Source organism: Acinetobacter sp. IRS14 (assembly GCF_034650275.1).
Classification (GTDB): domain Bacteria; phylum Pseudomonadota; class Gammaproteobacteria; order Pseudomonadales; family Moraxellaceae; genus Acinetobacter; species Acinetobacter oleivorans.
The window spans coordinates 1-57,671 of the sequence record NZ_JAOVFN010000002.1; the positions used below are offsets into that span (position 1 = coordinate 1).

56 protein-coding genes (1 of these 56 running past the window's edge) are annotated in these 57,671 nt (G+C 39.0%); 23 read left to right on the top strand and 33 right to left on the bottom strand.

Annotation, left to right across the window (positions count from 1 at the left end; all coding sequences use genetic code 11):
- Nucleotides 1-453: 453 nt before the first annotated feature.
- The 7 genes from ODQ17_RS02235 to ODQ17_RS02265 all read left to right on the top strand — a co-directional run bounded on the left by ODQ17_RS02235 (nucleotide 454) and on the right by ODQ17_RS02265 (nucleotide 5,397).
- On the top strand, nucleotides 454-1,332 hold the full coding sequence (locus tag ODQ17_RS02235) for an MlaA family lipoprotein (RefSeq protein WP_004794490.1): 879 nt from the start codon (nucleotides 454-456) through the stop codon (nucleotides 1,330-1,332).
- A 109-nt stretch (nucleotides 1,333-1,441) separates the two neighbouring features.
- The gene (gene gigA / locus ODQ17_RS02240; RefSeq protein ID WP_322901498.1) at nucleotides 1,442-2,410 is read left to right on the top strand and encodes an RsbU family protein phosphatase GigA; all 969 of its coding nucleotides are present in this window, start codon (nucleotides 1,442-1,444) and stop codon (nucleotides 2,408-2,410) included.
- 102 nt (nucleotides 2,411-2,512) lie between these two features.
- Nucleotides 2,513-3,034 (top strand): anti-anti-sigma factor GigB, encoded by a 522-nt coding sequence (gene gigB / locus ODQ17_RS02245; protein ID WP_002117273.1) that lies wholly within the window; start codon nucleotides 2,513-2,515, stop codon nucleotides 3,032-3,034.
- Nucleotides 3,035-3,060: 26 nt separating this feature from the next.
- Nucleotides 3,061-3,885, top strand: coding sequence for a carbon-nitrogen hydrolase family protein (locus tag ODQ17_RS02250; protein WP_013198911.1), 825 nt, complete (start codon nucleotides 3,061-3,063; stop codon nucleotides 3,883-3,885).
- 14 nt (nucleotides 3,886-3,899) lie between these two features.
- On the top strand, nucleotides 3,900-4,274 hold the full coding sequence (locus tag ODQ17_RS02255; RefSeq protein WP_191900456.1) for a DUF4951 domain-containing protein: 375 nt from the start codon (nucleotides 3,900-3,902) through the stop codon (nucleotides 4,272-4,274).
- Nucleotides 4,275-4,439: 165 nt separating this feature from the next.
- On the top strand, nucleotides 4,440-4,877 hold the full coding sequence (locus ODQ17_RS02260; protein WP_322901502.1) for a MarR family winged helix-turn-helix transcriptional regulator: 438 nt from the start codon (nucleotides 4,440-4,442) through the stop codon (nucleotides 4,875-4,877).
- 88 nt (nucleotides 4,878-4,965) lie between these two features.
- Nucleotides 4,966-5,397: an organic hydroperoxide resistance protein gene (locus tag ODQ17_RS02265; protein WP_002117290.1), complete on the top strand. Its 432-nt coding sequence runs from the start codon at nucleotides 4,966-4,968 to the stop codon at nucleotides 5,395-5,397.
- Between the two features lie 57 nt (nucleotides 5,398-5,454).
- On the opposite strand, the gene gspE is transcribed toward ODQ17_RS02265, so the two are convergent.
- On the bottom strand, nucleotides 5,455-6,945 hold the full coding sequence (gspE, locus tag ODQ17_RS02270; RefSeq protein WP_322901504.1) for a type II secretion system ATPase GspE: 1,491 nt from the start codon (nucleotides 6,943-6,945) through the stop codon (nucleotides 5,455-5,457).
- 96 nt (nucleotides 6,946-7,041) lie between these two features.
- On the opposite strand from gspE, the gene ODQ17_RS02275 reads away from it, so the two are divergent.
- Together ODQ17_RS02275 and ODQ17_RS02280 are read left to right on the top strand one after the other, a co-directional pair.
- Complete coding sequence (locus ODQ17_RS02275; protein ID WP_004794502.1) at nucleotides 7,042-7,863, top strand: hypothetical protein; 822 nt, start codon at nucleotides 7,042-7,044, stop codon at nucleotides 7,861-7,863.
- Nucleotides 7,864-7,872: 9 nt separating this feature from the next.
- Nucleotides 7,873-8,790: a mechanosensitive ion channel family protein gene (locus ODQ17_RS02280; protein WP_049837853.1), complete on the top strand. Its 918-nt coding sequence runs from the start codon at nucleotides 7,873-7,875 to the stop codon at nucleotides 8,788-8,790.
- On the opposite strand, the gene ODQ17_RS02285 is transcribed toward ODQ17_RS02280, so the two are convergent.
- Nucleotides 8,780-11,584: a DUF2339 domain-containing protein gene (locus ODQ17_RS02285; RefSeq protein WP_322901506.1), complete on the bottom strand. Its 2,805-nt coding sequence runs from the start codon at nucleotides 11,582-11,584 to the stop codon at nucleotides 8,780-8,782. The genes ODQ17_RS02280 and ODQ17_RS02285 overlap by 11 nt on opposite strands.
- A gap of 154 nt (nucleotides 11,585-11,738) precedes the next feature.
- Between ODQ17_RS02285 and polA the strand changes: the two genes are divergently transcribed.
- The gene (gene polA / locus ODQ17_RS02290; RefSeq protein WP_322901508.1) at nucleotides 11,739-14,510 is read left to right on the top strand and encodes a DNA polymerase I; all 2,772 of its coding nucleotides are present in this window, start codon (nucleotides 11,739-11,741) and stop codon (nucleotides 14,508-14,510) included.
- Between the two features lie 54 nt (nucleotides 14,511-14,564).
- On the opposite strand, the gene ODQ17_RS02295 is transcribed toward polA, so the two are convergent.
- Genes ODQ17_RS02295 through ppx form a run of 5 tightly spaced genes read right to left on the bottom strand, consistent with a single transcriptional unit; the run spans nucleotide 14,565 to nucleotide 19,664 of the window.
- Entirely contained in the window at nucleotides 14,565-15,134 is a 570-nt protein-coding gene (locus tag ODQ17_RS02295; RefSeq protein WP_002054582.1) for a YggT family protein, read from the bottom strand.
- Nucleotides 15,135-15,155: 21 nt separating this feature from the next.
- Entirely contained in the window at nucleotides 15,156-15,992 is an 837-nt protein-coding gene (proC, locus tag ODQ17_RS02300) for a pyrroline-5-carboxylate reductase (protein ID WP_081399200.1), read from the bottom strand.
- A complete protein-coding gene (gene tilS / locus ODQ17_RS02305; protein ID WP_322901511.1) occupies nucleotides 15,964-17,367 on the bottom strand; it encodes a tRNA lysidine(34) synthetase TilS in 1,404 nt (467 codons plus the stop codon). Before tilS ends, proC begins: the two co-directional genes overlap by 29 nt.
- Nucleotides 17,304-18,125, bottom strand: a complete 822-nt coding sequence (locus ODQ17_RS02310) for an acetyl-CoA carboxylase carboxyltransferase subunit alpha (RefSeq protein WP_013198918.1) — start codon at nucleotides 18,123-18,125, stop codon at nucleotides 17,304-17,306. Before ODQ17_RS02310 ends, tilS begins: the two co-directional genes overlap by 64 nt.
- An 18-nt stretch (nucleotides 18,126-18,143) precedes the next feature.
- Nucleotides 18,144-19,664 (bottom strand): exopolyphosphatase, encoded by a 1,521-nt coding sequence (ppx, locus tag ODQ17_RS02315; RefSeq protein WP_004794521.1) that lies wholly within the window; start codon nucleotides 19,662-19,664, stop codon nucleotides 18,144-18,146.
- 277 nt (nucleotides 19,665-19,941) lie between these two features.
- On the opposite strand from ppx, the gene trxA reads away from it, so the two are divergent.
- On the top strand, nucleotides 19,942-20,268 hold the full coding sequence (trxA, locus tag ODQ17_RS02320; protein WP_003655060.1) for a thioredoxin: 327 nt from the start codon (nucleotides 19,942-19,944) through the stop codon (nucleotides 20,266-20,268).
- A gap of 322 nt (nucleotides 20,269-20,590) precedes the next feature.
- Nucleotides 20,591-21,859: a transcription termination factor Rho gene (gene rho / locus ODQ17_RS02325; protein ID WP_004794523.1), complete on the top strand. Its 1,269-nt coding sequence runs from the start codon at nucleotides 20,591-20,593 to the stop codon at nucleotides 21,857-21,859.
- A gap of 163 nt (nucleotides 21,860-22,022) precedes the next feature.
- Here the strand turns inward: rho and ODQ17_RS02330 are convergent, their stop codons facing one another.
- Entirely contained in the window at nucleotides 22,023-22,175 is a 153-nt protein-coding gene (locus ODQ17_RS02330; protein WP_107880773.1) for a hypothetical protein, read from the bottom strand.
- Between the two features lie 94 nt (nucleotides 22,176-22,269).
- Between ODQ17_RS02330 and ODQ17_RS02335 the strand changes: the two genes are divergently transcribed.
- Entirely contained in the window at nucleotides 22,270-22,512 is a 243-nt protein-coding gene (locus tag ODQ17_RS02335; RefSeq protein WP_322901514.1) for a hypothetical protein, read from the top strand.
- Between the two features lie 155 nt (nucleotides 22,513-22,667).
- Here the strand turns inward: ODQ17_RS02335 and ODQ17_RS02340 are convergent, their stop codons facing one another.
- Genes ODQ17_RS02340 through pheS form a run of 3 tightly spaced genes read right to left on the bottom strand, consistent with a single transcriptional unit; the run spans nucleotide 22,668 to nucleotide 26,355 of the window.
- Entirely contained in the window at nucleotides 22,668-22,964 is a 297-nt protein-coding gene (locus ODQ17_RS02340) for an integration host factor subunit alpha (protein ID WP_000126166.1), read from the bottom strand.
- Entirely contained in the window at nucleotides 22,961-25,342 is a 2,382-nt protein-coding gene (pheT, locus tag ODQ17_RS02345; RefSeq protein ID WP_322901516.1) for a phenylalanine--tRNA ligase subunit beta, read from the bottom strand. The genes ODQ17_RS02340 and pheT overlap by 4 nt, the downstream gene beginning before the upstream one ends.
- A gap of 32 nt (nucleotides 25,343-25,374) precedes the next feature.
- Nucleotides 25,375-26,355 carry a phenylalanine--tRNA ligase subunit alpha gene (gene pheS / locus ODQ17_RS02350; RefSeq protein WP_252060468.1) on the bottom strand — a complete coding sequence of 327 codons (981 nt, stop codon included), beginning with the start codon at nucleotides 26,353-26,355 and terminating at the stop codon, nucleotides 25,375-25,377.
- Nucleotides 26,356-26,513: 158 nt separating this feature from the next.
- Here pheS and ODQ17_RS02355 point away from each other — a divergent pair, with 158 nt between their 5' ends.
- The gene (locus ODQ17_RS02355) at nucleotides 26,514-27,506 is read left to right on the top strand and encodes a hypothetical protein (protein WP_252060469.1); all 993 of its coding nucleotides are present in this window, start codon (nucleotides 26,514-26,516) and stop codon (nucleotides 27,504-27,506) included.
- Nucleotides 27,507-27,512: 6 nt separating this feature from the next.
- Here the strand turns inward: ODQ17_RS02355 and ODQ17_RS02360 are convergent, their stop codons facing one another.
- The 4 genes from ODQ17_RS02360 to rpmI form a co-directional block, all read right to left on the bottom strand.
- Entirely contained in the window at nucleotides 27,513-28,016 is a 504-nt protein-coding gene (locus tag ODQ17_RS02360) for a GNAT family N-acetyltransferase (protein WP_322901518.1), read from the bottom strand.
- 57 nt (nucleotides 28,017-28,073) lie between these two features.
- Entirely contained in the window at nucleotides 28,074-28,631 is a 558-nt protein-coding gene (locus ODQ17_RS02365) for an NADAR family protein (protein ID WP_322901785.1), read from the bottom strand.
- 90 nt (nucleotides 28,632-28,721) lie between these two features.
- A complete protein-coding gene (gene rplT, locus ODQ17_RS02370) occupies nucleotides 28,722-29,081 on the bottom strand; it encodes a 50S ribosomal protein L20 (protein ID WP_000124858.1) in 360 nt (119 codons plus the stop codon).
- Nucleotides 29,082-29,092: 11 nt separating this feature from the next.
- Nucleotides 29,093-29,287, bottom strand: a complete 195-nt coding sequence (gene rpmI, locus ODQ17_RS02375) for a 50S ribosomal protein L35 (RefSeq protein ID WP_003655048.1) — start codon at nucleotides 29,285-29,287, stop codon at nucleotides 29,093-29,095.
- Between the two features lie 236 nt (nucleotides 29,288-29,523).
- On the opposite strand from rpmI, the gene nreB reads away from it, so the two are divergent.
- Nucleotides 29,524-30,777: a nickel resistance MFS transporter NreB gene (gene nreB, locus ODQ17_RS02380; RefSeq protein ID WP_199988000.1), complete on the top strand. Its 1,254-nt coding sequence runs from the start codon at nucleotides 29,524-29,526 to the stop codon at nucleotides 30,775-30,777.
- Nucleotides 30,778-30,821: 44 nt separating this feature from the next.
- Here nreB and ODQ17_RS02385 read toward each other — a convergent pair whose 3' ends face one another.
- From ODQ17_RS02385 to thrS, 4 genes are all read right to left on the bottom strand, one after another.
- Nucleotides 30,822-31,250, bottom strand: a complete 429-nt coding sequence (locus tag ODQ17_RS02385) for a YqaA family protein (RefSeq protein WP_049837865.1) — start codon at nucleotides 31,248-31,250, stop codon at nucleotides 30,822-30,824.
- A 57-nt stretch (nucleotides 31,251-31,307) separates the two neighbouring features.
- The gene (locus tag ODQ17_RS02390; protein WP_322901521.1) at nucleotides 31,308-31,928 is read right to left on the bottom strand and encodes a glutathione S-transferase N-terminal domain-containing protein; all 621 of its coding nucleotides are present in this window, start codon (nucleotides 31,926-31,928) and stop codon (nucleotides 31,308-31,310) included.
- 228 nt (nucleotides 31,929-32,156) lie between these two features.
- A complete protein-coding gene (infC, locus tag ODQ17_RS02395) occupies nucleotides 32,157-32,708 on the bottom strand; it encodes a translation initiation factor IF-3 (protein WP_081399203.1) in 552 nt (183 codons plus the stop codon).
- A 5-nt stretch (nucleotides 32,709-32,713) separates the two neighbouring features.
- Nucleotides 32,714-34,636, bottom strand: a complete 1,923-nt coding sequence (gene thrS / locus ODQ17_RS02400; RefSeq protein WP_004794546.1) for a threonine--tRNA ligase — start codon at nucleotides 34,634-34,636, stop codon at nucleotides 32,714-32,716.
- Between the two features lie 393 nt (nucleotides 34,637-35,029).
- Between thrS and ODQ17_RS02405 the strand changes: the two genes are divergently transcribed.
- Nucleotides 35,030-36,667 carry an acyl-CoA synthetase gene (locus tag ODQ17_RS02405; RefSeq protein ID WP_322901523.1) on the top strand — a complete coding sequence of 546 codons (1,638 nt, stop codon included), beginning with the start codon at nucleotides 35,030-35,032 and terminating at the stop codon, nucleotides 36,665-36,667.
- Nucleotides 36,668-36,715: 48 nt separating this feature from the next.
- Here ODQ17_RS02405 and yjgA read toward each other — a convergent pair whose 3' ends face one another.
- The 9 genes from yjgA to mazG all read right to left on the bottom strand — a co-directional run bounded on the left by yjgA (nucleotide 36,716) and on the right by mazG (nucleotide 43,352).
- Nucleotides 36,716-37,252, bottom strand: coding sequence for a ribosome biogenesis factor YjgA (gene yjgA, locus ODQ17_RS02410; RefSeq protein ID WP_004794549.1), 537 nt, complete (start codon nucleotides 37,250-37,252; stop codon nucleotides 36,716-36,718).
- Between the two features lie 2 nt (nucleotides 37,253-37,254).
- The gene (locus ODQ17_RS02415; RefSeq protein ID WP_013198928.1) at nucleotides 37,255-37,524 is read right to left on the bottom strand and encodes an HPr family phosphocarrier protein; all 270 of its coding nucleotides are present in this window, start codon (nucleotides 37,522-37,524) and stop codon (nucleotides 37,255-37,257) included.
- Nucleotides 37,521-38,372 (bottom strand): RNase adapter RapZ, encoded by an 852-nt coding sequence (rapZ, locus tag ODQ17_RS02420; protein WP_004794551.1) that lies wholly within the window; start codon nucleotides 38,370-38,372, stop codon nucleotides 37,521-37,523. Before rapZ ends, ODQ17_RS02415 begins: the two co-directional genes overlap by 4 nt.
- A 24-nt stretch (nucleotides 38,373-38,396) precedes the next feature.
- Nucleotides 38,397-39,245 (bottom strand): pantoate--beta-alanine ligase, encoded by an 849-nt coding sequence (panC, locus tag ODQ17_RS02425; protein ID WP_322901526.1) that lies wholly within the window; start codon nucleotides 39,243-39,245, stop codon nucleotides 38,397-38,399.
- A gap of 3 nt (nucleotides 39,246-39,248) precedes the next feature.
- Entirely contained in the window at nucleotides 39,249-40,058 is an 810-nt protein-coding gene (gene panB, locus ODQ17_RS02430) for a 3-methyl-2-oxobutanoate hydroxymethyltransferase (protein WP_322901528.1), read from the bottom strand.
- A 46-nt stretch (nucleotides 40,059-40,104) separates the two neighbouring features.
- A complete protein-coding gene (folK, locus tag ODQ17_RS02435; protein ID WP_013198930.1) occupies nucleotides 40,105-40,587 on the bottom strand; it encodes a 2-amino-4-hydroxy-6-hydroxymethyldihydropteridine diphosphokinase in 483 nt (160 codons plus the stop codon).
- Nucleotides 40,584-42,047, bottom strand: a complete 1,464-nt coding sequence (gene pcnB / locus ODQ17_RS02440; protein ID WP_322901530.1) for a polynucleotide adenylyltransferase PcnB — start codon at nucleotides 42,045-42,047, stop codon at nucleotides 40,584-40,586. Before pcnB ends, folK begins: the two co-directional genes overlap by 4 nt.
- A gap of 125 nt (nucleotides 42,048-42,172) precedes the next feature.
- Nucleotides 42,173-42,577 (bottom strand): ComEA family DNA-binding protein, encoded by a 405-nt coding sequence (locus ODQ17_RS02445; protein WP_322901531.1) that lies wholly within the window; start codon nucleotides 42,575-42,577, stop codon nucleotides 42,173-42,175.
- Nucleotides 42,546-43,352: a nucleoside triphosphate pyrophosphohydrolase gene (mazG, locus tag ODQ17_RS02450; protein ID WP_322901533.1), complete on the bottom strand. Its 807-nt coding sequence runs from the start codon at nucleotides 43,350-43,352 to the stop codon at nucleotides 42,546-42,548. Before mazG ends, ODQ17_RS02445 begins: the two co-directional genes overlap by 32 nt.
- A gap of 112 nt (nucleotides 43,353-43,464) precedes the next feature.
- Here mazG and ODQ17_RS02455 point away from each other — a divergent pair, with 112 nt between their 5' ends.
- Nucleotides 43,465-44,238, top strand: a complete 774-nt coding sequence (locus ODQ17_RS02455; protein ID WP_322901535.1) for an SDR family oxidoreductase — start codon at nucleotides 43,465-43,467, stop codon at nucleotides 44,236-44,238.
- 48 nt (nucleotides 44,239-44,286) lie between these two features.
- Here ODQ17_RS02455 and ODQ17_RS02460 read toward each other — a convergent pair whose 3' ends face one another.
- From ODQ17_RS02460 to cysM, 4 genes are read right to left on the bottom strand one after another with little or no spacing between them, the layout of a single operon-like run.
- Complete coding sequence (locus ODQ17_RS02460) at nucleotides 44,287-46,593, bottom strand: RelA/SpoT family protein (RefSeq protein WP_005302395.1); 2,307 nt, start codon at nucleotides 46,591-46,593, stop codon at nucleotides 44,287-44,289.
- Nucleotides 46,594-46,623: 30 nt separating this feature from the next.
- Complete coding sequence (gene rlmD, locus ODQ17_RS02465) at nucleotides 46,624-48,015, bottom strand: 23S rRNA (uracil(1939)-C(5))-methyltransferase RlmD (RefSeq protein WP_322901537.1); 1,392 nt, start codon at nucleotides 48,013-48,015, stop codon at nucleotides 46,624-46,626.
- A 9-nt stretch (nucleotides 48,016-48,024) separates the two neighbouring features.
- A complete protein-coding gene (locus ODQ17_RS02470; RefSeq protein WP_005302389.1) occupies nucleotides 48,025-48,843 on the bottom strand; it encodes a 3'-5' exonuclease in 819 nt (272 codons plus the stop codon).
- A 12-nt stretch (nucleotides 48,844-48,855) separates the two neighbouring features.
- A complete protein-coding gene (gene cysM / locus ODQ17_RS02475; protein WP_322901539.1) occupies nucleotides 48,856-49,788 on the bottom strand; it encodes a cysteine synthase CysM in 933 nt (310 codons plus the stop codon).
- 172 nt (nucleotides 49,789-49,960) lie between these two features.
- On the opposite strand from cysM, the gene ODQ17_RS02480 reads away from it, so the two are divergent.
- The 5 genes from ODQ17_RS02480 to rsfS all read left to right on the top strand — a co-directional run bounded on the left by ODQ17_RS02480 (nucleotide 49,961) and on the right by rsfS (nucleotide 55,824).
- Nucleotides 49,961-52,768, top strand: a complete 2,808-nt coding sequence (locus tag ODQ17_RS02480; RefSeq protein ID WP_322901541.1) for a GacS-like sensor histidine kinase — start codon at nucleotides 49,961-49,963, stop codon at nucleotides 52,766-52,768.
- Between the two features lie 94 nt (nucleotides 52,769-52,862).
- A complete protein-coding gene (locus ODQ17_RS02485) occupies nucleotides 52,863-53,651 on the top strand; it encodes a crotonase/enoyl-CoA hydratase family protein (protein ID WP_005302380.1) in 789 nt (262 codons plus the stop codon).
- A 12-nt stretch (nucleotides 53,652-53,663) separates the two neighbouring features.
- Nucleotides 53,664-54,533 carry an NAD(P)-dependent oxidoreductase gene (locus ODQ17_RS02490; protein ID WP_322005803.1) on the top strand — a complete coding sequence of 290 codons (870 nt, stop codon included), beginning with the start codon at nucleotides 53,664-53,666 and terminating at the stop codon, nucleotides 54,531-54,533.
- Nucleotides 54,534-54,546: 13 nt separating this feature from the next.
- Nucleotides 54,547-55,341 carry a hydroxypyruvate isomerase family protein gene (locus ODQ17_RS02495; protein WP_322005775.1) on the top strand — a complete coding sequence of 265 codons (795 nt, stop codon included), beginning with the start codon at nucleotides 54,547-54,549 and terminating at the stop codon, nucleotides 55,339-55,341.
- 81 nt (nucleotides 55,342-55,422) lie between these two features.
- Nucleotides 55,423-55,824, top strand: coding sequence for a ribosome silencing factor (rsfS, locus tag ODQ17_RS02500; RefSeq protein ID WP_004794586.1), 402 nt, complete (start codon nucleotides 55,423-55,425; stop codon nucleotides 55,822-55,824).
- A gap of 63 nt (nucleotides 55,825-55,887) precedes the next feature.
- Here rsfS and ODQ17_RS02505 read toward each other — a convergent pair whose 3' ends face one another.
- On the bottom strand, nucleotides 55,888-57,150 hold the full coding sequence (locus ODQ17_RS02505; protein WP_322901544.1) for an SEC-C domain-containing protein: 1,263 nt from the start codon (nucleotides 57,148-57,150) through the stop codon (nucleotides 55,888-55,890).
- A 167-nt stretch (nucleotides 57,151-57,317) separates the two neighbouring features.
- Here ODQ17_RS02505 and ODQ17_RS02510 point away from each other — a divergent pair, with 167 nt between their 5' ends.
- Nucleotides 57,318-57,671 carry the beginning of an SDR family NAD(P)-dependent oxidoreductase gene (locus ODQ17_RS02510; protein ID WP_322901546.1) on the top strand. Its footprint extends 468 nt past the window's final position, so only the first 354 of its 822 coding nucleotides appear in the window; the start codon lies at nucleotides 57,318-57,320; its stop codon lies off the right edge, out of view.

A 57,671-nucleotide genomic window follows, 5' to 3' on the forward strand; every position in this document is an offset into this window, starting at 1 on the left:
CGATCGATCAATCAGTAAAAATCCACACAAGTTGTTCTTCAATTCTCTTAATGATCTTCTTCCTGGTTCGTCACCAGCAAGCTAGGTCGGCTATATTACTCTTAATCTCTTAAAAGTCAACAGGTAATTTCGATATTTTTAAAACTTATTCTCAAAACCAACTTCTTATCAAATTCATCACTTAAAGTAACCAACTTAATTACAAGTAACTGTTTTTCAACAAGTTCTTATCTGCATCACCGCCGATGGATGTGCATTATAGACCATTAACAACCTTTGACAACCCCTTTTTTAATTTAATATCACCACATGTTCGTTTTTTAGTCATTTTAGCATTTTATCTATATTATTTGATCAATTTTACATTGATAATAGGTTATCAATTTTGTATTAAAACATATCTCCACCCAACTGCACATTAAGTATTAGCCTGGCTGGCGGTTAAGGAATTATATGAATTATTCTAATTTAATTTTACTAAGCGTGTTATCTGTAGGTGTTTGTACCTCTATATATGCTCAAGAAAACACGGTAAGTGAATCTGCTAATGCGAGTTCATTAGAAGAAACAGGGCCAAACCATCCCCGTTCCCAAATTATTAAAGATTTAAAAAATATTAAAGTTAAAGATTTAAAAATTAATGCAAATGCAGCTCAACCAGATCTTGTCAAAGATCCTTTGCAATCATTGAACCGCCCAATTTATTCTTTTAATGATATGTTGGATCGCAATTTTTTACGTCCAGTTGCTGTTCAATATAGAGAAAAAACCCCAGAAGATGTACGTGGTTCTTATCGCCAATTCCGTAAAAATCTTGGTGAACCATGGAATGCTGTCAATCAGCTTATTCAAGGCCGTCCTGGCCGTGCAGCAAAAACTTTAGGCCGATTTACAATTAACACCTTAACCACTCTTGGTTTGGCTGACCCCGCAAGTCGCTTAGGTTTACCAACTGAAGAAGAGAATTTTGGTGTAACTCTTGGCTACTATGGCGTTCCTTCTGGCCCATTTCTTATGTTGCCTTTTTTTGGTCCAAGCACCTTACGTGATGGTTTTGGTTTAGCAGTAGATGCCCAAGCTCGTCCACAAAAATACGTTATGGATGATCAAGAAGGTCTTTATTGGTCGAGTAATCTATTGCAAGCCGTGGATACACGTGCTCAATATCTTGACTTAGATCAAACCTTACAAGGTGATCAATACGCTATGATTCGAGACTTATACCTTCAGCGTAAAGCATTCCAAATTGCAGAGAAGAAAGGTGACTCAGCTGACGTATCTTTCATTGATGATGACTCAGAAGATACACCAGATGAGAATCAAAACCCTTAACATAAAATAAAGGTGTTGCTTGGATTAAGAGTTCGGCAATACCTTGATTTTGATCATACATACTCTATGATGAATAAAGTGATCATATAAAAGGACTACCATATCTTCTATGTATTTTATTAAACCGACACGCTCTATTCCTTATTTAGAGCAAGCTTTGGATAAACTGCCAGGCTTACAAGTCATTAACATAGATGATTTAGATTTATATGATCCAACCATCATCGCAATTGCAGATGTACAAGATTTCCTGACTTATAAATGGAATTTGCCAACGGTCGTAATTGCTTTTGAACATGAAGGTACAGCTTTAGCGCATGCATGGGAAACAGGTGCTCTTGCAGGCTGGGTATGGAACCAGTTGCCTAGCGATTTAAATAAAGCTCTATCAAGAATTGATGCTCAATATAAGCGTAACCAAGATAGCCGTGATTTACCTTCGGCTGCTGAACTGCAAAAACGTTTATTACCCAATCCAATTGATTTATTAAATTATGAAGTCGAAACTTTCTTTCAACCTTCAGCTTATCTTTCTGGTGATTGGTACGACTATTGGAAATTAAATGACAAAGAAGTTTTATTCTATCTTGCTGATGTTTCAGGTCATGGTGTAACCAGTAGTTTATTAACATCATGGATGGCAGCATTTCATGGTCGCTCTAAAACCCCAAGACAATTAATAAAAAAATTAAATGGGATGTTAGTTCAAGAGAATATCGAAAAGCACATTACGATTGTGGTGGGTATTTTAAACCTTGAAACACATACTCTTCGCTGGTCAAGTGCTGGACATTACCCTCCTCCTATCATTTTTGAGCCTAATCAGGCACCGAAGATTCTAACAACGAGCAGTTTCCCACTAGGTTTAACTGATGAACTTGAAGTTGAAGAGCATATTTGTACATTAAATCGCCATGCTCGCTTCATTGTTTGCTCGGACGGAGCCCTCGAACCTTTTGATGGTGGTTTAAACGATCAGTTCCAACAATTGGTCCATCATTTGCAAAATCAATCATTTCAAGCACCCGATCATGTGGCCGATGATATTGCCATCTTCAGTCTTTGTCGAATGAATTAATTTACGAATCAATTAATTACATAATATACGACTTAAGGACTCTTGAGTCTGGGATGGCACTATGTGATAATTTTTCTATCCTTCTCTGAAAATGGCATTTATATGTCAACAGGTCATGTTGAATATGCAAGTTTAAATGGAACGCATATTTTCAAACTTATTGGTGAAGTGCGAGCCCATTCTTGTATAAGTCTAGACAAACTTTTAAACAGAATTGAACAGCAAGAGAATGTTGTAGGTGCAATCGTTGATTTAACCCAAACAACATTTATTGATAGTACTGTATTAGGCATCCTAGCTAAGCTGGGTTTAAAGCTTAAACAGACTCATCATATTCAAGCTGTGATGCTATCTACCAATCCAGATATCACAACCTTAGCCAACAGTATGGGGCTAGGGCAGGTTTTTGTCATTTTGAATTATTGTGGTGATCCTAACGTTTGCACATTAACGTTAACAGATGAACAAATCACTCATAATGCAATGCTAAGAACTGTTCTGGATGCACATAAGACATTGATGAAACTCAATGCAAACAATCAGAATATGTTTGAGCCACTTGTTAAGCAGTTACAGAAAGAACAAGATACTCTTGAACAGGTATCTGACAAGCAAAATGCCTGATTTTCACCATTAAGCCGGATTAGAATATGACCCTCGTTTCTGTTGCTCAAATGAACTCTCAAGATGATATTGAAAATAATTTTCAAGTCATTGAGTCTTTGATTCAACAGAGCAAGGCGCAAAATGCCAGTTTGATTGTTTTCCCCGAAAACTTTGTATGTTTTGCTGCTGGAAAACAACGTGAAACTGCTGAGCAATTTGAATCTATTCAACAAAGGCTTGAGAAACTCGCACATCAATATCAAATCTGGATTGTGGCTGGCACCTTACCCTGCCCATTCCGTCCAGATGGATCGACTATTCAAGATGGTCGCGTCCGAACTGTTAGCCTCTGTATTAGCCCTGAGCGTACAGAAGCGCGTTATGACAAGATCCATTTATTTGATGTACAAGTGGGTGATGCTGTCGGTGGTTATCAGGAGTCTCGTTTCTTTGAACCGGGAACAGACGTAGTAGTCACATCTACCCCTTTTGGCAATATTGGCTTAATGGTATGTTATGACTTGCGTTTTCCAGAGCTTGCTCTAACGCTAAGACAACAAGGCGCTCATATTCTTACTGCCCCTGCTGCATTTACCTATACAACTGGACAAATGCACTGGCAGCTTTTGTTACAAGCTCGGGCAATGGATAGCCAATGTTATGTTTTAGGTGCAGCACAACAGGGCTGGCATGGTGAAAAACGACAGACCTGGGGACACTCTGGGGCAACTGATAGTCGTGGCCAAATTTTAAGTATGATTGGATATGAAGGAAATGGTTTAATTACTGTGCCCTTTGATCTAACAGCGCAAGATCTCGTCCGTTCTTCAATGCCTCTAATGACACACCGTAAATTAATTCACTATTAAAAGTTTAATTATTCATGTGGAAATACTTATTTAGCTTTTTTTGCTTGGGGGCAAATATTCATTGTTATGCTGAGTTTGGGACAACGAATCATTTCGTTTCACCAACGGCACAGCTCAAATCAGATACTCTTCCCTCTACTCCTAAAGATATTCCTTTGCCTGCATTTGGCCAAAGAATAATTGGATGGGGAACGGGTGCAGAAGGTGCAAGACAACGTTTAGAAAATATTCAGCCAGCAGATGTTTCTATGATTAAAAAACAAGGAACAACGCTTGAAATGATTACTGCATGGCAAGATTTTTATGAACAAGAGCAACAACGCAATGCAAATAATCCTACCGCTAAATATCGTGCGCGTTTAATGAAAAAAATTGCAGATCTATGGTAGACAATTTTATCTAAAATATTTTTATCTTATGGAATAATTGGATTAATTATTCCATTTTTTATGTCCCTTAATTTACTTTATTCATAACCTATTCTGATGAACATTTAAGAAACTGAATAGAACGCGATATACTACAAAAGCAATATGAGTTTCTTTGAGGAATATATGGACCAAGACTGCCAAAACTTAAAGCTTGAGAATCAATTGTGTTTCCTCATTTATTCAACAAATTTAGCGCTTAATCAACTCTACAGAAAACTTCTCGCACCTTTGGGGCTTACCTATCCCCAATATTTAGTGATGTTAGTTTTGTGGGAACAGGATGAAGTGACTGTTTCAGAAATTGGCACCAAACTTTTTTTAGAATCATCCACTCTCACTCCTATCTTGAAAAAGTTAGAAGCCCTAAATTTACTTCATCGTACCCGCTCAACTCAAGACGAGAGACAAGTGATTATTACACTTAGCGATGAAGGAAAAAAATTAAAAGATCAAGCATTGGATATTCCAGCAGGCGTACTAGAAGCAAGTTCATGTGACATGACAACACTATTAGGCTTGAAAGATCAACTTACCAAACTCCGTACAAACCTAGTTAAATAAACAGCAATTTTTTCAAAAAATATACTTGTCAAAATAATTAAGTCGTGTACGATATATTTGTATTCAATTTATTTTAGGAATAAAAACGATGTCATTAGAAAAAGTTGTTTATCGTGCAAAAGCTAAAGCAACCGGTGGTCGTGATGGCCGCGCAACTTCATCTGACGGTGTATTAGATGTACAACTTGGCGTACCTAAAGAAATGGGTGGCGCTGGTGGTGCTGTAACAAATCCTGAGCAATTATTTGCAGCTGGTTATTCAGCATGCTTTTTAGGAGCTTTAAAATTTGTTGCAAACCGCGATAAATTCAACATTAGTAAAGATGCTTACGTAGAAGGCGAAGTAGGTATTGGTCCCATTCCTACAGGTTTTAGCATCGAAGTAACTTTAAATGTTTACTTAGTGGGTATGGACCGTGAAGAAGCTGAAAAGTTAGTTGCAGCAGCTCATATTGTTTGCCCATATTCAAATGCAACTCGCAACAATATTGATGTAACTTTTAATATTGTGACAGAATAAGTTTCAATATAAAAAATGCCCGAATCATATCGGGCATTTTTTATTGCATGTTACAAATTAGACTTCGCTTGCTTCATTGGTTACTCGAAGCACTTCTTCAAGTGTCGTTTTACCTGCGAGTACTTTACGCAGACCATCATCACGAATTGAACCTGAATACTCACGAGCATGATTTTCTAATTCATATTCAGCCGCATTACCATGAATGAGACGGCGCATCGGTTCATCAACTGGTACGATTTCATAAATGGCTGTACGTCCATTAAAGCCTAAATGTGAACAATGGTCACACCCTTTGGCTTCAGGTAACTGCAACAATAGTTCATTATGAATATGTTGAAAAACCTGTTTTTCAAAAGTATCAGCTTCGCGCCATGTCATACAATGTGGACATAAAGTACGAACCAAACGTTGAGCAATCACCCCAATTAAAGAGCTTGATAATAAGAAAGGCTCGATTCCCATATCTTTAAGTCGAGTAACCGCACCAATAGCTGTATTGGTATGTAGTGTCGATAAAACCAAATGTCCAGTTAACGATGCTTGTACTGCAATTTCAGCCGTTTCCAAGTCACGAATCTCACCTACCATCACCACATCTGGATCTTGACGCAACATTGCCTTTAAAGCACGAGCAAACGTCATATCCACTTTGGTATTCACTTGTGTTTGACCAATGCCTTCAAGTTGATATTCAATCGGATCTTCGGCTGTTAAGATGTTCCGCGTATTATCATTTAGATCAGATAGAGCTGCATATAATGTTGTTGTTTTCCCTGAACCTGTAGGCCCTGTGACCAAAATAATGCCATGAGGACGATGTACTAACTGAGTTAAACGCTCATAGTCATTTGCCATTAATCCCAAGTGGATCATATTAAGTCGACCAGCTTGTTTGTCGAGCAAACGCATTACAACCCGTTCACCATGTGAAGATGGTAAAGTCGAAACACGGACATCTACTTCTCGGCCTGCAAGGCGTAAAGAAATACGTCCATCTTGTGGCACTCGTTTTTCTGCAATATCGAGTTTAGCCATGACTTTAATACGTGAAACCAGCAACGGCGCCAACTCACGGCGCGGCTGTACAACTTCACGTAATTGACCATCTACACGTAATCGTACAGATAATTTCTTTTCGAAAGCTTCAATGTGAATATCAGAAGCCCCTACTCGAATTGCCTCTGAAAGTAGTGCATTAATTAGACGGACAATTGGAGCATCATCTTCCTGATCCATCAAATCTTCTGTCTCAGGAACCTGATCGGCCAAACTTAATAAATCAGGATGATCTTCTAAACCTGCTGCAACTTGTTGTGATTCCCCTGTATCGCCGGCATAGCTTGTACTTAAGAGCGTATTAAATTCTTGTTCAGTACATAATTGGAAGTGAGCTGGCTTACCTAGAATTCGTCTTGCTTCCTGCAATGCAATTTTTTCAGTGTTTTGACGTCTAATAATAAATACTTGATCACCGTCATAACGAAATAAAACACCATGACGCTTGGCAAAACTATATGGAACTTGTATTTGTTTCAATATTTGCATCACAATTTATAATGATGAGTAAGATGATTTTGAGTGTACTCTAAGCAGATTACAGCGTGAAGTCTGTTTAACAACTCGGTAGAGGAATTTTACGTCTTGTTTGAAAATAATGAATATCAGCCTCGCCCCCAGAATTCCTTAAAATGGTGGGGAGAGCAGCGCTTTGAAATTAATCAGTCTAAAGCATGGCAATTTGGTTCAATGCTTTTTCGTCTAACACGCGGTATAAAAGAATGGCGTATCGAATATTATCGCCCATCTCTTCAAGACGATAATGAGCAAGATTGGCATCCAATTGCCGATCCGAATTTTGCCTTTCCGCATACTGTTCAAGTAGAACGCTACATGTTTCGGAAAACTAATCCAGAATTTTTACTTATGCCCCGTCTGGCAGACCGTTCTGTAGTCATTAAACCCGTTGATCCTATTTACATTCCGGCAGGTCAACGGGGAACTCTTTATATTAGTACCCCCCTATGGATTGCAGGTTTAGTTGAAAGTCAGCATGAGCCTTTGTTTGAGATTCCTGTAATTCAACCTAAAGATACATGGTTTGGTCCAAATGCCCAGCAAGGTGAAATTTGTTATGCCACTTCTGTAGATGGGCGTACCGATTTGAACCTGTTAACACCACGTGCTTTTCGTGCGGTTACACCAATTGATTTTCACAACACCAGTAATCATCAATTGCGTTTTGACCGCATGAACGTGCCCGTTACAGCTCTACCTCTTTTTTATAGTGAAAGTACTGGTCGTTTATGGACTTCTCAAATTAAAGTTTATTATGAAGGCTCTGATCGTCCCGCACGCATTCGTATTGAAAACCGTACGCCCCCTCTTGCTGGTGAAGTGACCTATGTTCACCCACCCCGTTCACCTGGTGGAGCATTATTCAATATGTTTGATTCATTCTTTTAAGAGGTTTATATGGCTGATACAAGTATTCCTAAGGATATCGCTGATAGCCTCACAAGCATATTTACCAATATCAATACCGAACGTATTAGTGAAATTTTAGTCGGTGTTGTGCTGTGTTTTATTGGTTTTGTTCTTGCCCGTATTATTTCAAATACATTTATTAGAACCATTGGCTCACGTTTTAATGCTCATCAACGTCTGGTGTGGCGCCGCGGTATTTTTTATTTTATTTTCTTACTCTTCATTATGACGAGTTTAAAAGAAGCTGGTTTTAAACTGAGTGTATTTCTTGGTGCGGCAGGGATTTTAACCGTAGCGCTTGGTTTCGCATCGCAAACATCTGCCAGTAACTTGATTAGTGGTTTATTTTTGATTGGTGAAGGTTCATTTGAAGTCGGTGATACGATCCAGATTACTCTCATTCGTGGTAATACAATTGAAGGCGAAGTCATTTCAATTGATTTGCTTTCGGTAAAATTACTTACACTCGACAATGTCTATATTCGTTTGCCGAATGAACAGCTTATTCGTGCGCCTGTACACAACTTGTCTAAATATCCGATACGACGTATCCCAATTACGCTCGCAATCAACTTTCACGAAGATATTATTAAAGTACGTGAGGTTCTACTGAATGTAGCAGCTCATTATCCTCTTGTATTAGATGACCCAAAGCCTGCTGTTACAGTGACCGCATTCAGAGAATCATCAATTGAGCTTTTATTCACAATGTGGTGTCGACAAGAGAACTCTTTAAAAGTTCGAGATGAAATGCAAGAACGAATCCGAAATGGATTCTTAGATAACCGAATTGAAATTCCTGTTCCTAAAATGGGTTTGATTGATCGACCATCTAGTGTTTTTGCTGAAGATGATATCGATCAATACAGTAATCAAAAAGAATTAAATCGAGAGCCTAAAGCTTAGGCTCTTCATTTTTCTGTACAGCGGATGATGGTGGTAATGGCGCAAGATAAGCAATAATCAACATTACCCCGCCCGCGCCAATAAATGAAATGACTCGAGTTAAAGTCGCACTTTGCGATAGATCAAGCAAAATCAGTTTTAATACCACAATCCCTAAAAGCGCAGCACCTACAAACCATAATTGACGAATCATTTTTCGGCTAGAGAATGTAGTTAAAATAAATGCCAAGATTACCCAAAGCAATGTCAGACTTAACTGTACGATTCCATTTGTCCAAATTGCAGCACTCCAGAGTGGTGTTGCCCAGTAATAGTGCAAGCCTCTGACCACCACACTACTGAATACCAACAACCCCACTAGAATTGTTGTAATTTTAAAAGTCCACTCCAGTGATTTATCTTGATCAAAAGTATGCTGATAAATAATAAAGAGTAGACCAGCAAATACTGAAATTGAAAGGAAGTCAGTTAAGTTAATCAAAGGAATAAAGTAAAGGTACTCAGCAGAATGCCGGTCTACACTCACTACTAGCAACCAAAGTAGACTTAAACACCACACTGGAATTTGATGTAACAATGTCGTTTTATGAGGCTTATACACCCAAAGGGAATAAATCACAGGAACGAAAGCCAGAGCAACAAGTGGCATTTGTGGAAATATTGCCAAACCAACCGTTGCTAATGCCAACCAGCTTAAACCAGACCAGACCTTTAAAGATCCAAACTGACCTGATTGCGGTTGAGCCATAATGAATAAAGCACTAAGAAGCGTTGCTGCGATGAGGAAAGTACCCTGCTGTAATATACTCGGCCATTTAAACATGCTGAATACTTGACTGGTAAAGGCCTCACCCAAAATTAACAACAATAACAGGCTAATTAAACTTAACTGTAAGCTCTGCCATTGGACTCTTAGTTTGTAGTGAACCACTACACTAAATATTGATAATAATAGTATTGCAATCATCAAATATGGGCTTAAGCCATGATGTTGCCATGTCAAAATTTCTATACCAGCGATAGCACCCGCATACATACCTAAGCATAAGAAAATGCCGCTAAACATGCTGGCGCTAAAATACTGTTGCTCTTTACTGTTGTATTGCAATAAATAATAGGCCGAAATGAATTGGGCAATTGCATAAATGCTTGTGCTTAGAGTCGGGAACTCTGCATTCGCCCAAAATTGATAAAACAATGCAACCGAACTGAGTAAAACTAAAATTACACCAATATATCGGCTTAAACGGTACCGCTCAGTTACCCCCCATACAATAAGGGCCGTACCTTGAGCAACCCAACCAATCGCAGTCCAATGTGCCCCTTTCGCGAGTGGAAAAATTAAAGCAAAAAATGCAACAGCGAGGATGAAAAAGCTTTTAGCAAGAACTGAAAGTTGAGGATGGGTCTTTTTGATCCAGAAAGTTAATACCGCATAAGTACCAGCCAAAACAGCAGCACCAATCGTCAACGCTTGAGTAGACTCATGGACTAAATAGGCATGTAGCGTAAAGCCTAGTACAGGCACACTAAAAATAAGACCAACATCTAAGAGCGGAGGTAAACGAATGCCTTCTTGTTGTTCACGTGCTGAAACTCGAGATATATTTTGGCTATAACGGACACTAAGCCAAATAAACAGAGCTATATGTAGCCATAAAATCCAGTCTAATGTGTCAAATTTTGCTGGTTCTGCATAAAAACCTATCGCGCTACCACCAATAAACATCGTGGCAAAGAAAGCAATCTGATTTAAGATTTTCCAAGGCTGAATAAAATTAACCGCAGCAACTGCTAAATTAATTACCAAATAGTAGCTGAATAGGAAGACTACATCTGGACGATATTGTGGAATAACTAAAGGGGCTGCATAGGCCATGCCGAGTGCTAAAATTGCCAAATAAATAGCTTGTTGTTTTAAACTCAGGAATACCGTAATAGCCAATAATATCGTAAACAGAATACTGGCTGTAGTGAGATTAGCAATTACACCAAAATGATGTGAGAACACAAGTGTTAGGAATACAACAGCTAGTCCTACACCCTGCAATGCCACAGCAAAAAGTTGATTTTTCTTTTGCAAGCTATATCCAAATGCCGTTAATACACCTCCAGCAATTGCAATAAAACCAAGTTTTACACCTAAACTAAGTTGCCAGTGCTCGCTTGCGAAACGCAATAACAACACCACCCCAACCATCAACACAGCGACAGCAACTCTTAAAATTGGGTTGCCATGAACCATCCAGTCGACTGCTGGTTGCCACCATGTACTCTGTACTTGAGTTGGTTGTTCTGTGTGATTTAAAACTGATGTTTCAACAGGCATTAACGTGTCTGTACTATTGGAATCAACTTGCACTACCGCTGGAGTTATAATTTCTGTTTGTAGAGTTTCATTTACATGAACAGTTGGTTTTGTCGACTCGAGATATAACAGTCGAGTATGAAACACACTAATCGTTTGGACTAAACATAGCAATAAAATCAGTAATGCCCCACCAGCAATCCACATCCAGTGATTCATATAAGCAACTAATGCAACCAAGGCGGCTGCATAAATCACTATTGTTTGTGTATGAATAGAATAAAGTGGTTTTTTCTGCTGAGAAAACTGTTGTTCTAAATGAGTCAGACGCTGATGCAGATTTGATAATAATTGAACCAGTACTACCACGAGTGCAATAGATAAAGCAGCAACAGCACTCTGAAATTTAAAACCAATTGAAATGGCTAAAAACAAAGTCAAAGCGATCAAAACGATGATCATTCCCTGTTTGTCTTTTTTATACATGGGCTTAGCAATATGACACCTTCATTACATGTCATCTTACTTCAAGGCAATACAAGCGTATATTTATACATACAAAATACTGCAAAAATCATAATCCTGCATTCATAGCCGTTTTCACGTAAAATACCCGTAATTCAAATTAAGGAATTGTTCAATGCCACCATTTGTCTTGGTTGATGGGTCCTATTTTTTATTTCGTGCATATCATGCATTACCACCATTGACGACCTCTACAGGGTTACATACCAATGCAATACGTGGAGCAATTTCTGCGATTCAAAAACTTATGCGTCGTATGCAACCGACGCATATGGCCGTAATTTTTGATACGCCTGAGCCAACTTTCCGTCATAAGCTTTCACCTATTTATAAAGGTGACCGTCCAACCATGCCTGAAGAGTTATCTCAACAGATTCCATATTTACATGCATTAATTAAAGCCCAAGGCATTCCTTTATATAGTCTTCCGGGTGCTGAAGCAGATGACATTATCGGTACACTTGCTAAACGTGCCGTGCTTGAAGGCCATCATGTGCTTATCTCAACAGGAGATAAAGACATGGCTCAGCTCGTCAATGATCATGTCAAACTTGAAGATAGCTTTAAAGATCGCGTAATGGACACCGACGGTGTATTTGAAAAATTTGGTGTTTGGCCAAATCAGATTATCGACTATTTAACACTAATGGGTGATGCATCCGATGGTATTATGGGTGTTCCAGGCGTAGGGGCAAAAACAGCAGCTAAGTTACTGACTGAATATGGCACTTTAGAGAATATCATTGCCAATGCTGATCAACTTAAAGGCAAGATTAGCCAAAATATTAAAGATAATTTAGACAATATTAAGCTTGATCACCAGTTAGCTAGCATTGTCTGTGATCTTCCTTTAGAACTCGACTGGCATGAACTAAAACTCACTGATCCAAATGTTGATGCTTTACGTAACCTCTATACTGAGCTTGAGTTTAGAAATCAGTTACAGTCGCTTGATCATCCAAATAATCCGAACAGCTCTACTTATAAGCAACAAGTTTCACAAGTAGTCGTTCAAGATGAAGTTAAACCGGTTGACGCTATAGAAACCGAAGATCAGGCAAGCTTAACCAGTCAAGATGACCAGCTTGGGACTGCAAATTATCATACTGTTTTAACTCAAGAAGCATGGGATCAACTCTTGCAACGCATGCAAAATGCTGATCATTTTGCTATTGATACAGAAACTACAAGTCTCGATTATCGTATTGCCGAGATGGTTGGTTTTTCAATCGCGTTTGATGCACAAGACGCTTATTATGTGCCTTTAGCGCATAATTATGAAAATGCACCGCAGCAACTGGACCGTGAACAAATACTGGGTCAAATTAAGCCTGTATTAGAAAATGAAACGGTTAAAAAAATTGGTCATCACCTTAAATATGATGCCCATATCTTTGCCAATCATGGAATTGAGTTAAAAGGCTGGTATTTCGATAGCATGCTGGCATCTTATGTATTAAATGCAGCAGCAACTCGTCATGGCATGGATGATGTAGCTCGTGTCTACTTAAGTCACTTGACCACCACCTTTGAACAAATTGCTGGTAAGGGTGCAAAGCAGAAAACTTTTAATCAAATTGAGATTGAAGTTGCTGCTCACTATGCAGCAGAAGATGCGCATGTGACCTATCGTTTGTATGAAGTACTTTCAAACAAACTTAAGCCATTTCCTGAGTTAGAAAATATTTTATATAACATCGAAATGCTGGTTGCCCGAATTTTGTCAGGCATGGAAGAAGATGGTATTCGTTTAGATCATGCTTTCTTAGATAAATTAAGTGTTGAGTTTGCAAAAACCATGGAAGGCCTTGAAAATCAGGCTATGGAAATTGCAGATGAAACTTTTAATATTGCTTCACCTAAGCAAGTAGGCGAAATCCTATTTGATAAATTAGGAATCAAAGGTGGTAAAAAAACTGCAACTGGACAATACAGCACCAGTGAAAGTGTTTTAGAAAAGATTGAACATCCTTTAGCGGAAATTATTCTAGAACATCGTGGTTTGGCAAAGCTAAAAAGTACCTATACGGATCGTCTAGTTGAGCAATCTCATAACGACACGCATCGTGTACATACGAGTTATCATCAAGCACTCACAGCGACAGGCCGCCTCTCCTCTTCTGATCCTAACTTACAAAATATTCCAATTCGTAGACAAATTGGCCGTCAAATTCGTAAGGCATTCATTGCACCAGAAGGACGAGTTTTACTAGCAGCCGATTACTCACAAATTGAACTTCGTTTAATGGCTCATTTTTCTCAAGATGATGCTTTAGTACATGCGTTCCAGCACGGACAAGACGTTCACCGCCGTACTGCGGCAGAAGTATTGGGTATTGCGATTGAAGATGTGACCAATGATCAACGTCGTCAAGCTAAGGCCGTAAACTTTGGTCTACTGTATGGTATGTCTGAGTTTGGCTTGATTCGCCAGTTAGGTTTCACACGTCAAGAATCGCAAAATTATATTAAGCAATATTTCCAACGCTACCCTGGCATCTATGAATATATGCAACGCACACGTCAAGTTGCATCAGAGCAAGGCTTTGTTGAAACCATTTTAGGCCGTCGTCTATATACACCAGATATTGATGCACGAAATGTAATGGTGCGTAAGGCTGCTGAACGTGCTGCCATCAATGCACCTTTACAAGGTAGTGCAGCTGATATTATTAAAATTGCAATGATTGAAGTTGATAAAATCTTGCCAAAAGATCAAGCCAAGTTACTTCTTCAAGTACACGATGAATTAGTTTTTGAAGCCGATCAAAACATTGCTGAAGAACTTTCCAAACAAATCGCAAAAGTCATGGAATCTGTTGTAGAAATTTCCGTACCTTTAGTGGTTGAAGTTGGCCAAGGACAAAACTGGGATGACGCCCATTAATTAGTAGAAATAAAAAAAGGGCTGTGAAATACAGCCCTTTTTTATTGAGTTAGCTTAAAGACCAGTTAAGAGAACTTTAGCAACTTCATTCATTAAAATTTCGGCAATATAGAGTGCCAAAAATGCCAAAATAGGAGATAAATCAATCATTCCCATATTAGGCAATAAACGACGGAATGGCGCGAGTAATGGTTCGGCTAAATCTTGAATCACCTCAATATAAGGTGAACGAGATTGAGTGAACATAACCACCCAACTCAAAATGATCGTTGCAAAAATTAAATAACGGCAGAAACGAATCAAGTCCTGAATCATAGTCACAAATGTCAGAATCACTAAATGAATCGGACTATTTGGCATAGAGCCAGAAAGATACATCACACCGAAAATTTTCAGTAAATACAAAATAATTAAAAGAACCAACGCAGCCAAATTAAATCGGCCTTTTGCGACCGTTGGAAAAATTCGGCCAAAAATATCAACAATTTTAGTCGCCTTTACGGTCGATAAAACCACAGGATTATAAGGACTTACTGCCGCCAATTGCATTAAAAAACGGAAAAAGACCAATAAAATCGCGACATTAATTAAAATTCCAAAAATTAGCGCAGAATTTGCACCCATAGTTGTCTTATCCTATTTAAGCTATTTCGCACTGTCACTCAATTCTTGAGCCAATTCTTGGCTACGCTTCTGTGCAGCAGCCAATGCAGATTGAATATTTTGGGAGATTTGTGCACGGTCAAAAACTTCAAGTGCAGCTTGTGTTGTACCATTTGGCGATGTCACATTCTTACGAAGTTCAGATGGAGTATTTGAACTGGTAATTGCCATTTGAGCTGCACCTAACGCCGTTTGAAGAGTTAACGCAGTTGCAACTTTTTCATCCAGTCCTAAATTTTTACCCGCACGGATCATACTTTCCATCAGATAGAAAAAATATGCAGGGCCTGAACCAGAAACTGCTGTTACCGCATCAATTTGAGCTTCGGAGTTTACCCAAATTGTTAAGCCTGTGGCCGCTAAAATCTGACTTGTTAATTCACGATCCGAAGTACCTACTACATCATTTGCATAGATACCGTGCGCGCCAGTTTGAACCAGAGCTGGTGTATTCGGCATAACGCGAACAATTCGATTGCTATCAATTAAGTTTGATATCGTTTGAATTTCAGCACCAGCAATAATTGAAATGACCAATTTATCTGATAAAAGACCTTTCAACGGACGTAAAACAGTCGCCAAAACTTGCGGCTTTACCGCTAGTACGACAACATCAGCATTTTGAATTGCAGCCACGTTATCTTGTGTTACGTGGACTTCTTTCTCTTGTAATAATTGACGGATCTGCTCAACAGGATCTGAAACAGTAATACGTGTCGGTGGTAAACCTCTTGAAATGAGCCCGCCAATTAACGCTTGGGCCATATTACCGCCACCAATAAAACAGATATTACAATTTACTGCACTTGCCATAACCATATTCGCCATTTACCAGATTACAAGAATGAGAAATTAAATCCAGTTGCCATCCTCCTTGCTCACAATACGGAGACTGAGCCAACCAAAATCCTTTCGGTGTAAAAACCCCAAGCATAACATTATCTATGACTAATATTTGAATTGTATGACGAAGCCAAGGCAAAATATGTGCTTCTTGAATTGCTTTTTTTAATGGCCATTGCCCAACACGACCGTATAAATGGACTTTTTCTCCACCTTGACGTCGAATTATTGTCATTTTTTTATTTAATAAAGATGGACTCAAACCGATATTTTTTTGTGTAATCTGAAAACTTCCTGAAGCGTAATGCACTATTTCCCCCATTTGGAAATGATGCTCCGACTCAGCTTCAACTGGGTTTAATTTTTCAGCAAGAAAAACTTGCTTACTCAATCTATAAAGATGGTGTTGATAACGGACATAGTAAAACTGATTCCAGTGTAATGCTGCTTGTGCATCGGACTTTGAATCAATCACTTCATTTTTTAAACGCTCAACCATTTCAAATGCAGGTCGATATTGCCCATCACCTTTCATCCAAACCGAAAGTAATTGACGTTGACGAGCAACTGATAAATCTAAAAGTTTAGTTAAGTCTAAACACTCAGCAGTACCGCAATGCTTTAAGTCGGCGTTCAAAACTTCTTCTAAAATTTCAGAAGCATCTTGCATGAGATAACTGGTTCGGCTCAGTGCTTGCTGCATTTTAGGAAATCTGTTTTGTAAAAATGGCCAAAGTTCCTCACGCGACCATGCCCGATCATAATGAATATCGTAATTTGTCGGGTCATTTACATACTCAATTTCAAGTTGAGTAGTCCAATCAGCAATTTGCTCACGAGATAAGTCTAAAAAAGGACGCCAAATCGTCATGTCTACACGGTAATCCACAGACTGCATTGCAGCTAATCCATCAACACCTGCACCCGATAATAAACGGAGTATGACCGTTTCAGCCTGATCTTGCTGATGATGAGCAAGTACTAAGGTTTCATTCGGTCGCAAATGCTGTCGATAAGCTTGATAACGCGCCTGACGTGCTTGAGCTTCCAAATTACCATCGGTAACCTGAACTTTTTGAATAATAAAAGGAATATCTAAACGAGTAGCCTGTTCAGTGACTAGTTTCCCCCACTCTGCACTTTGTGATTGCAGCTGATGATCGATATAGATTGCTCGGATCTTTTGAGGGAAAATTTGAGACATCAAATGTAGCAGCAGCATAGAATCCATGCCACCACTACATCCAATAAGAAAAGAACTATTTTCTGAAAATAGTTGAGCCTGCTTTAAGACATTATGCCTAAATTTGCGCTGCCAAACTTCATTAAACGTTGATAACGTGCTTCGCATCGTTCATTTGCTTCCAGTGGTAGCAATTCATCCAAAGCTTGCTTTAGAACTACTTTTAGGTTTTGCATGACTTGCTCAGGGTCTAAATGTGCCCCCTCGCCTTCATCTACTACATATTCAACAATACCTAGAGATTGTAATTTGTCTGCTGTTAAACCTAAAGCTTCGCTCGCTTGAGCCGCTTTTTCAGCAGTTTTCCATAAAATAGATGCGCAGCCTTCTGGTGAAATCACAGAATAAATACTGTGCGACAACATAATGACTCTGTCAGCAACACCAATACCTAAAGCACCACCAGAACCACCTTCACCCAGTACTGTTGCAACAACAGGAACTTTCAAGCTTGAAAGTTGAGCAAGACTCGTTGCAATTGCTTCGGCTTGTCCACGCTCTTCAGCACCAACACCTGGGTAAGCACCCATCGTATCAATAAATGTGAAGACCGGAAGATTAAAACGCTCAGCCATATCTAATAGGCGTTGAGATTTACGGTAACCTTCAGGGTTAGCCATACCGAAGTTATGCTTTAATTTTTCACGGGTACTACGACCACGGTGTTGTCCAATGACCATCACAGGTTGACCGTCAAAACGAGCAAGACCACCTACCATCGCACCATCGTCACCAAACAAACGATCACCATGCAAGGCGTCAAACTCTGTAAAGATTTCACCGACATAATCTAGAAACTGCGGACGTTCAGGATGACGTGCAATTTGAACCGTTGTCCAAGCTTTGGACTGAGTAGATTTTTTCATAGGTCGAATATTATCCCTTTAATCGATAAATTTTTCCGACTGAATATTCAATTCAATGTCCCAATGCTTAAACTGCTCTTGCTCATCGTGCAAGTCGGCAACTAACAATGGCCATTGTTTGGCATCACCAGAAACACTAAGCTGCCATTGTTGATCATTTATGATGGTCAGTTCAATGGCAGGAAGCATCTGATCACTTCGACTATGGTTGAGTAAAACTGCTAGGCGAAGTAATAAACTTAAGTAAAGTAATTTATGACCACCAGCCTTCAAAATTTCGTTTTTTACATCATTTCGCAATTTACGACGATGGTGAGCAACTAAATGTGAAAGATGATTTTGATCAATTTGCGAGAAACCTGGAATATCTGAGTGCTGTAATAAATAAGCACCGTGGCGATGATAACCACCATGACTAATTGCTAAACCAATTTCATGCAAATAAGCAGCTCGACGCAGTAAGTCACTGTCTTCACTAGTTAAATTAAGAGATTTCGCAACACCATCAAATAATTGTTGTGCTGTATTTACAACTCTTTCTGCTTGCTTTGGATCTGCGTTATAACGCCCCATTAAGGCCTGTACACTACGATCACGGATATCTTCATGTTTAAATCGACCTAACAGGTCATACATCACACCTTCGCGTAATGCACCATCAGAATATGCCAAACGATCAATTTCTAAAACTTCAAAAACTGCGTACAAAATTGCCAATCCGGCTGGCAAAACTGCTCGTCGATCTTCTCTTAATCCTTCAAAATCAATTTCAGAAACATTTTTAAACTTAAGTAATTTATCTTTAAGTTTATATAGTCCTTCTCGAGTGACATTTTCTTGTTCATCACTTAAGCCCATATTGACCATAATTTGGCGACAGGCCTTAATCGTTCCACTCGAACCAACGACTGTATCCCATCCTTCCATTTTATAAGTCGTTGCAATAGCAGAAAGTTCTTTACGAGCAGCCACTACGGCCTTATCAAATGCTTTTTGTGTAATTTCCCCATCAGAAAAATAGGCCGTTGTATAAGCCACACAACCCATTTGTAATGACTCAGTATAAATGGGTTCAAACTCTTCACCGATAATGAATTCGGTAGAACCACCACCAATATCAACAACTAAGCGACGTCCACCATTGGCCATGGTATGCGATACACCCAAATAGATCAGACGGGCTTCTTCTCGTCCTGCAATAATTTCAATAGGTTTAGGTAAAATTTCTGCAGCTTTTTGAATAAATTCATGACCATTTTTTGCCTGACGCAAGGCATTCGTAGCCACGATTCGTAAACGATTAGGTTGAACAGAGCTCAATCTTCCAACAAAACGGGCTAGACATGCTAAACCACGTTGCTGCGCGGCTTCTGTTAAATTTTTATTTTCATCTAAACCAGCTGCAAGCTGTACTTTTTCTGACATCGAAGCAACTTTTTTAACTTCGCCATGATCTACCCGTGCAATTGCAAGGTGAAAGCTGTTCGACCCCATATCTATGGCGGCAAGTAATTCTTCATCAATCAGAAAGTCAGACATTATTGAACTAAACCCATAACAATTCACGCCTAGAGTAATTCACACGAATGCAATTGAAAAGCCATTTTCATCAACAATTAATAGCCATCGATATTTTTCTAATTGTTAAACGATTGTACAAGCCGATGATGAATATCGTGAGCATCCATTAGACAAATTTAGTTAAGCCTTGAATAATAGCATCAAACCCTTACATTGAACTAAGTAGCTATGTAATACTGATAGAGATAATTTCTCCTGTAGTAATAGCACTTTTTCTAAAAATTGGAGCCGTACCATGTCTGCGACTATTGTAAATACAACTGATGATAACTTCCAAGCAGATGTTCTAGACGCTGAAACACCTGTACTTGTTGACTTCTGGGCAGGTTGGTGTGCACCTTGTAAAGCAATTGCACCTGTTCTTGAAGACCTATCAAGTGAATATGCTGGTAAAGTAAAAATTGTTAAAGTTGATGTAACTTCTTGCGAAGATATTGCAGTGAAATACAATATCCGTAATATTCCTGCTTTATTACTTTTCAAAAATGGTGAAGTTGTAGCTCAACAAATTGGTGCTGTACCTCGCTCTAAACTTGTTAGCTTTATTGATGAAAATGTTTAAGTCAAAATGCTAAGAATGAAAATACGCTATACTTTTTTATAGCGTATTTTTTTCGGCTATAAATTGACAAATTAACTAAGCTGGCTTATATTGCATGCTCAAGAGGCACTGAAGGGAATCATCTTCGTCCGGCTTCTTACAAGACACAAACATAAAGATCGCCACTCGGCAACAGAAATTGTTTTTTCACATTTTTCTTCGAAACAATCAATCAGACTTCTGAATTGTTATTGTGTAAATACAATTGCGATAATCTTTTTTGTATGCGAGCGATTTTTCTTCTTTTTAAACCACACTCTACTCTTTCCTAATTCTGACCCTTATGAATTTAACTGAACTCAAGAAAAAACCAATTGGTGAATTAATTAAAATTGCTGAATTTATGGGCCTGGAAGGTATGGCTCGTAACCGAAAGCAAGATATTATCTTTGCCATTTTGAAACGCCATGCAATGAATGGCGAAGAAATTTTTGGTGATGGCGTTCTTGAAATTCTCTCTGATGGTTTTGGTTTTTTGCGCTCTGCGGCAGGTTCGTATTTAGCAGGTCCGGATGATATTTATGTGAGTCCTTCACAAATCCGACGCTTTAACTTGCGTACAGGTGATACCATCACAGGTACTATTCGCCCTCCAAAAGAAGGTGAGCGTTATTTCGCGTTGCTCAAAGTTAACCAGATTAACTATGACACGCCAGAAAATTCTCGAAATAAAATTTTATTTGAAAACTTAACCCCCCTTTTCCCAACTGAACAATTGGTTATGGAACTCGGTAATGGTACGACAGAAGATTTAACTGCTCGTGTTGTTGACTTAGTTGCGCCAATTGGTAAAGGACAACGTTCTATTATTGTTGCACCGCCAAAAGCGGGTAAAACAATGTTACTTCAAAATATTGCTCAATCGATTGTTAGAAACAATCCAGAAGTATTCCTGATTGTTCTATTAATTGACGAGCGTCCAGAAGAAGTAACTGAAATGGAACGTACTGTTCGCGGTGAAGTCATTGCTTCAACATTTGATGAAGCTCCTGCTCGCCACGTACAAGTTGCAGAAATGGTAATTGAAAAAGCAAAACGTCTTGTTGAACATAAAAAAGACGTTGTGATTCTTCTTGACTCTATTACCCGTCTTGCTCGTGCTTACAACACGGTTATCCCATCATCAGGTAAAGTATTAACTGGTGGTGTAGATGCTCATGCATTAGAACGCCCTAAACGTTTCTTCGGTGCTGCACGTAATATTGAAGAAGGCGGATCTCTTACGATCATTTCAACTGCTTTGATTGAAACAGGCAGTAAAATGGATGACGTAATTTATGAAGAATTCAAAGGTACAGGTAACCAAGAGATTACACTTGATCGCCGTATTGCTGAAAAACGCGTCTTCCCTGCCATGAATATTAAGAAATCTGGCACTCGTCGTGAAGAGCGTTTAATGGATGATGATAACTTACGTAAAGTATGGATCCTCCGTAAGCTTCTACATCCTATGGATGAATTGGCGGCAATGGAATTCTTACTTGATCGTATGAAAGAAACCAAAACAAATGATGATTTCTTCGATCAAATGAAGCGTAAAGCTTCAACTTAATCGATTAATCTTCATAAAAAGCCACTCTTTTGAGTGGCTTTTTATTTGGTTGACAAGCTTTACACAAAAATACATTTTGCAGTTTTTTATGTAATTTTACTTATAAGCTTTTGATAATAATTATTTTTGAATTAAAAAAAATAAGTTTTTTAGTAGTTTACCTCTACCTTTTCCAATACACTCGAGCCGATTGATTGTTTTTTTCTGTTAAAAAACAGACTGTTTTTCTGTTTTTCATACATTTTTTTGACAGACGACAGTAGTATTTCAGCATTTGCAGTGATAGCATAGCGGCAGACCAGTTAGACTGCTCCATGCGTTGTTACCTAGCTACGTTTTAGGAATAATAAAAGCAAAACAGTCCAACTTAGGTTTTTTTAATCTCAAATCTTTTTTGTGAGAGTGATGCCATGTTATTCAAAAAATTTGCTGTTGCTGCTGCTGTAGCTGCTACTTTAGCTTTCGTTGGTTGTTCTAAGAAAGAAGAAGCTCCTGCTGCTGCTGCTTCTGAAGCTGTAGCTGCTGCTTCTGAAGCTACTACTGCTGCTTCTGAAGCTGCTGTAGCTGTTGACGCTGCTGCTTCTGAAACTGCTGCTGCTGCTTCTGACGTTGCTGCTGCTGCTTCTGACGTTGCTGCTTCTGCTGCACACTAATCTATATATTAGATTAGAAAAAAAGAGGACATTTTGTCCTCTTTTTTTACGCCTAAGTTTTATATTCCAAAAATCATTTCGCTTAAACTATCTAGATAAATTGATATAACATTTTAATTAAATAAAGCCATCTAAATATAAGTAAAAAAAGCAGATCAATCGATCTGCTCATTTCCAACGCGTTGTCTAAACTTTTGACCTGCTCTAAAAGTCACTACCCTACGTGCAGAAATTGGAATTTCTTCACCTGTTTTAGGATTACGTCCTGGACGTTCGCGTTTATCTCTTAACTCAAAATTACCAAAACCAGAAAGCTTAACCTGCTCCCCTGCAATAAGTGCTTGGCTAATTTCGTCGAAGAACAACTCGACCATTTGTTTTGCTTCACGGCGATTTAAGCTGGTTAACTCACTTAAATGATCAGCCATGTCTGCTTTAGTTAATGCTGTCATGAGGCCCTCAATGTCGCTTGATAAGTGTTTTCTAACACTTGGATTATATTGTCCATACCAGATTTAATTTCAGCATCTTCAAGCGTACGTGAAGGATGTTGCCACAAAAGTGCAAACGCTAATGAGCGCTTACCATCTTCGACACCCTGCCCCGTATACACATCGAATAACCATGTAGAGTCTAAAAGCTCTCCACCAGTTTGTTCGATTAACTGCTGAATATCTCTAACATTTATATTATCAGAGATTAAAAGCGCAATATCACGTCTAACCGAAGGAAAACGTGATAATTCTGTAAAATTAGATACATAAGATTGCAAAACAGCTGTTTGATCAAGTTCAGCCACCCAAGTCGTGCTTAAATCAAGCTCATTTTCTAGAGATGGATGCAAACGGCCCAAGTAACCAATTGATTTACCTTCTACTAAAATTTCAGCCGATTGTCCTGGATGCAACCACGCACGTTCTGAACGAACATATTCCACACTTACACGACCAGCAGCTAAAACTTCCTCCACCTCACCTTTGAAATCAAAGAAATCCATTGGTTGAGGCTTAACATGCCATGATTCTGGTTCTTGTGAACCCACTGCAACCAGAGCCAACGTAGGCGTCTGTTTTAAATCTTCAATGCTCTTAGCATTTTGATAATCAAAACGCAGTCCGAATTCAAAGAAACGAACACGACTTTGCTGACGGTTGAGATTATATTGTACGCAAGGAATTAAGCTAGAAAGTAAAGTACTACGCATTGCAGCCAAATCACTTGAAATTGGATTTGCTAGCATTAGTGGCTGAACTTCTGGATTTAATTGCTTTTCAAGTTTTGCATCAGCAAAGCTAAAGCTAATTGCTTCTTGATAACCTAAAGTCACGATCGTTTGACGCAGCTCTGCGAGTTCAAAACGATCTTGATATTTAGCAAATTTAACATCCATAGTTGGTAAGCTAATTTGGATATTGTCATAACCATCAATACGCGCCACTTCTTCAATTAAGTCTTGATAAATAGCCATGTCATAGCGATGTGATGGCGGTACTACACTCCATTCACCTTCAGTCTTAACTGTTACCTTACATCCTAGTCGAGTTAAAGCATCTGCAATGAACTCACCCGCAACTTGATATCCCAATAATTGGTCTACCTGAGCTTGTTTCAATTCAATTGCTTCACGGCTAGGCAGTAGATCAGTTTTTTCAGCTACAGTAATTGGACCAAACTCGCCGCCTGCTAACTCTTGAATAAGCTGAGAAGCACGATTCATTGCAATTAAAGGTAATTCGAAATCTACACCGCGTTCATAACGCTGCGAAGAGTCGGTATGTAAACCAAAACGACGAGCACGCCCAGCAATCGCAAGTGGTGCAAAGAAAGCACTTTCTAGGAAAATATCAGTCGTATCATCAGTTACACTTGATGATAAACCACCCATAATTCCAGCAATTGCCAGAGCTTTTTGGTCATCAGCAATCACCATTATATCTTCTTGCAACTCAACTTCCTGATCATTCAGAAGTTGTAACTTTTCTTGTTGTGTTGCTTGACGAACACGTACAGTCCCTTCGATTTTAGACAAATCGAATGCATGCATTGGTTGACCCAATTCCATTAAGACGTAGTTGGTCACATCAACCAAAATACTATGAGTACGGATTCCTGAACGTGATAAAGCCTGTTCCATCCACTCAGGAGTAGCAGCTTTTACATTAACATTTTTAACTACCCGCCCTAGATAACGCGGAGCACCTTCAGTACTGATAACTACTTTTTTCTCATCAGCAATAGTGGCATCAACCGCGTTAATTACAGGTTCATTCATTTGCAGCTTATTAATAACTGCAATTTCACGAGCAATACCACGAATACTAAAACAGTCACCACGGTTTGGAGTAATGCTGATATCAATGACATTATCATCAAGTTTGAGGTATTCACGGATATTTAATCCTACTGGAGCATCAGCTGGCAATTCGAGCAAACCATCGATTTTATCTTCAAGATCGATCTCAGAAGCACCACAAAGCATGCCTTGTGACTCAACTCCTCGAAGTTTACCTTTTTTGATTTTAAAATCACCAGGTAAAACTGCACCAATGGTTGCCACAGGTGCTTTCATTCCAGCGCGAACGTTCGGTGCACCACATACAATTTGTAAAGGCTCACCTGAACCAATATTCACTGTTGTAACACGTAGACGGTCTGCATCAGGGTGCTGCTCAACAGTGAGCACTTCACCAATTACAACGCCAGTAAATGGTTTAGCAACAGGTGCCAATTCATCAACTTCAAGACCAAGCATCGTCAACTGATCAGATAATGTATCACTATCAATTGCCGGATTAACCCATGTACGTAGCCAATTTTCGCTAATCTTCATCTTTATAAACCTTTTTTAATCCTGAAAAACTGTTAGGCAAATTGGCGTAAGAAACGCACATCATTTTGATAGAACATACGCAAGTCATTAATGCCATAACGCAACATAGCAAAGCGCTCTACCCCTAAACCAAAAGCAAAGCCTTTGTATTTATCAGGATCAATACCCGCGGCACTTAATACATTTGGATGCACCATGCCACAGCCTAAAACTTCTAACCAACGGCCACGTTCATCCATAATATCTACTTCTGCACTTGGCTCAGTAAATGGGAAATATGATGGACGGAAACGTACCTTTAAATCTTTCTCGAAAAATTCATTCAGCAGGTTAATTAATAAACCTTTTAATTCAGCAAAGCTGGTGTTCTCAGCAACATACAAGCCTTCGATCTGATGGAACATTGGCGAATGCGTCTGATCCGAGTCACAACGATAAACACGGCCTGGACATACGATACGAATTGGTGGCTCACTTGTTTCCATGGTACGAATTTGCACACCAGACGTGTGCGTACGCAGTAAATGAGTGGCATCAAAATAGAAAGTATCGTGCATAGCACGCGCTGGATGGTGACCAGGAATATTTAATGCTTCAAAATTGTGATAGTCATCTTCAACTTCTGGACCAGTCGCAACTGTAAAACCAGCTTTAGTGAAGAACTGACAAATTCTTTCTTGTACTTGAGTAACAGGGTGAACTGTACCAATGCGCTGACCGCGGCCTGGCAAAGTAATATCAATCGTTTCGCTTGCTAGCTTTTGCTCAAGTGCTGCCTGTTGTAATGCTGCTTGACGTTCTGTTAAAGCAGTATTAATTGTTTCTCGAACAGCATGAATCGCAGCACCTTGTACTTTGCGTTCTTCAGGGTCCATTTTCCCTAATGCTTTCGATTGTTCTGCAAGCTGGCTTTTTTTCCCTGTAAATTGCACACGCACCTGATCAAGTGCAACAAGGTCTTGAGCTGCTGCAATGGCAGCAAGCGCTTCTGTGGTCAGGGCTTCCAGTGACATATTAACTCTCAAAGCAACAAATTAAAAAAATATAATAAAACACTGCATTCTAACAGTTTTTCATCAGATTGATGAAGTTTATCCATCATGAAAAATGTATTAGGCAACAAAAAGATAAAACGTATAAGATAATAGCATCGTCAATGAGATCAACTATTATGGCGCTCAATCAAATTTGGAAACAACAACTTACGCTTGTGACGTATGGTAATGAATACCTCCGTCAGAATTTAAGCTTTACCCAATGGCGACAACATCATATTTTTGACCACCATAGTTTTCAGTTTCGTGACTTAGCTTCTCAGCATTTACTCGCTCAACACTTTCAAGTTTGGCTAGAAGCGCTAAAAAAACAAGGTACCACTCAGCTCAGTTTACATTTATCAAGCCTGCTAAACGAAGAGCAAAATCCAAACAGCAACGTTGAGCTTTTGCCTTACACTCATTTTATCGTTAGCCATCAAAATGATAAGAAATTTGCATGGATTTTCGGCCATGAACTTGCTGAATGGTATAACAATGATAATGAGTTTGAAGCTCCTGCTTCACAAACCTGTGAGCTTCGTTTAGAAACTTTCTGGCGTTTTGAACTCAATGAAAAATTATCAAAAAAAATTGAAGCTGATTTAAAAAATCCGCCATGGCAAGAAATAGCTGACTTTATGGAGAGTGAATTATTTCGTAGTAAATATGCAGCAGGGTTTGAAGAGCCAGAATTTCAAAAAGCTCATTTTGATGGTACAAGCATTACGAGCCAAGAACCAAGACTTGCTTTAATTCCAGAAAATTATCCTGCTGATTATGCTCATCAGCTTTTATCTCGTACTCAAGCATTGGCTAATTATTTAGAACAAAAGAAACGCCTTGCAAATGATCCATTAGGAGAAGAGCTAGACCAAGAACAACTCATTAATTTAAGAAATTTTACGCAAAAAACTGATGATTTGTTTGCCAAACTTATTGTTAAGGCTGCAAATCACTACCAAACAGCTCAGATCGTACCTGTAATTAAAGCCTCTCCGTTCGAGCAATCAAATGAAAATCCACAACATTTGAAATCTCACCACCATAAAGGCACTGGTTCAGGCGTTATTAAGCTGATTATTCTAACGATTATTATTTGTGCTCTGGCTTATTATTTTGGGCTTTAACTTAAATTAGAGTTTCCATTGATAAAGTAATTCTGTTGTTTCGAAGCCGAACTCCGGTAGTTCGGTTTCGCCAATTATTTTGGCTCCCATTTTTTCATAAAAAAACCGGCTTGGATTTTTATTAAAAACTTCTAAACGAATAAAACTGTATCCCTGATTTAAAGCACATTGATAGAAATTTTGGAATAACTCACGGCCTATGCCTTGTTTTTGAACTTCTCTTAAAAGATAAAAAGCAAGAATTTCAGCAATATTACTCTCTGGGTTTAAGTAACCATCGAGAAAGCCTTTCACTATTCCATTTTCAGTATAGATAAGTAACTTATGATCAGGGCTTTTGGTGATTTCTTTCCATAACTGTTCTTTATCTAGTACTTTAAGCTCATCCAATATTTCCTGCTTAAGCATACCTGTATAGGTTTCTTTCCAACACTGCACATGTACTTCTGCAATAGATAATGCATCCTTAAAAGTAGCTATACGAATTTCTCTTTCATTTAGTAATTGCAATTCGTTCCCCTCACGTCACTACTTTTAAAATGAAGCACCAATTTGTTTCATACAAACTTATTCAGCTAAAAGCCGCTCTCGAACATGCATTAGAGCAAAACCCAACAAATTTAAGCCTTGCCATTGAGATGGATCTTGAATATGTGGATGGTCTTGTGCCATACCAATTCCCCAAATTTTATCGACTGGAGATGCTTCAACCAAAATACGATCTTTTGTGGCTAATAAGAATTCTTTCAATTTATGATGTTGAGAGAATTTAGCAAAGTTCGCCTGCACCACTATGTCAAAACGTTTTTCTCGCCATATCTGTTCATCATAATTACGCACTTTACGACCTAGCTGTTTTGCCTCATTCGGATGTTTAACCTGCAAAATCTGTGCAAAAATTTCTTCATCATTAAATAATTTTGCTTTTTGCGCCATCATATAGTGCTCAGCAGTAAAGTACTCAACACTCTCAATTTCAAATTGCGCAGGAAACCACTGGCTAAAACAGCTTTTATCAATAAGATCAGCTTGCTTAGGAGTATGTCCCCAGAAATATAAGTATTTAGACTGATCGTCTTGCTTTACTTTTTGTATTAAGTCATTTAGAAATTTTTCGTCTTTCATCATTTATCTCTGATTATTCTCTTTTTTAAAATAGAGCCACTAAAAATAAAAAAGACCGCTAAAAAGCGGCCTCTTTTTGAATCTCTAAGCTTATGCAGCTAATGCGCCTTTAGCTTTTTCAGCTAAAGCAGCAAATGCTACTGCATCATGCATAGCGATGTCAGCTAATACGCGACGGTCGATGATCACTTGAGCTTTTTTCAAGCCATCGATCATACGGCTGTAAGACAAACCATTTTGACGAGCACCAGCATTGATACGCGCAATCCATAGAGCACGGAATTGACGTTTCTTTTGACGGCGGTCACGATAAGCGTATTGACCAGCTTTGATTACCGCTTGGAACGCTACGCGGTAAACGCGTGAACGAGCACCATAGTAACCTTTAGCGCGAGCAAGAATTTTTTTGTGACGACGATGAGCCACTACACCACGTTTTACACGAGCCATTTATAATCTCCTTAGATGTATGGGCACATACGACGAACTGAGTTCACGTCAGAAACATGAACCATTACACAGCCGCGTAATTGACGGATACGTTTAGCAGATTTTTTGGTCAAAATGTGGCGCTTAAATGCTTGTTTGCGCTTAAAACCGTGTGCAGTCGCCTTGAAGCGTTTAGCAGCACCGCGGCGAGTTTTCATCTTAGGCATAACAACCTCTTTTGAACACCTGTTCGGAACGTTTGCACCATTGCAAAAACGACCTGCAGGTAAGGGAGCCGATATTCTAAAGCATCCCAACTTAAAACAAAAGTAAAATGCTCATTTTTTGATAGTAAATTGTCTATTTTATATAAACGATATTTTCTATAATCAATTATCAAATTACGAGAAAATCCACAAAATCATCGCCTATAATAAGTGCAATCCCCTAAATTCAAAAGAATATGAATATACAAAATGATGCTTTCGCTGCATTACGGTATCGAGACTTCTCTATCGTTACGATCAATCAGTTTTGCTTAACGCTCGCAATTTTGATTCAAGAAATTATTGTTGCCTATTCATTATATCAAATCACCAAAGACCCACTAACTTTAGGTTTAATCGGACTTGCAGAGGCTATTCCTTTTATTGCCCTTTCTCTTTGGGGAGGCTATTTTGCAGATAGGTTTAATAAACAGATTATTATGAAAATCTGTTTATTTTTCTCGGTTCCCCTTCCCCTGGTTTTATGGTTACTTTTCCACTTACATGGTTTAGGGCATATCAGTGTTAGCTTCCTTTCTTGGGGCATTTATGCTGTTATTTTTGGCTTAGGAACAATCCGCGGTTTCTACAATCCTTCTGCAACATCTTTAAAACCATTTTTAATTCCACGCGAACTTTATGCAAATGGTGCGACATGGACAACCATCGGCTGGCAAAGTGGTGTAATTATTGGACCAATGCTGGGTGGTTTTATGCTTGCTTATTTAGGCAGAGAAACCAGTCTATTTAGCGTTGCTGTTTTACTTGGTATTTGCTTTATTTTAATTAATTTATTGCATAAACGTAATTTCCCTAAAATTGAAACTGACAATATTCTAGAAAGCTTAGGAGAAGGTTTCCGTTTTATCTGGAAAACCAAAATTGTTCTTTGGGCAATTTCTCTTGATTTAGCTTCTGTTTTATTTGGCGGCGTTATCGCGTTATTACCAATTTTCGCAGAAGATATATTAAAAGTCGGTCCGGAAGGGCTTGGATATTTACGAGCTGCTCCATCTATTGGCGCACTTATCACAATGATTGCTTTGACCCGCTTTCCGCCAACTCAGCACGCATGGCGTAACATGTTACTTGCTGTAGCAGGGTTTGGAATATTTACTATTCTATTCGCCTTCTCAAAAAATATGTGGTTATCACTTTTTGCTCTTGCTATGACAGGCGCATGTGACAGTATTTCTGTTGTGGTAAGACAAACCATTTTGCAAATTTTCCCACCAGAAAATATGCGAGGCCGCGTTGCTGCCGTAAACGGGATGTTTGTATCTTCGAGTAATGAATTAGGGGCCTTTGAATCAGGTTTAGCTGCTAAATATTTAGGCACGATTACCGCTACAATTTTTGGAGGCTGCATGACGCTGGTTGTTGTGACTTTCTGTTGGATCAAAACGAACGATCTATTTAAAGTTGATATCACCAGAAGCTCAGAAGATTAATTTAAAGATTTATAAATCAAAGCATCTTCGGATGCTTTTTTATTTTAAATAAAACCCATCACCACCCAGTAAATAAACAAATAGCGCCCTGCTTTAGCAATAATAACAATACCAAGGAAGCGCCAAAAATTTTCTTTGAAGAGTCCAGCAACCAAAGTAATTGGATCACCAATGATAGGCGCCCAACTTAAAAGTAAAGAGTAAAAGCCATACTTATGATAAAAGCGTTGGGCTTGTTCTAAACGTTTTTCAGAAACTGGAAACCACTTTCGATGTTTAAATTGCTCTATCTTTAGGCCTAACCACCAATTAACACAAGAACCTAAGACATTACCCAAAGTAGCAGTACCGATTAAAAGCAAAGCTGAATATTGTCCCTTTAATAATAAAGTGACCAACACCGCTTCAGACTGTAGAGGTAATAATGTGGCAGCACCAAAAGCACTGATAAAAAGCAAAAAGTAACTCAGCATAAGCGATTACACCAAATGACTTTTTGCTTTAAGCATTTATTAAATCTAGGCAAGAAATTAAGCCACTTTAATTGATAGTGCTTTCTGAACTGCTGGGCGTGCTGTTAAGCGCACAATATATTCTTGTACATATGGATAGTCTTCAAGTTGAATACCTTGCCATTCATAACGCAAGATCCAAGGTAAAATTGCCATATCAGCAATTGAATATTCACCAGCAACAAACTTCTGACCAATTAATTGTTTATTAAGTACGCCATATAAACGTTTAGTTTCATTAACATAGCGATCTATAGCATAGGGAATTTTTTCAGGGGCAAATTTATTAAAATGATGATTTTGCCCAAGCATAGGTCCTAAACCACCCATTTGCCACATGAGCCACTGCTCAACCTCAACTCGCTCTTGTTCATCATCTGGATAAAATAATCCAGTTTTTCGACCTAGATATTGCAAGATAGCGCCCGATTCAAATATAGATATCGGCTCACCACGAGGTCCATTTTGATCAACAATCGCAGGAATTTTGTTATTTGGAGAAATTCTCAGGAAATCTGGTTGAAATTGATCATTTTCTAAAATATTAATTGGGTAAAGGGTGTAATCCAGTCCCATTTCTTCTAAGGCAATTGTGATTTTATGTCCATTGGGAGTTCCCCAATAATATAGATCAATCATTCTATTTTCCTATTCATCGTTATCATGACTGCGTCTTGCGTTATATCATGTTTTAAGAGGAGCGATGAGATTTCCAACACTAAAAAACACATAAAATTCGTGAATTGAATTTCTTAAAAAAATATAGCAATTGTCTTAAATAAAACTGAACAAAGAAAAGTTAAGTGATATTTTTTATTAGTATTAGAGTAAAAAAAAGCACTGCTTTTGCAGTGCTTTTTTTGAGTATTACTTTTTCTTTTTCGGTCCAAGTAACATACCCATTTGACGGCCTTCCATTTTTGGTGCTTGTTCCACAACCCCATACTCAGCCACGTCTGCTTCAATTTTTTGCAATTGAGCTAAGCCAAGTTGTTGATGAGCCATTTCACGACCACGGAAACGTAAAGTGATCTTCACTTTGTTTCCTTCTTCAAGGAATTTCAAAATAGCACGAAGCTTAACTTGATAATCACCAACATCAGTTGCAGGGCGCAGTTTGATTTCCTTCACTTGCACTTGATGCTGTTTTTTCTTCGCATCTTTTTGCTTCTGCTTAAGGTCAAACAAGTGCTTGTTGTAATCCATAATTTTACAAACAGGCGGCTCGGCGTTTGCAACGATCTCAACAAGATCAAGTTCAACCTCTTCAGCAGCACGCAGTGCTTCACTTAATGAAACAATTCCTTTTTGCTCACCTTCAGCACCGACGAGGCGTACTTCTTTTGCACGGATCTCATCGTTAATTGCTGGACGGTTGCTTTTTGCACCTTGTTGTTGGTTACGGTCAGGCTGTTTAATCTTTCTTACTCCACAATATACCGGCCGCGTTCGGCGACGGCAGACTTCACTAAGTCAATGAATGCATCTACTGACATAGTACCTAAATTTTTTCCTGAGCGCGTACGTACATTCACTGTACCTTCTTCAACTTCTCGATCACCAAGAACCAACAGGTAAGGAATACGCTCTAAAGTACGCTCACGAATCTTAAATCCGATTTTTTCGTTTCTCAAGTCAGAAATAGCACGAAGACCATTTTCTTTGAGTTTTGCTACGACTTTCTCACAAGCTTCAGCTTGAGAGTCAGTAATATTCATAACACATGCTTGTAACGGCGACAACCAAGGTGGCATGAAACCAGCGTAGTGTTCAATTAGTATACCAATAAAACGTTCAAAACTGCCAAGAATTGCACGATGCAACATAACAGGCTGATCACGATCATTGTCTTCAGTTACGTAAGACGCATCTAAACGCTCTGGTAAGTTGAAGTCACACTGAATAGTACCACATTGCCATACACGTCCGAGACAGTCTTTCAATGAGAATTCAATTTTCGGACCGTAGAACGCACCTTCACCTGGCTGTAGTTCCCACTCAAGACCCGCTGCATCTAAAGCATCTGCTAAAGATTTCTCAGCCATATCCCAAAGCGCGTCATCACCCACACGTTTTTCTGGACGTGTAGACAGTTTCATTTGCACTTCTTCAAAGCCAAAATCTTTATAGACATCTAAAGTGAGCTTGATAAAGTCTGCAACTTCTTGACCAATTTGTTCTTTAGTACAGAAGATATGTGCATCATCTTGTGTAAAACCACGTACACGCATAATACCGTGTAAAGAACCAGATGGTTCATTACGATGGCAAGAACCGAACTCGGCTAAACGAATTGGTAAATCACGGTAAGACTTTAAACCTTGGTTGAAAACTTGCACGTGACATGGGCAGTTCATTGGCTTAACCGCATAATTACGACTTTCAGAATGAGTCGTAAACATGTTATCAGCGTAGTTTGCCGCATGACCAGATTTTTCCCAAAGCGTAAAGTCTACGATTTGTGGAGTTTTAATCTCGAGGTAACCATTGTCTTGCTGAACTTTACGCATGTATTGTTCAAGAACTTGATAAATCGTCCAACCATTTGGATGCCAGAACACCATACCAGGTGCTTCTTCTTGCATATGGAACAAGTCTAAGGCTTTACCAATTTTACGGTGGTCACGCTTTTCAGCTTCTTCAATACGCTTAATGTACGCAGCAAGCTGTTTCTTATCAGCCCATGCAGTACCATAAATACGTTGAAGCTGTTCATTCTTCGCATCGCCGCGCCAGTAAGCTCCAGAGATTTTTGTCAGCTTGAATGATTTTAAGAATTTGGTGTTTGGTACGTGTGGACCACGGCACATATCCAAATAATCTTGATGGTAGTACAAGCCCATTTGTGTTTCTTCAGGCATGTCTGCAATCAAGCGTAATTTGTATTCTTCGCCACGTGCAGTAAATTCAGCAATTACTTCATCACGTGGTGTCATTTTTTTAACGACATCGTAATCTTGGTCGATGAGCTTTTTCATGCGCTCTTCGATCGCTGCCATATCGTCTAATGTAAACGGACGAGGCATCCAGATGTCGTAGTAAAAACCTTCTTCAATGACTGGACCAATCACCATCTTGGCTTCAGGGAATAGCTGTTTAACAGCATGTCCTACAAGGTGTGCGCAAGAATGGCGAATAATTTCAAGACCTTCTTCATCTTTTGGAGTGATAATTTGTAAGGTCGAATCTTCGGTAATTAAGTCACATGCATCAACTAAGCGATCATTTACACGGCCAGCAACAGTATTTTTTGCTAGACCAGGCCCGATACTTTGGGCAACTTCCATAACAGATACAGCGTGATCAAAACTTTTTTGATCGCCATTTGGCAATGTGATAATTGGCATAAAAAAATCCTTAAGGAGTGATGCCCTATACGAAGGAGCATTTCACCGCGAGATTATGATCGAGGCGAACCTCAAAATATAAAAACGGTGTAAATCAAAATTAAAAAACCTGAAAGATTTTACACTTGTTCAAGCAAAGTGAAAACCTTTGAGCCCACAAAATCATAAATACATTTTGCTTATCAGGTAAACAGCAATAAATGACTTAAAAATATATTGGGAAGATTTTTTAAACACACTCAGCGCAAGTGGTTTAAGATGAAGAAAATAGCATTTTTGCTCATTTTCTGACTGAAGGGTATTTCTGTTTAAGACTAAAGCATAGATGCTTTGATGCGTATTAAGTCATATTTTCAAAGAATGAATTAAAAATAGAACACGGAGTTGTTTACCATGGTTAGTGCTTATGATGAGTTACCACGCACACCCGCAAACTTTGTTGCATTGTCCCCTCTACGCTACTTAGAGCGTGCAGCTTATATTTATCCCAATCAAGCATCGATTATTCATGGTAAGCGCCAAATTTCATGGAAAGAAACTTACCAACGTTGTTGCCAGTTTGCTTCTCAGCTCAAACAACTGGGAATTGAAAAAAATGATACGGTGTCTGTCTTATTGCCAAATATTCCAGCCATGGTTGAAGCACATTTCGCAGTTCCAATGGCGGGTGCCGTACTCAATACACTCAATACACGCTTAGATGCAAAAACAATAGCCTTCATGCTTGAACATGCTGAAAGCAAAGTACTGTTGGTTGATCCTGAATTTGTTAATTTGGCAAGAGAAGCCCTCTCTCTTATTCCTGACCAGCATATTATTGTGATTGATGTAGCTGATGACGAATATGAAGGTGAAAATCAGTTTATCGGTTCTTTTGAATATGAAGAATGGATAGCCCAAGGCGATATTAACTTTGTATGGCATTTACCAGAAGATGAATGGGATGCAATTAGCTTAAATTACACATCTGGAACAACGGGTAATCCTAAAGGCGTTGTTTATCATCATCGTGGGGCTTATCTCAATGCTGCAAGCAATATCTTAGCCTGTGGCATGAAACCTCGTGCTGTGTATTTATGGACATTACCCCTTTTCCATTGTAATGGTTGGTGTTTTGCATGGAGTATCGCAGCCAGCGGTGGAACGAATATTTGTTTGCGCAAAGTTGACCCAGAATTAGTCATGCAACTCATTGCAGAACATAAGGTTGATTATTTCTGTGGTGCACCGATTGTTCTTTCAATGATTATTAACTTACCTAAAGAAAAACAAACTAGCTTTGATCACCATGTTGAAGTAATGGTTGCTGGAGCAGCTCCTCCTGTTGCTATTATAGAAGGTATGCGAAACATGGGAATTAACGTCAACCATGTTTATGGCTTAACAGAAACATATGGCCCTTCTGCCTTGTGTGCTTCACAATCTGGATGGAATGAGCTTTCAATTGCTGAACAAGCTCAGCTTCATTCCCGTCAAGGTGTACCCTACCCATTACAAGACAGTATGCGTGTGTTAGACCCCGAAACAATGCAGCCTGTCCCGAATGATGGACAAACCATGGGGGAAATTATGTTTCGTGGCAATATTGTCATGAAAGGCTATTTAAAGAACCCTCAAGCAACTCAAGAAGCTTTTGCTGGCGGATGGTTCCACACGGGAGACTTAGCCGTTTGCCATCCAGATGGCTATGCAAAAATTACTGACCGATCAAAAGACATTATTATTTCAGGTGGAGAAAATATTTCATCTCTAGAAGTAGAAGATGTGTTGTATAGACACCCAGCTGTTTTAACTGCTGCGGTCGTCGCTAAACCCGATGCTCGTTGGCAAGAAGTACCCTGCGCATTTATTGAATTAAAAATGGGTGCTACAGCAACACCGGAAGAAATTATTGAACATTGCCAAAAAGAGTTAGCACGCTTTAAAGTTCCTAAAGATGTGGTTATTACAGAAATTCCAAAAACATCTACCGGCAAATTACAGAAGTTTATTTTGCGAGAATGGGCAAAAGAACGTGCTGAAAATATATAAATAAAAAAAGCGACGCCTCCAGCGTCGCTTTTTTTTATTTAAGCGCATTTAGCCTTGATCAGACAATAATGCGATTTGCTGCACATAGTTAACAAATTTAACTTTTGATGCCTCAATATCTGCTTCACTCGCCTGTTGAGTTTTATCGCGGTTGATTCTCAACACATGCTGACGCAAGGTGTGACGTTCCGATGCATTATAAATTTTACTAAATTCATTAATTGCAGGATCACCCTGCTCAATCATACGGTCAACCCAACGCATTAATTGAGCTTGTCTTTTTGCGCCTTGCTGCGGGGTTAAATAAGACAAAATAATCGTCTCATCTTCATTGCGCAATAACTTACCAATACGTTGAAATTGGCGACGACGTGCTTCAAAAGAACTAATGTTCTGCACTTCCATTAAAGCATCAATTAAACGCTCATCAACTGGAAGCTTCTGAATTTGTTTAATAGAAAGTTGTGCGAGTTGCTCACCTAAAGCAGCCATGCGTTGCACTGCTTTTTTCTGTTCGGTTTTACTTGCACGTCCTTCTAAAGAACCGAAATCTTCTTCAGTATAACGTTGGGAACCACGTGCCACGATTAATCTGCCTCATAAAATTTTGCTGCGAATAACGCCAGTACTTCATTTAATGCCTGCTCTTCGTCGGTACCATCAATGACCAATCGCAAAGTGGTCCCTTTACCTGCACCTAACATCAGCAAAGACATAATATTTTTTGCATCTACCAAATGATCGCCTTTTCCAATCTGGATCGACGAACGAAACTTTGTAGTGACCTCTATCAGTTTTCCTGATGCACGAGCATGTAAACCGAGTTTATTAATTACATCAACAGTTGTGTCTATCATGACCAGTGCTTCATTTCTCTGTGTAAGACCTGAACAGACCATTCTGCCTCAAGTGCTTGTTTTAGTCTATCTACGATATAAACCGAACGATGTTGCCCCCCAGTGCAACCAATAGAAATCGTCATATAGTGACGATGTCCTTCAGCAAATGCGGGAAGCCATTTTTTTAAGAAGTGAAGAATATCATCAAACATTTCGTTTGCTTGCGGACTTGCTTCTAAAAATAGTCTTACTGGCTCATCCAAACCAGAAAAACGTCTTAATTCTAAATCCCAATGCGGATTTGGTAAATGCCGTACATCAAAAACATAATCGGCATCTAAAGGAATGCCATGTTTATATCCAAATGACTGCAATATGACAATAAGCTTATCTGACTGCCCCAATTTAGACAGTAAAATATGCTTTAAATCATGAACGCTTTTATCCGTTGTATCAATATGAACCGTAGCGCGGAACTGAATCGGAAGCAGTAACTGCTTTTCTTCATGAATACATTGCAACAGACTTTTAAAACGATTAGCTAGTGGATGCGGGCGACGCGATGCACTAAAACGCGCAATCAGATCCTGATCTTGTGTCGTCAAGTAAATAACATCAACCGTTCCATGTCTTTGTAATTGCTCAAACACATGATCGAACTCTTGCATATCTGCCCGAGTACTTCTTACATCCACACCTAAAGCTAATTGCTCCAGATTGTTTTCATGATCTAGCTTTGCCACGATTTCAGGCAGCAATGCCAAAGGCAAATTATCAATACAGTAATAGCCCAAATCTTCTAATACTTGAAGGGCCGAAGATTTTCCTGAACCAGACTGTCCTGTCACGATAAGTATACGCTTCATGGCATGGCTGTCCTTTGATCTCTTTTATTGGGGTGTAAAGGCAACTTCTAAATTGTCAATCAAACGGGTTGCACCCAATTTTGCCGCGACAAACAACACAATATCACGATCAAATTGAACAGCAGGTAACAGATTTGTCTGACGAGCTTCGACATAATCAACAACAAAGCCATTATCTGTCAACTGAGTTTTGATATCTTCTACAACTTGTTGCAAATCTTTGCCTTGATGTAACTGTTGCTCAGCCTGCTTCAAACTTTGATAAATAACCGGAGCGATCTGACGGTGCTCAGCGCTTAAATAACCATTTCTTGAGCTAAGCGCCAACCCATCTGCTGCACGAACAATTGGCACGCCAATCACTTCTAAAGGAATATTTAAATCTTGTACAAACTGACGAATCACGGCTAACTGTTGGTAATCTTTTTGTCCAAAGAAAGCGTAATTCGGTTGTACAATATTAAAGAGCTTAGTTACAACCAAAGCTACACCATCAAAGTGTCCTGGACGTGAACTACCACATAAAGCATCTGTAATCTGGCTGACACTGATGTTGGTTAAACGCGGTTGTGTACCGTACATTTGCTCAACTGATGGCGCAAAAATAATGTCACACCCAACATCGGCAAGTAGGCGACTATCTTGCTCTAAAGTACGAGGATAATTGTCAAAATCTTCGCCTGGACCAAATTGAGTCGGATTTACGAAGATGCTTACAACCACAACATCACATAGCTTTTTGGCTTCACGAACAAGTGTGAGATGCCCTTCATGTAGATTTCCCATTGTTGGGACAAAACCAATAATTTTACGTGCAGCTCTAGCAGGATTTAAAGAGGCTGCAAGACCTTGTATGGTGGTTTCTGTTTTCATGAATTACAGCTCAACGTGAAAAGTATGTTCTTTGGCAGGAAATGACTGATCCTGCACAGCAGCATGAAAAGCTTTAAAAGCATCTAAAATGGCAGTTTCACCTGATTGTTCTTTCATAAAGTTACGTACAAAACGCGCAACTCGACCAAAAGTTAAACCCAACATATCTTGTACAACCAGCACTTGACCATCAGTGGCATTACCTGCACCAATACCAATTACAGGCGTATTTGGGAACAATTCAGCAATTTCTTGCCCCAATTGAGCAGGAACACATTCAAGTAATAATACCGCTGCACCCGCCTCAACCACTGCTGTACAATCAGCAATAAGCTGATCTGCTGCTTCACGTGTTCTAGCTTGTAATTTATAGCCACCGAATACATGTACAGATTGAGGTGTTAAGCCTAAATGTACACAAACAGGTACACCATTACGGGTTAAAACCCGCACGATTTCACTTAACCATGCACCGCCTTCGATTTTCACCATTTGAGCGCCAGCTTGCATGACTGTTCTTGCATTTTGCAAAGCATCATTCAAGGTTGCATAACTCATAAATGGCAAGTCTGTCATAATCAAGGCATGTTGATTACCACGGCGTACCGCTGCCGTATGATAAGCCATATCTTCAACGGTTACTGGCAAAGTTGAATCTCGCCCTTGAATTGCCATCCCAAGAGAATCACCAATTAAGATTGTATCAATTTCAGCAAGTTCCATTGCTTTTGCCATGCTTGCATCGTAACAAGTTAGACAAGAGAACTTACGTCCTTCGGCTTTAAATTTTCTTAAGTCACTTAGACTAATCATGATGATATCCTCTACAGGAGTTTGCAGAACATAATGAATCGAGAGCTTAAGCCCAAGACTCATCCGCAAGTACAGTCAGCGTTGGCTGCTGTATCAGTTCTAAATTTTTAAGTGGCTGATCATTAATCTGTAAATCAGCATCTAAATCTAATAAAGGAATCACAACGAAATCTCGTTGTAGAATGCCTATGTGCGGCACAGTTAAGCGCTCATTGTGAATTTTTTCATTGCCATAAATAAGTAAATCCAGATCTAAGGTTCGCTCACCCCAACGACGAAGCCGTACACGACCAGCTTCTTGCTCAAAACGTTGTAAATGATCCAGCAAATCTAAAGGCGCAAGATCGGTATTTAATTCTGCAACTGCATTTAAATAATTTGGCTGATCTTGAGGTCCCATAGGCGGACTTTGATAAAGTCTAGAGACTTTAACCATTCCTAACGTCTTAAGCTTAGCAATGGCTTCAGATAAAATTTGACGTGAATCGCCTAAATTACTTCCTAAACCAATATAAGTGGTTATTGTCATTGCGTTGGCCCAAAGACGACTTGGCTTAAATCACGTTGTACCCGCTTACGTTTTAAAATTGGATGATCGCCTATCACGCCTGCTTCAGAAGTAGTCGCTTTTTCAACAAATCGGCCAACTGCCTGATCTTGTCTAGTACGTTCTTTTTTCCCACGGCGAGTACGTGGTTCCGGAATATCAACCAAAGGTTCAATTTCGGTGTCAACTTTATTATTTTCAATAGGTTCAGCAACAGCTTTACGACGGTTTCTAGCTTTCTGACGATTATATTGACTAATCGCAGCTTCTTTTTCGTCATTTGACATTTCTTGGTAGGCTTCCCACCAGCTTCCCATTCCTTGTGTTGTGTCATCACCAGACTTTTCACGAAGTAATAAGAAGTCAAAACCTGCACGGAAGCGAGCATGTCCAGCCAATGCTTCTATTTGCTGTGGTTTTGGATTAAGCAAACGGGTCTGCATTTCCCAAACTTCACGAATAAAAGTTTCTGCAAAGCGAGGAATAACTGTACGTGTTGCTTGGCGTTTTAAGACATCTAAGCCAGCCTGCGCACGGGCTTCAGCCGGCACAATACCTTTAGATAAATAAAACTCACAACGCTCTAAAAATGGTTGCCACAATAAGACTGCATAGAAAAATGCTGGGTTAATTGTTTTCCCAACCTGAATACGTTGATCTGTATTCTTTGCTGCTCTTAGAATAAATGGAGTGAGGTTCGGCTGAATATCTGCAAAGAGTTGCTTCCAGACACCAAACTCAATCAACATTGGCAGAACACGCGCCAAATGCCCCATTGTGAACAGCTTCTGAGATTCATCGTATAAACGATGCGGAGAGACATCACGCAGTAATTGCGTCGTTTCAGCATCAAAGATATCGAGAATATTTGAATCAATTTTGAAATTTAACTTAGCTGCAAAACGTAGAGTTCGCAGCATACGCACTGGGTCTTCTTCGAAGCGCTGTGCCGGATCGCCCAATAAACGTAGAGTTTTATTTTTTACATCGTCAATTGCTTTGCAGAAATCGAGCACAATACTCTTACGCGGTTGGTAATATAGCGTATTAATTGAAAAATCACGTCGAGCAAAGTCTTGTTCGATAGTACCCCAATTATTGTCACGTAAAATCATGCCTGAGGCACTAGTGACTGCTTTTTTAGGAGGGGCACGGAATGTAGCAACTTCAATAAGCTCACGCCCTGAATAGACATGTGCCAATTCAAATCGACGACCAATGATTCGGCAACGTCTGCCAAAAACTTCTTTAATTTGAGAAGGTGTCGCATTGGTCACTGCATCGAAATCTTTAGGATTAAACCCTAGCATTAAATCACGGACACCACCCCCAACAATATAAGCTTCATAGCCAGCTTTAGTCAGGCTATCGATCACATCTAAAATCGAAGAAGGAAGTTGGGCTGTGGACAAACCACATTTTGACGCTCGCAAGGTTTGCAAAAGACGCTGTCTCCTACGTCAGGACGTAAATAACAAGTTGTCGCTAATCATAGCTCTAACGCACACAAAGGGCAATTTGATTCTCTGTAGTTTGCGCATGAAATGACAATTGACAAACAGATGATTTATAAAGTCAAACGCGCTTTATTCTTTTCAAAAATGGCTGGACCAATGCCCTTTACGCTTTTAAATTCATCAATATTTTTAAAGCCACCATTCTTTTGACGGTATTCTACAATCGCTTGAGCCTTTTTCTCACCAATACCTTTTAGCTTTTGAAGCTCATCAATATTGGCTTGATTCAAGTGAACTTGTCCCGAAGAGTCAGTCATGGCTGAGCTTTTTGGAACGCTAGAATGCGAGGCGTGTTGCATGCTCAACTTCTGATCATACATCTGCTGTTTAGCCTTCCACTCCTTAAAATTTTGATCAAAAGATTGAGCCTGAATAAAGGTTGAAGAAATCAGGCTCCAAAATAAAACAATAAAAATATAAGACTTACTCTTCCAAAGATTCATGCTGAGATGCATGTGTTTTTTCCCCTAATCTTAACTGCCGCTTTGCCTGATTCCACAATTCATCCATTTCAGACAAGGTCATGTCTTCTAATGTTCTTTGCTGTTTTCGTGCTTGATCTTCAATAAAAGCAAAACGACTTCTAAATTTATGTATTGTTGATAAAAGTGATGTTTCACTTGAAATCGCAAGTTTACGTCCTACATTGACTAATGAAAACAGGCAATCTCCAAATTCATCTTGAATTTCATCAATATTTTGATTTCTCAGTGCTTGTTTAAACTCATCTAGCTCTTCTTCTAGTTTTCCATAAGCATCTTCTACGGTTTCAAAGTCAAACCCAACTTTTGCGACATTTTCTTGAATTTCTTGTGCCTGCAATAGAGCTGGTCCATGCTTAATTTCGTCCAACCTTGATTGCGGCTTGCCTTGTTTTTCTTGCTGTTTAATTTGTTTCCAAAGCTCACTTACTTGCTCTGGCGTTAAATTATTAAATTGATCTGCCTGAAAAACATGTGGATGGCGGCGAATTAACTTTTCACTTATTGCCTCAACAACATCTTGAAAGTTAAAAGCACCTTGCTCACTAAACATTTGTGATTGAAACACGACTTGTAATAACAAATCGCCTAGCTCATTTCTGATTTCATCGATATCCCCCTGACGAACAGCAGCCTCAACTTCATATGCTTCTTCAATCGCATATTTAGTCAGTGACATTGGGGTTTGTTCTTGATCCCACGGACATTTTTCTCGTAACTCTTGCATGATTTTAAGCAATTTATCCATGGTAACCCTCAAGTTTAAAAAGTCGGTCAGTAAAACTAAGATTTTAATTTGTTATGATCAAAATCAAAGCGATTAAATCAGTCGCACTATTGTACTGACAAAGAGAAAAAAGATGAGATACAGTATTCTGATTAGTGGTGCCGCTCAAGGTATTGGGGCTGAAATTGCACGTGTATTCTACAAACAAGGATATAAAGTAGGCATTTATGATATTAATGAATCGCTTGCTCAAAAATTGGCAAACGACTTAGGGCCAAATGCCCGTGCCGGCTATCTAGATGTAAGTGATTACGACCAATGGCAACACTTATTAAAAGAATTTACTGAATGGGCTGGCGAACTCAACATCTTAGTAAATAATGCCGGTATTTTATATTCTGGTGCATTTGAAACAACTGATATTAAAGCTCACCAAAGAACAATAAATATTAATGTAAACGGCGTAATCAATGGCTGTCACTCTGCCCTACCTTATTTAAAGCAAGCGTCTTTTGCACGCGTTATCAACCTATCTTCAGCTTCTGCAATTTATGGGCAAGCTGACCTTATTTCTTACTCAGCCAGTAAATTTGCTGTTCGCGGAATTACTGAAGGTTTAGATGTGGAATGGAAAAAATATGGTATTCGCGTTTTAGATGTGATGCCGCTGTTTGTGCAAACTGCAATGGTTAACAATATGGATGCAGGCACTATTCAAAATATGGGGATAGATTTAACTCCAAATGATATTGCTCAGCAGGTGCTTACGCTTGTAGAGAAAAAGGCTCATTTCTGGACGCCTACTCACACTCCAGTTGGCATAAAAACCAAACTGCTTTACCAACTCTCGACTTTAAGCCCTCAGTTTTTAAACCGACTTACTAACATTTATTTATCGAGAAAATAATCCAATATAAAAAAGGCTGTCATTTGACAGCCTTTTTACTCAATTTATTTAAACACCTTGGATCATGCGTCGCGCACTAATAATTCCAGGCTGTTGCTCTAAGCGAGCCAATAAGCGAGAAAGCTGTGCTAAACCCTTAACCTCAATTAACAACTTCATATTGGCAATACCATCTGCTTCAGAAATTGTATTGACCTGACGAATATTGATTTGGTCAGAGAAAATCACTTGAGTTAAGTCTTTAAGCAGACCACGGCGATCATAAGCTTCCACCACAATTTGAACGCTTTGACCACGTGTCGGCTGCATTTCCCAATCAGCTTCAACAGCACGCTCTGGTTCTTGCTTAATCATACGTTGGTAGTCTGAACAAATGACTTTGTGAATGCTGACACCACGATTCAAAGTAATGTATCCAGCGATTGACTCACCATGTACAGGCTGACAGCACTGCGCGATGTGCAGCTCTACATTGTCTAAACCATCAATTAAAATTCCATGAGCAGACAATGTATGGCTAGCACGTGGATTTAATGCTGGTTTAAGCACTAGTTCAGGTTCATCCTGATCTAGATGCATTTGACGATTCACCTGATTAATCAAGGCATGTAAGCTAATGTCACCGCTTACTAGACTCACCAAAATGTCATCACCCGTTTTCACGTTAAAATGTGATGAGTAATCATTTAGATCGATACTTTTTGGGTGAATCGCTAGACGAGCTAACTCTTTATTAAGAAGTTCACGGCCAACTTCAAGATTTTTACTACGATCTTGCTGTCTAAACCAATGACGCAGCTTGTCACGAGCACGAGAGGTTTTAATATAACCTAAAGAATTGACCAACCAATCTCGGTTTGGATCACGATCTTTTTTAGTTAAAATCTCAACCTGCTCACCCGTTTTTAAAGTATAGGTAAGTGGCACATAACGCTGGTTAACTCGCGCTGCATAACACTTGTTCCCTACTTCCGTATGGACATGGTAAGCAAAATCTAAAACTGTTGAGCCACGTGGCAATTCCTTAATATCACCATCACGACTAAAAACGTAAATCTTCTCAAAGCCTTCAAAGTCTTGTAACTGTTCAAAGCCTTCTGTTTCATCTTCGTTTTGATGTACCGTCGTTTCATTGCGCTCTTGATAGTGCTCTAAAACAGCACGTAATGAATGCAAACGATGATTAAAAGAATGGTCGGTATTCTTTGAACCTTCTTTATAGTTAAAGTGCGAACATACGCCTAATTCTGCTTCGTCATGCATCTCATGAGTACGAATTTGTACTTCAAGCGATTTATTCTCGGCAATTACAGCAGTATGCAAAGAGCGATAACCATTTGCTTTCGGGTTGGTAATATAGTCATCAAACTGATGCGGAATGTGACGCCAGATTTGATGAACAATACCCAAAGAGTGGTAACACTCAGGAACGCTATTGACCAATACACGCAAGGCACGAATATCATAAAGCTGATCAAAACTCAGGTTTTTGCTTTTCATTTTTCGATAAATCGAATAAATGTGCTTAGCTCGACCTGTGATTTCTGACTCGATTCCGTAAGACGCCAACTCATTTTTTAAACGATCAATCACGAACTGAATATAGTGTTCGCGCTCTAATCGTTTTTCATTCAGTAATGACGCAATTTCTTTATAACGATCTGGAGCTAAATAGCGAAAAGCGAGATCTTCAAGTTCCCACTTAAGCTGAGCAATACCGAGTCGATGCGCCAATGGCGAATAAATAGTAAGAATTTCACGTGCTACACGTTCTTGACGTTCACGAGATGAATTTGCTAGTTCCCGTAAAGAATAGGTACGTTCAGCAAGTTTAATTAAAACAACACGAACATCTTCGGTAACCGAAATCAGCATTTTATAAATGCCACTTAAATGTTCTCGTTGATTATTATTAAAATGATCTTCTAACCGTTTATTTTTCTCAATGAGTTCCGAGAGCTTACCCATTGCCAAAGTGCCTTTGACAAGGTTATAGACCTGCTCCCCAAATTTCTGTTTTACTTCTTCTATATCAGTAATGTCTTCACGCACACTACGATAGAGCATTGCTGCCGATAGAGTATCTTCATCTACATGGAGATGCGCCAGAATATCAGCCATTCCAACGCCTGTAGCGAAAGTATTTGAACGATGATTAACCGTTGAGTCCAACTCTTTTTGCAGGGTTAAATGAGCAACCTGCTCAAGCTGTTCAAGCTTCGCCCCGTCTAATATTTCACGCACCCGATCCAACCATGAGGCTAAACCGATTTGCGTTTCGGCGGCATGCTCTACAGTCGTTTCCTCGGACAACTCAGTTAGTTGTTCAGGTAACTGTTCACGTACTGTGACCATACCATTCTCCTCAATATGTAACTCATGTTTTTAATCGTTTATCTCTTGAATTTTTTCAAATAGTGCAATGGATTCAACATGTTCTGTGTGCGTAAACATGTCCATCACAGCTGCTTTTTTTAACTGGTAACCATATTGGACCAAAACACCCGCATCCCTTGCCAGTGTAGCTGGATTACATGATACATAAACGATTCTTTTTGCTCCAAAATTTGATACATACTGCATAATTTCATATGCACCAGCACGAGGAGGATCAATCAATAATGCATCAAATCCTTGATTTGCCCAAGAATGATGCGAAAAATCTTTTGTTAAATCTTGTGAAAAGAAGGTTGCTTGCACCAAACTATTGCATTTTGCATTAGCTGTTGCCCGCTGCACCATTTCTTCACTCCCTTCCACACCGACAACCTGACCACTCTCACCAACACATCGTGCTAACGGGAGTGAGAAATTGCCTAAACCGCAAAATAGATCAAGTACCTTTTCACCTGGTTGCAATTGAAGCAATTCACATGCCAATTGAACCATTTGTTCATTTACTGTGGCATTGACCTGAGTAAAATCCAATGGCGAAAAAGCAAAATTTACATCAAACCGCTCTAAGGCATAGTGTAAACGTAAAGCACCTTTTTCATCATCAATACGATGAATACTTTCAGGCCCCTTAGGCTGCAAATACAACTGCCACCCTTTGTCTAACGCAAATTGCTTTAATTGGTTGACATCAGAATTGTTTAATTTTTCTACATGACGAACCAATAAAGAAATTTCATGATCACCTTTTGCTAATTCTACATGACCTATATGCGCTTTGCCTTTTAGACTTTGGAGTAAAATACGCAGCTCAGGCAAACTATCTGATAGTTTTTTATCCAAAACACTACAAGTGTGGATAGAAGTTAGTCGATTACTATGATGTTCACGAAACCCCATAATTAAGCGATCTGGCTTTGGCAGATAGCGCACCCCTATTCGAGCACGACGACGATAATCTGTTTGTAAAGATCGAATCGGCTCAAGCCACTGTTCAGGCTGAATTCCTGCAAAATGTTGTAAATGCGATTGGAGCACACTTTGCTTTAAACGAATTTGCTCATCAGGATGGATATGCTGCATGCTACAGCCACCGCAAATACCATAATGAGGACAAATTGCATCTATGCGATGAGTTGAAGGCTCTCCTAACAACTGCACCATCTCAGCTTCTTCAAGACGCTTTGCTTGATGGGTAATCTGAGCCTTTACAGTTTCTCCGGGCAATGCATAGCGAATAAAAACTTTCTTGCCATGCTTATCTGCTGGATGATCAGGATGAGAACCATAATGCGCAATTCCCCGCCCCTCATGAGAAAGTGTTTCAACTTGAAAAATATATTCAGGTTGTTGAGGCTTGCGAGATTTGGCTTGTTGTTTCAAAGGATGAACCTAAAAATCTGAAGGATTAAAATAGTGAGAAGTAAATTCAGTATGCTTGGAAGTACGTTCCCATACTTCAAGAAAATCAGACTGCTGCGGCATGGTCTGTAAATATTCAATACTCGAACTAATCCAGTGGTTATGTTCATCTACGCTCAACTGGCCTTTTAGTACGAGCCAACGCAAATAAATAAACCATGTATTGAGTACATCCCCTTCACAATAGCTAGTCAATTTTAACCACTGTTGATTACGAACATATTCAGGCACATGATAACCCGACTCACCGCGTTTACCCGGCAAACCTAAAATGCAGGCAATATCATCAAGCTTTTGAAAATTACGCCCATTAAACATGGCCATCACGTCCATTAAATCAATGTGGCGATGGTGATAACGGTTTTGGTAATTATTAAAACGTTTCTGGCTATCAATCTCGCCTTGATCAAATAGACCTGGTGCAGAAAGCCCATGATACATCGCGCGAAATAGAATAACGGGTAAATCAAATTGTGAGCCATTCCAACTCACTAAAGTCGGATGACGCTTATCAAAAATTGACAAGAACTTTTGCAAAATCTCAGCTTCAGAATATTGTTCACGACTAAAAGAGAATAATCTAAAACCAGACTCATCAATCCATAGACCAGAAATACAAACAATTTCATGCAAAGGTAAGCGTTGAAAATCCATGCCTGATTCTTGACGACGGAGTTTAGTCAATGCTTGCTCTACATCAGCCTCTGGTAAATCAAGATGATATAAATGCGCTCCCGCTTTTAAATCAGTTAAAGTTTCAATATCAAAAACTAAGGTAGGGAAACGCATTATTTCTCTCAATTATGAGTTATCGTCCTGTACTGAAAACAATCCTGTAGACAAGTAGCGGTCGCCACGGTCACAGATAATGCAAACAATAACAGCATCTGGATTTTCTTCTGCAATCTTAATGGATGCCCATACCGCGCCACCTGAAGATGTACCCGCACTAATGCCTTCCATCCGCGCTAATTTACGCATGGTCTTTTCAGCATCAATTTGTGGAATATCAATAGTACGATCTACACGGCTACTATCAAAAATAGTAGGTAAATATTCTTTTGGCCAACGGCGAATACCAGCAATGCTTGAGCCATCTGCTGGTTGCAAACCAATAATTTGAATATCTGGGTTTTGTTCTTTTAAATATTTAGAAACACCCATGATGGTACCAGTCGTACCCATTGAGCTTACAAAATGGGTGATTTTCCCACCTGTTTGTTTCCAAATTTCAGGACCAGTTGTTAAATAATGAGCTTCAACATTGTCAGGGTTACCAAACTGATTTAAAACGTGCCCCTTACCTTCTTTTTCCATTTGCAAGGCTAAATCACGTGCACCTTCCATACCTTGCTGCGGTGTTACTTCAATCAGCTCTGCGCCATAAGCCAGCATCGCATCTTTACGCTCCTGACTCATGTTGTTCGGCATAATAAGTTTCATTTTATAGCCACGCATTGCAGCAACCATTGCCAAAGCAATACCTGTGTTCCCACTGGTTGCCTCAATCAAGGTGTCGCCTGGCTTAATTTGACCACGTTTTTCTGCCTGCATAATCATGTTATATGCAGGACGGTCTTTTACAGAACCTGCCGGATTATTACCTTCTAATTTTGCTAAAACCGTCGCTTGCGTATGAAAAGCTAATCGCTGCAAACGAACTAGAGGTGTCTTACCTACATAGTGATCTAACAAAAATTCGTCGGCTAAAAAGTCAGGTTGTGTATTACTCATGATCAATACCTATATCGAGGTGCGCCTATTGTATGAAAAAATGCTCGCTACTGCACCCATTTCAATATGCTTTTTCATGAAAGCGATTAAAGCTCGGTCATTTATAAAATGCCGTCTGTTTTAAAATAAAGCGTGATAAGATGCCGTACAGAGAGATAAATCTGATGTAGCCATGTCTAATTTCAATAAAACCTTATCGAAACGCTTACGTCTGAATCATGCATATGGGCAATTGATTGCTCTAATTTTTGTGCCGATTATGATTTTAACAGGGGTCGGTGCTTTTCTGGTTTTAACTGAAACGTCACATTCGGTAAAACAACAACAGCTACATCACGCCTCAGCAATTTTAGCTCGCTACAATCAAATTGCGAAAGATCTATATACGCTAGTCGAACTAGAACCCGATGAATACGATCATGCTCAGCACATTATGCAAAGCATGTTTAGCGAAAAAAATCTTAAACGCGCGGTATTAATTGATAACAATGGACAGACTTATTTAAGTATTGGTTATCGTGATAATCGTTATTGGCCAAGTTTTCCTAGTAATAATAGTTTTTTCGGTCCAATCTCTTATAACCACAACAATATTTATGGACTGCAAATTAGCAATAAAGCAGGAAAAGCCCCAGTTTGGTTAATGATTGAAATGGATAACCAGCCTCTAGAGTTGGCACGTTATCGCATTATGATTGCCCTCGTCATTACTGGATTAATGACCTTATTATTACTTTTACTGTGCTTGAATTTTTACTCTCGTCGCTGGATTGCGCCGATGTATGAAATTCGCATGCAGTTACAACGCCTAAATGCAGATACTTTAGATCAGCACCTAGTCATTAACAGTACTGGGGAGCTACGCTTATTACAGCGTGATATTGCAAATGTTGTTAAGCGATTACACTTTAGCTTTTTAGAATTAAAAGAACACACTGAACAAACAGAAGAAGACTTACGCAGAACACTAGATACCTTAGAAGTCCAAAACATTACTTATCGTCAAGCACGTGACCAAGCGATTTCATCAAATCAAGCGAAGTCAGTTTTCTTGGCAAATATTAGTCATGAGCTTCGAACACCTCTAAACAGTATTGATGGCTTTATTCATTTATTGCTTCGTCAACAAAATTTAAATAATGAGCAAAATCTTTATTTGCAAACCATTCGCAAGTCATCTGCCCATTTATTGGCATTAATTAACGATGTATTAGATTTCTCGAAAATTGATGCAGGTAAGTTAGAACTTGAAACAGCACCTTTTGATTTAGAAGAAGCCATCTTTGATGTCATGGATATGCTGTCTCCATTGGCTGCTCAAAAACATATCGCCATGGCTTTTTACTATGCGGATAACATTCCACAAGAAGTGATTGGCGATGCTTTACGCTTCAAGCAAATCTTGACCAACTTGATTTCTAATGCGATCAAGTTTACTCCAGATGGCGAAATTATTGTTCGTGTTCGTATGGAACATGATGATATTGGGCAATGTCTGCTTCATTTCAGTGTTCAAGATAGTGGTATTGGTTTAAGCGGCACAGACCGTAAAAAATTATTTGAATCATTCTCGCAAGGCGATGCCTCAGTTACACGTCAATTTGGTGGTACAGGTTTAGGTTTAGCTATTTCTAAACAGCTTGTTCATCTCATGCATGGTCAAATTGGTTTTGAAGATAACCAAGAACGTGCGCCAACTGAAAAAGGTTCAACCTTCTGGTTTACTGCACAATTTGTGGTAGATGAAGATTACGAAATCGAACATCCACACTTTGAGCATTTACAAGTGGTGTCGTATCTTGCTCATCCTGCTACAGCAAGTGTTTTACGTTACTACCTTGAAAACTACCATGTTCCTCATATCGAAACACAATCGATTCTGGACTTGTTTAGCCGTTTAAAACACCTTGATCAGAAAGATAATACATGGCTCATTGTTGACCATAGCGGCGACACTGAAGCGTTATTAAAAGAAATCCGCAGCCGTTATCAAGGCAATTTAGCCGTCTATGGCTATCAAATGACGCTTGAGCCAAACATGCTCAATGAATACCGTGCTCGTCCTCTCTATCAACCATTAAGTCGAAGCGGACTCATTCAACTATTAAATGATCAACCTATTTTTGAAGAGGAACAACAAGACTTTAATGGTCAGGGTCTACACATTCTGGCAGTGGATGACCACCTCCCTAACTTAATTGTTTTAGAAGCCTTACTCGGTGAACTTAACGTTAAAACAACTAAAGCTCTTAGTGGCCAAGAAGCTCTTAACCTGATCCAAGAGCGAATTGATCAGAAACTTAAACCATTTGATTTAGTGTTTATGGATATTCAAATGCCTGTCATGTCAGGCATTGATACCACTCGTGCTATTCGTTCTTTAGAGTCGACACTAGACGGAGAAATGCAACTTCCAATTATTGCGCTTACCGCCCACGCACTTGCTGATGAAAAACAAAAACTCCTTAAAGTAGGCATGAATGACTATGTCACCAAGCCAATTCAAATGGAGCAAATCATCCAGATCTTAACGCAATGGACTAAGAACAACTTTACAGCAAAAGCCTTAGATAAAGACCATCATGTCGTTGCAGACGCTTTAGATCCACAAATTTTAAACTGGCAACAAAGTTTGCAGCTTGCAGCAAATAAAGAAGACTTAGCGCAAGATCTACTTAAAATGTTAGTTGATAGTTTTCCAACTGAGCTAGATGAAATGCAGCAGCTGATTGAGCTTGAAGACTTCCCTCAGCTTGAGCATGTTTTACATCGCCTCTATGGTGCTACTCGCTATGTAGGCGCCCCAAAACTACAACAAGTGACTGGGGACTTTGAGCAGTTTATTTCAACGCTGCGTAAAGAACGCCGTATAGCAGATGAAGGCTTCATTGAAGAAGTGATGCAGCGCTTTAATGAACTAGGTCTTGTCGTTAAAGAGGTAGAAAGTGCAGCCCATCAAATCTTGGTGATTCCTGACTAACATCTCTATCAAAGAGGCATGACTGGGCTGTCATGTTTCCAAATTACAGCCATGTTATGCTCCGTTCATCTATAAAAAAAGAAGCGGGAATCTCATGGCACTCTTACGTATTGAAAAAAATAATGGCATTGCAACGGTATATTTAAACCGTCCAGACAAACGCAATGCAATGAGTTTTGCCTTATTAAAAGAGTTAGTTTCAACTGCAAAAGCAATTAAAAAGGATAGAGATATTCGCTGTGTTATTTTGACAGGCGAAGGGAATGTGTTTAGTGCTGGAATTGATTTATCCGACCTAAACAATCCGAAAAACTCTGCTTTTGCCATTTGGGAACTTGTAAAACCCGGACAAAGCCTTTTTCAAAAAGCATTTCTGACTTGGCAGAATTTACCTGTACCAGTTATTGCTGCATTAGAAGGATATTGTTTCGGCGCAGGTATGCAACTTGCCTTGGCTTCCGACATTCGAATTTCTCATCCAGAAACAAAAATGTCGATTATGGAAAGCCGTTGGGGTTTAGTCCCTGATATGGGACTTACTCGCTCATTAAAAGGTTTAATTAGCGTTGACCTTGCAAAAGAACTCACCTTAACTGCTCGCGTTTTTGACGGGAATTATGCAAAAGAAATCGGTCTTGTGACTCATTTAAGTGACTCACCTCTAGAGAGAGCAAATGAGATTGCAGCTGAAATGTTACAACGCTCACCTGATGCCCTCACTGCCGCAAAACGTGTACTTGATGCAATGGAGCATCAACCAGAAAAATCATTGCGTCTAGAAAAAATCTGGCAACTTAAATTATTACTTGGTAAAAATAGCAAACTTGCTCGTAAAAAAGACAAACATCCGGAAGTTAATTTTTTACCACGCCAATATAAATAAAGAGCTTAGATGATGAATTTTGATCGTAATACCCCTATTGCTTTTTTAGGTATGGGGCTTATGGGAAGTCGGATGGCAACCCGCCTTATTCAAGCCGGCTTTCAAGTTGCTGTTTGGAATCGAACCTTCTCTGCATGTGAAGAACTGATTGATATCGGTGCACAACCTTTAGAACTTTCAAATATTGGTGACTATCCTATTATTTTAATCTGTCTAGCAGATGACAAAGCAGTAGAGGCAGTATTTGAAAAAATTCAACCTAACTTAAAAGCTGAACAAGTTATTGTGGATTTCTCAAGCTTATCTGTTGCTGCAACAAAAACCCTTGCTCAAGCAGCTGCCACACATGACGCTATTTGGATTGATTCACCTGTATCAGGCGGAACAGCTGGAGCAGAACAAGGCACACTTGTCATTTTTGCAGGCGGTAATGCTCAAACGATTACGGAACTAACGCCTGTTTATAATGTTCTATCACAACGTGTAACTCGAATGGGCGATACAGGAACTGGCCAAGCCACCAAAATTTGTAATCAACTGATTGTTGCAGCCAACAGCGCCCTTATTGCAGAAGCTGTCGCGCTTGCAGACCGAGCTGGCGTAGATACGACTTTACTCGCTCCAGCTTTAGCAGGCGGATTTGCGGACTCTAAACCCTTTCAAATTCTAACTCCACGTATGGCAACTCATACCTTTGAGCCAGTTCAGTGGAAAGTTCAAACATTATCTAAGGATCTTAATAACGCAGTAACATTGGCTAACAATGTTAATTTAGACATCCCAGTTGCACAAAAAGCTCTATTACAGCTACAAACTCACCAAAAAAATGGCTTTGCTGAGAAAGATTTAGCTACTATGATTCAATTAATAGAGCAAAAATAAACGGAGTTTGTGTATGGGTCGTCTTGCAGTCAATTTATCCATGATTTTTACCGAAGTTCCTTTAATTGAACGCTTCGCTCTGGCCCATGCACAGGGCTTTGAATATGTAGAAATTCAATTCCCTTATGAATTAACTATTGCAGATATTCAAACTCAACTCGAACGCTATAATCTTAGTCTGTGTCTAATCAATGTGCCTGCGGGTGATCTTATGCAAGGCGGAAACGGTTTAGCAGGCATTCCCGGCCAAGAAATAGCTTTCCATGAGGCATTAGAGTTAGCTATTAGCTATGCCACTGCTTTAAAGGTTCCTCGTGTTAATATTTTAGCGGGCAAACAACCGCTCGATGCTGACTTACTGCCTTGTTTAAAAACCTTAGCAGCCAATTTAAAACTTGCCTGCAATTTACTCAATGAACACGATATAGAACCCGTTTTTGAAATGATTAACGGTACAGATATGCCCCGCTTTTTAGTGCAAAATATTGCGCAGGCACAAGAAATGCTAGAAGCAGTCAACGACCCTACTCTAAAAATGCAATATGATTGCTATCACATGGCAATGATGGGCGAAGACGTTCTTGAAGGTTTACAAGAGAATATTAACTCAATTGGTCATATTCAATTTGCGGACTGTCCGGGCCGTCATGAGCCAGATACAGCTGAAATTCCTTATGAACAAATTTTTTCTTGGTTAAAACAAAGTTCTTATCAAAACTATATTGCAGCGGAATACAAGCCTGAAAATACTTCAAATCAGTCATTTACATGGAAGAAAAAGTATTTTTCGGATGATGTAAATATATAAACTGTTACGAGTTTTGTTTGAAATTTAGCGCGAAAACCACTATATTAGATAGTGAGTAATTGTCAGGAAAATATACCCTATATGAATTTAGAACCATCGCCCAGCGTGTCTAATTCTCACGATTTCGCAATGAATACCTCAAATAAAGACGTACAAACTTGTCTCAAAGTCGTCCACGACGCTTTAGTTGATGTAAAAGCAAAAGATATTCTCCAGTTAGATGTTAGCTCAATTAGCAATGTCGCTGATGCTATTGTAATTGCGAGCGGTACTTCTACTCGTCATGTGAAAGCACTTGCAGACAATGTTGCAGAAGAAGCTCGAAAAGCCGGTTTCCGCCCGATTGGCGTTGAAGGTGAACGAGATGCAGAATGGATCTTAATTGATCTCGGCTTTGTTGTAGTACATGTGATGCTACCAACAGCTCGTAAATTTTATGATTTAGAAAGCTTATGGCGTACCGCTCCAGAGTCGGTTGCTTAAAATTTTGCTTTTAAAAAAAGCGGCTCTTTTGAGCCGCTTTTTTTTATCTGAGAATTATAAAAATTAGTATCCCAATTTCGACATTCTAATTTGTAATATACTGATATGCTCAGGTTTCTCGTTAGCATATAGCACATCTAACAACTCATTAGCTTTTCTAGCAATTCTACGCACAATCACTGCAATATCTCTTTTCGCCCTTTTTGAAACACAATTCAAGCTTCTCATTTGATCTAGAACCATCCCCGAAAAGCATATCGAATAAAACCTAGCTTCTTCTTCTAAACTATTTTTCAAATGATCTATTTGACCATCTCTATCTACTCTTAAAGAAAGACTATTTAATGATGGATGTGTGTAGTCAGATAAAAACTTATATAAAAAATTAAATAGCAAAGTATCTTCTTTATATTTACTACTATTTAACATTAAATAGTTTGAAATATGTCCCTTAAATTTCTTTCCATCAGACTTTCTAATAATTACTCTTTTATCCTCCTCTCCCTTATTATTTTTACCATATGCATACATCCCTTGAGACAACCCCAAAGGTACATCAATTAAATTTATAAGTTGATCAGGACAATTCAGTGCAAAAACAATATGGATATAATTTTCATATATATGTCTTACTAAAGGCAAACTATTACCACTCATTCTTTCATTTAACAATACATCAATCGCCCTAAGAGTATTTGCAGTCTGCGTTACATGTAAGAGCACATAGTCATCCACAGTAAAAAATTTACTTGAACTTTTTCCTTTTATTGCTGACTTTAATATTCCCTTCTCCAAAATATAACCAATACAAATAATACAAGTAGAGACCTCATCAATAAAAGACTGAAATAAAGCTTCTAATTTACTTATTTTTTTTGGCACATCACAGAAATACTCCTCAATTGCATCATTCCAGTCTTCTAGATCCTTTCCTGTTGCTAGCTTTTCATTTTCCTCTGTCAATAAAAGCCCACCCGTCTTTTGATATGCGTAAATGAATTCAGGCGCTATTTCAGCCTTTTCCATAACCTTAACCATTTCGCGCTGCATATCCACATCTGACAGTAGATATTTAGCAAGAAATACTGGATCATTTTTATAAGACTTTCTTTCAAACACTTGCAAGAAGTGATCTTCAGCCTGTTGTAAAAGTTCTAATACCTCCTCTGTTAATGGAATTTTTTTCAAAAACACACCATTATCATTAACGCACCACTTTAGATCAGTTTGTTTACAGCATTGCGCGTATGTTTTCCCACTTTCACAAGGACACTTTGTTCTGCCATGAATTTCTCGCATATGACTTTTTTTATTTCCATTAGTCATTTCACATCCTCACCATTAAAAAACATTCAAATTAGTGATTTGGCTTTAATTATATAAAGATTATTCATTACTCTTACTTAAATTTGACATGACAAATTGTCAGATTTGCAGCACTATATATTTTCTGAAAGTTCTCACCAATAAATAGCATAACCGGAGTACAGAAAGTGAAGATATTAATTACAGGCGCCAATACGGGCATTGGCTTTGCTACAGCAGAACAACTCGTTAAACAAGGACAACATGTCATTCTAGCGTGCCGAAATCCACAAAAAGCCCAAGATGCGCAAAACAAACTACGCTCACTTAATCAAGGCCAAATCGATTTAGTTTCCCTCGATTTAAACAGTCTTGAGTTAACCCGAAAAGCAGCAGATGAAATTGCTGATCGCTATGACAGCCTTGACGTACTTATTAATAATGCAGGCTTATTTGCCAAAACCAAACAATTGACCAATGAAGGCTTTGAGCAACAATTTGGGGTTAACTATTTAGGTCATTTTTTACTTACTCAAAAATTA

Bases quoted from the DNA above. Each gene is read 5' to 3' on its own strand.
- pheS (WP_252060468.1), bottom strand. From the start codon at position 26,355: ATGTCACTGGAAGCCCTGACCACAGAAGCGCTTGCTGCCATTGCAGCA.
- ODQ17_RS02480 (WP_322901541.1), top strand. From the start codon at position 49,961: ATGTCTAATTTCAATAAAACCTTATCGAAACGCTTACGTCTGAATCAT.
- ODQ17_RS02330 (WP_107880773.1), bottom strand. From the start codon at position 22,175: ATGGAGCAGTCTAACTGGTCTGCCGCTATGCTATCACTGCAAATGCTG.
- rsfS (WP_004794586.1), top strand. From the start codon at position 55,423: ATGAATTTAGAACCATCGCCCAGCGTGTCTAATTCTCACGATTTCGCA.
- ODQ17_RS02455 (WP_322901535.1), top strand. From the start codon at position 43,465: ATGAGATACAGTATTCTGATTAGTGGTGCCGCTCAAGGTATTGGGGCT.
- ODQ17_RS02265 (WP_002117290.1), top strand. From the start codon at position 4,966: ATGTCATTAGAAAAAGTTGTTTATCGTGCAAAAGCTAAAGCAACCGGT.
- ODQ17_RS02310 (WP_013198918.1), bottom strand. From the start codon at position 18,125: ATGAAAAAATCTACTCAGTCCAAAGCTTGGACAACGGTTCAAATTGCA.
- ODQ17_RS02340 (WP_000126166.1), bottom strand. From the start codon at position 22,964: ATGACAGCATTAACTAAAGCAGACATGGCTGATCATTTAAGTGAGTTA.
- ODQ17_RS02250 (WP_013198911.1), top strand. From the start codon at position 3,061: ATGACCCTCGTTTCTGTTGCTCAAATGAACTCTCAAGATGATATTGAA.
- panC (WP_322901526.1), bottom strand. From the start codon at position 39,245: ATGAAAACAGAAACCACCATACAAGGTCTTGCAGCCTCTTTAAATCCT.
- thrS (WP_004794546.1), bottom strand. From the start codon at position 34,636: ATGCCAATTATCACATTGCCAAATGGCGATCAAAAAAGTTTTGATCAC.
- ODQ17_RS02255 (WP_191900456.1), top strand. From the start codon at position 3,900: ATGTGGAAATACTTATTTAGCTTTTTTTGCTTGGGGGCAAATATTCAT.
- pheT (WP_322901516.1), bottom strand. From the start codon at position 25,342: ATGAAGATTAGCGAAAATTGGCTACGTACATGGGTTAATCCGGCAATT.
- ODQ17_RS02295 (WP_002054582.1), bottom strand. From the start codon at position 15,134: ATGGGTGCAAATTCTGCGCTAATTTTTGGAATTTTAATTAATGTCGCG.
- rplT (WP_000124858.1), bottom strand. From the start codon at position 29,081: ATGGCTCGTGTAAAACGTGGTGTAGTGGCTCATCGTCGTCACAAAAAA.
- panB (WP_322901528.1), bottom strand. From the start codon at position 40,058: ATGATTAGTCTAAGTGACTTAAGAAAATTTAAAGCCGAAGGACGTAAG.
- gigB (WP_002117273.1), top strand. From the start codon at position 2,513: ATGTCAACAGGTCATGTTGAATATGCAAGTTTAAATGGAACGCATATT.
- rho (WP_004794523.1), top strand. From the start codon at position 20,591: ATGAATTTAACTGAACTCAAGAAAAAACCAATTGGTGAATTAATTAAA.
- ODQ17_RS02460 (WP_005302395.1), bottom strand. From the start codon at position 46,593: ATGGTCACAGTACGTGAACAGTTACCTGAACAACTAACTGAGTTGTCC.
- ODQ17_RS02260 (WP_322901502.1), top strand. From the start codon at position 4,440: ATGGACCAAGACTGCCAAAACTTAAAGCTTGAGAATCAATTGTGTTTC.
- ODQ17_RS02285 (WP_322901506.1), bottom strand. From the start codon at position 11,584: ATGTATAAAAAAGACAAACAGGGAATGATCATCGTTTTGATCGCTTTG.
- ODQ17_RS02470 (WP_005302389.1), bottom strand. From the start codon at position 48,843: ATGCGTTTCCCTACCTTAGTTTTTGATATTGAAACTTTAACTGATTTA.
- ODQ17_RS02415 (WP_013198928.1), bottom strand. From the start codon at position 37,524: ATGATAGACACAACTGTTGATGTAATTAATAAACTCGGTTTACATGCT.
- ODQ17_RS02390 (WP_322901521.1), bottom strand. From the start codon at position 31,928: ATGATTGATCTATATTATTGGGGAACTCCCAATGGACATAAAATCACA.
- ODQ17_RS02405 (WP_322901523.1), top strand. From the start codon at position 35,030: ATGGTTAGTGCTTATGATGAGTTACCACGCACACCCGCAAACTTTGTT.
- polA (WP_322901508.1), top strand. From the start codon at position 11,739: ATGCCACCATTTGTCTTGGTTGATGGGTCCTATTTTTTATTTCGTGCA.
- gigA (WP_322901498.1), top strand. From the start codon at position 1,442: ATGTATTTTATTAAACCGACACGCTCTATTCCTTATTTAGAGCAAGCT.
- nreB (WP_199988000.1), top strand. From the start codon at position 29,524: ATGAATATACAAAATGATGCTTTCGCTGCATTACGGTATCGAGACTTC.
- ODQ17_RS02235 (WP_004794490.1), top strand. From the start codon at position 454: ATGAATTATTCTAATTTAATTTTACTAAGCGTGTTATCTGTAGGTGTT.
- gspE (WP_322901504.1), bottom strand. From the start codon at position 6,945: ATGCAAATATTGAAACAAATACAAGTTCCATATAGTTTTGCCAAGCGT.
- proC (WP_081399200.1), bottom strand. From the start codon at position 15,992: ATGGTTATGGCAAGTGCAGTAAATTGTAATATCTGTTTTATTGGTGGC.
- mazG (WP_322901533.1), bottom strand. From the start codon at position 43,352: ATGGATAAATTGCTTAAAATCATGCAAGAGTTACGAGAAAAATGTCCG.
- folK (WP_013198930.1), bottom strand. From the start codon at position 40,587: ATGACAATAACCACTTATATTGGTTTAGGAAGTAATTTAGGCGATTCA.
- ODQ17_RS02490 (WP_322005803.1), top strand. From the start codon at position 53,664: ATGAATTTTGATCGTAATACCCCTATTGCTTTTTTAGGTATGGGGCTT.
- ODQ17_RS02505 (WP_322901544.1), bottom strand. From the start codon at position 57,150: ATGACTAATGGAAATAAAAAAAGTCATATGCGAGAAATTCATGGCAGA.
- tilS (WP_322901511.1), bottom strand. From the start codon at position 17,367: ATGCGAAGCACGTTATCAACGTTTAATGAAGTTTGGCAGCGCAAATTT.
- rpmI (WP_003655048.1), bottom strand. From the start codon at position 29,287: ATGCCTAAGATGAAAACTCGCCGCGGTGCTGCTAAACGCTTCAAGGCG.
- cysM (WP_322901539.1), bottom strand. From the start codon at position 49,788: ATGAGTAATACACAACCTGACTTTTTAGCCGACGAATTTTTGTTAGAT.
- ODQ17_RS02485 (WP_005302380.1), top strand. From the start codon at position 52,863: ATGGCACTCTTACGTATTGAAAAAAATAATGGCATTGCAACGGTATAT.
- ODQ17_RS02385 (WP_049837865.1), bottom strand. From the start codon at position 31,250: ATGCTGAGTTACTTTTTGCTTTTTATCAGTGCTTTTGGTGCTGCCACA.
- ODQ17_RS02335 (WP_322901514.1), top strand. From the start codon at position 22,270: ATGTTATTCAAAAAATTTGCTGTTGCTGCTGCTGTAGCTGCTACTTTA.
- ODQ17_RS02280 (WP_049837853.1), top strand. From the start codon at position 7,873: ATGGCTGATACAAGTATTCCTAAGGATATCGCTGATAGCCTCACAAGC.
- trxA (WP_003655060.1), top strand. From the start codon at position 19,942: ATGTCTGCGACTATTGTAAATACAACTGATGATAACTTCCAAGCAGAT.
- rapZ (WP_004794551.1), bottom strand. From the start codon at position 38,372: ATGAAGCGTATACTTATCGTGACAGGACAGTCTGGTTCAGGAAAATCT.
- ODQ17_RS02365 (WP_322901785.1), bottom strand. From the start codon at position 28,631: ATGAAAGACGAAAAATTTCTAAATGACTTAATACAAAAAGTAAAGCAA.
- ODQ17_RS02445 (WP_322901531.1), bottom strand. From the start codon at position 42,577: ATGCATCTCAGCATGAATCTTTGGAAGAGTAAGTCTTATATTTTTATT.
- ODQ17_RS02355 (WP_252060469.1), top strand. From the start codon at position 26,514: ATGGCGCTCAATCAAATTTGGAAACAACAACTTACGCTTGTGACGTAT.
- ODQ17_RS02495 (WP_322005775.1), top strand. From the start codon at position 54,547: ATGGGTCGTCTTGCAGTCAATTTATCCATGATTTTTACCGAAGTTCCT.
- ppx (WP_004794521.1), bottom strand. From the start codon at position 19,664: ATGTCTGACTTTCTGATTGATGAAGAATTACTTGCCGCCATAGATATG.